Source organism: bacterium, assembly GCA_023228325.1.
Lineage (GTDB): Bacteria > Auribacterota > UBA6266 > UBA6266 > UBA6266 > UBA6266.
In genome coordinates, this window is sequence record JALOBK010000001.1 from 1,430,151 (window position 1) to 1,487,821 (window position 57,671).

Below are 57,671 nucleotides of genomic sequence, written 5' to 3' on the forward strand. Positions count from 1 at the left end.
CGGGGGAAATTTCCGCCAGAAAGATTGTATTGCCTTTCAGGCCTGATATTGTCGAGAGATGGAAGATAAAGAAAGGCGATATTGTGGTCGGTCGACCCGAGGGGGCGGGATGTCCCGTCCAGCATGTTTTGCAGGTTATTAAAGCCAACAAAACCACGGGAGTCCTTGATACATGGTGTGTAGGCCCGCGATACTCGAGAGATGCCAAGGTGTTTGATGTAGAGGCTTATCATATGATAGCCTTTGAAGGAATCGCCGAAGTTATAAGAAAGGAACCTCAATTCGGAAGAAGGCAGTATTTTCTGCCGGGTTTCTGCATGATGAACATGGCCCATACCGGTGTTGTTAATATGGTTATAAAAAAGCCTGCCGGTCTGCAAATCAGGGTAGAAGATATAAGGTTTTTATAGACCAAGGAGATAAAAATTGAAGGTGTTAGTTACGGGAGCAGCGGGATATTTGGGGAGTAACGTGCTTGCCGGCATGGCGGCCAATCCAAAAATCGAAAAAGTAATTGGCATTGATAATTTCTGCTCAGCCGAGAAAAAAATATTTTTAAAATACCTGGGATCCCTGCAAAAAAACAAAAAACTGGTTTTTCGGAAAATGGATTTCTATGACCTTGAGAATTTAATACCGTTACTTGAACAATCTGATGTCATTGTCCATTTGGCGGAAGAAAAGGAAAAGGAAATCTATTCTGAAAAAATAACCATCAATAATACCAAGATTATCCAATGGCAGAAAAATGTGGAAGGGTACAGGCGCATGCTTGAAGCCTCTATCATATGCGGGATAAAAAAAGTAATACTTGCTTCATGGGCGGGGGTATATGTCCGGTCTGAAAAAGAAAAAATGGCGGAAAATGAGCCTTTAGTCCCTATAAACCAGTATTATCACCAGAAACTTTCGCAGGAATTTTACAATAAGATTTTTTCGAAAGAATATTTTCTGGATACGGTAACGCTCAGGATGTCCAATATTTACGGTATAGGTTTTAATCCTTACAGGTGGTCTATTTATAAGGAACCCGGCGCCATATCCGTTATGATTGCCGATGCCCTGAGGAAGGGTAAAATAACAGTCCATAATGGGGGTGTCCAGAAGCGGAATTTCCTGTATATCGGCGATGCGGTGGATGCCATAAATAAATCGGCATGTTTTACGGGAAAATTCGGAGGGAATACACTTAATATCTGTTCCGATGAGGAAACGAGTATTATTGATATCGCAGGATATATTTCAGACCTTACAAAAGCCGGGATTATCCATAAAGATATGAACTGGCAGAAAAACATCATTCAGCACGACATATCAAACCTCAGGGCCAGGAAAAAGATTAAATTTAAACCCTCGGGAGATATAAGACTTCGCATTAAGGATATGATAAAAGCAATCAGGAAGAAGGAGAGCAAAAGTTGAACATAAAAAAGCTTACGGTGTTTTCCGGTATAGATAAAAACGGGGAGGCTGAAAGATTTAAAAAATTTGAGATATTTCCGGGCAATACTGTTGCAATAGTCGGTCCGACGGGCAGCGGGAAAACATCTTTGGTTACAGATATAGAGATGCTTGCCCAGAGGGATACGGTTACCCGCAGGAAAATACTGATAAATGATAAGGTGCCTCCTTTTTCATACAGGCAGGATCCTTCAAAAAATCCTATAGTTCTTATCACTCAGCATACGAATTTTCTTGCTGATTTGAGAGTTGATGAGTTTCTTAAACTGCATGCTTTGTCGAGAAAAATGAAATCAAGGGGGGCTGTTCCCAAGACTCTTATGCTTACCAACAAACTCACCGGTGAAAAAGTTACCGAAAACATGAAAATGACGGTGCTGTCAGGCGGGCAGACCAGGGCGCTTATGATCGCGGATTCCATTGTTATAGGCAATGCGCCGATCGTCCTGCTTGATGAGATAGAAAACGCCGGCATATTCAAGAAAGAAGCGATGGGAATGGTGAAAGAAGAAGGCAAGATAATCCTTTTTGTGACGCACGATCCGGTAGTCGCTCTTCTTTGTGATATAAGGCTGGTGATGAAGAATGGCAGTATCATGAAAATACTTAGAACCAGCGAAAGGGAAAAAAAAGCGAGAAAAAGAGTTATAGAACAGGACATAATGATAAGCGTTATAAGAGAGCGTGTCCGGCGCGGCGAGATAATAAAGTTCTAAAAATAAGGAGATTGAAAATTGAAACTGATGATACTGGCGGGGCCCCCTTCCGCGGGAAAAACATCCATTGTGAAAAATATAATGAGGAGGCTTTATCCGAGAGTCAAAATATCTTTTTTAAAAATTGATGTAGTTGTTACTTTCGAAAAAGAGGAAATAGGAAAAGATTTTCCGGATATTCCGGTAAAAATTGTCTATTCGGGGGACCTGTGTCCCGACCATGCGGGTGTGATGGTCATGAAAGACGGCATAGAATGGGCGGAGAAGAACAAAAGCGAACTGCTGATTGTGGAAAGCGCCGGGCTTTGCCTGAGATGTTCTCCTTATCTCAATCAGGGATTAGGCATAGTTGTTTTAAGTATGCTCGGGGGTATGAACTCTCCCCTTAAAATGGGGCCCATGGTCGGGTTGGCCGATATCGCGGTTGTTACGAAAATAGATTTAATAAGTCAGGCCGAAAGGGAAGTGTTCAGGCAAAAAGTCCATGAAGTCAATAATTCAATAAGGTTATATGAAGTAAATGCCCTTCAGGGGACGGGAATCGACAGGTTGTTGGTTGAGTTGAAAGATATGAAAGACATAAAACCCGAAAGCCTTGTCCTTAAGGGTGTTCCCCCGCTGGGAGTATGCACTATCTGCATAGGGAAGAAAGATATAGGCTGGCAGAACCATTTCGGTGTTATCAGGAAGCTTGACACACAGGGCGCTGATTACCTGTACAGAGGAGAATAAATTGATAGACAGGACTGTGTTAATCCGAACCGATGCGGGCGCGAGTATCGGGTTCGGGCATATAGCAAGATGCATATGTATTGCAAAAAAATTGGCTGAAAAAAAATATACTCCCGTTTTTATCCTTAAGGATAAAAACAGGTATGTAACAGATATGTTAAAACGTATGAAATTCGGCTGTTGTTATATTGGCAAAAAAGAAGCTTTGGAAAAAGAAGCTGTTGAGGTGAAGAATATAATCCTGCGTAAAAAAGCGGCCGCATGTATATTTGATTCGTATAATTTAAATGAAAACTATTTTCTTAAGCTGGAAGACACTTCCGCTCCGCTGATATTAATTGATGACAGGAATTATCTGAAGTTTCCCGAAGTGGGCGTAATCGTTAACGGGAATCTTTTTGCTGAAGATCTGAAATATAGCATAAGTAAAACGACGAAGCTTTATCTCGGAGCGGAGTATTTCATTATGGATGAAGCTTTCAGGACCTCAGGGTTGCAGGGGATTCTTAAAAGAAAGACATCTGCCGGTATGTGCCTGAGCAGTGTAAAATTCGAAGTTTTGCTTAAATTGGCGAGTTTCCTTTGTTCCGTGAATTTCGATAATTTAAATATTGTCCTTACCGCTCTTCAGAAAAAGCATTATAAAGAATTATTAAAATATTTCAGAGGGTTTAAAAATGTAAAATTATATTTTAATCTGGATGCGGAGGGATTTTCTTCGGTTATGAAAAAGAATATGTTTTTTTTCACTACGGGGGGAACTATGATGTGCCAGTCATTGTGTTCTGGATGTATCACTTATGCTTATCCCGTAAATAAATATCAGGAGAAGAATGTTTTACACGCTGAGAAAAAGAAGTTGGCAAAAAAAATCAGTCTGAAACAGGTGTGTATGGCTGAAATCAGGGAAGACATCGCGTATTTATCGAACCTGAAGAATAAAAGGGCATGTATTGTGAAAAAAGCGATGAAAACGATAGACGGCAAGGGACTTTGCAGGGTAACGGATATAATTCTGGAGAGTATCGATGGAAAAAATAAAATTAACTGAAAACTTTACTATAAGGCCCGGCGGACCGGTATTTTTTATAGCTGATATAGGGGCAAACCACAACGGAAGCCTGTTAAAAGCTAAAAGACTGATTGATCTTGCGGCAAAAGCCGGTGTCAATGCCGTTAAGTTCCAGTCTTACAGGGCTGATTACCTTATGAACAAAAAGTATCATCCTGAAGGTTATAAATTGATACGGAAGTATCAGTTCCCTATGGCTTGGAACGGCATATTGAAAAAATACAGCGAAAGAAGGGGTTTGTGCTTTTTAACCACTCCTTTCGATGTCGAAACGGTGAGTTATCTGGAAGATTTAGATGTCGCGTTTTATAAAATTGCTTCGAGCGATATAACTTTTTGCCGGCTCATTGATAGGATCGGGAAAACAGGGAAACCCGTCGTTTTATCTACAGGCGGAGCAGAAATTAATGAAATAAAAAATGCTGTGGAAATATTGAAAAAAACCGGGAATAAAAGAATTGTACTGCTGCATACGATAGTAAACTATCCCTGCGCTTATGACGAGGTTAACCTGTCTTTTATGCCTGTATTGGGTGAAAAATTCAAAGTTCCTTTCGGGTTGTCGGACCATACGCTCGGGACGGAAGTATCCATTGCCGCTGTCGCATACGGGGCTTCCGTGATAGAAAAACATTTTACCGATAACAGGCGGCAGAAAGGGCCTGATCATATTCACTCAATGGAGCCCGCAGAATTTAAAAACCTCGTAATTGCGGCTTGCCATGTCAAAAGTTCTGTAGGGGAGGCGCGCAAGATAATAAATCTTTCGGAAAAGAAGAGGCTGAAAAAAGCCAGAAGAGCCTTCTATGCGGTAAAGGACATTTGCAGAGGAGAAATATTCAACGGTAATAATGTCCGAGAACTAAGGCCTGGGGGAGAAATTGCGGCGGATAAAGCGGATATTATATTCGGAAAGAAAGCAAAAAAGGCGATAAACAATTATGAGATGATCAGGAAGAAAGATATTTTATGAGTAAAAAAATCAAAGTTCTGGTTACCGCGGTAGGCGCTCCTCCGGGAAGAAATACGGTTCGGGCGTTAAGAAATAAAAAGGAAATCAGCGTTATTGCCGCTGACGCCGATAGTTTGGTCCCTGTGCTGTATAACAAAAATGAAGTTTTGAATTCATATGTGATTCCACCCGCGCGCGAAGAGGAAAAATATATTAGAGCGTTAAGAAAAATCACAGAGAAAGAAAATATTCAGGTGATAATGCCGTGTATAGAAGAGGAAATAAATGTTTTATCCAGATACAGGAAGTATTTTCACAGAATGGGAGCTGATATAATCTGCGCCGATTATGAAAAAATATGCAAACTTTCCGATAAAAAAAGTATGGTGAGTCAGGCCTTGAAGGTCGGAGTGCCGGTGCCTGATACTTTCAGTGTTGATGATATCAGTAAAACGAATAAGACGCTGCGTTTTCCTCTTATAATAAAACCCCGAAGAGGCCATGGGGCTCGGAACATATATATAATAAAAAGCAGAAATGATATTGCGAAAATCCCGCCTGAGTATATCGCAGGGAAAAGAAATTTTATTGTCCAGGAATATATACCCGGTGGGACAGGAAGCATATTCCTTTGCGGGCTTCTCTACGGTATAGATAATGTAATCAAAGCAGAATTTTTATCGAGAAGCATCAAAACGCTGTATGAATTCGGCGGACCGGCTGTATGCGGTGAGCCTGTTAACGGGTTCCGAAGGATTAAAGATTATACCAAGAAGTTAATATCGGGTGCGGGCGGGTGGTATGGACCTGTAAATGTGGAATACAAGATATCTTCGGAAAACGGGATTCCGTATCTTATAGAAGTGAATCCGCGGTTTTGGGGGTATGGTTATCTTGCGGTTGGCAGTGGAGTGAATTTTCCTTACCTTGCCGTTCTTGAATCGGCCGGCAAAAAAGTAAAACCGGTCACCAAATACAGAACAGACAAAGTCCTTTTAAGAGAAACCATGGACACAGTTATTTCCAGGGGGAGATTAAAATTGTCCGGGGGCGATAAGATTATTTTTGTCTGCAATATCGGGAAAAAGTGTGATGTGAAAGCCGAAAAATTGAAAAAACACATCAGGCAAATTTGCAGTGACGTATTTGTGTTTACGGGAAAAGAAGAATACTTAAAGTCCCTGGTTTTTATATCCGGATGGAAAGATAATATCCATTTCTATATCAATCAGACAGGCGATTGGGAGGAAAATATTAACGAAATAGGGCTTTGTTATTTTGCCGATTTAATTGTTTATTTTGATCTGTCGGATTTACATAAAGCACTTTGCGGGATAGAACGGCGGATAACGCTGTTTCTGAAGAAAAAATTACAACGTTTTTATTCTTCCGGAAGCAGTTTACGGATTATAAGGACCCGGCGCTTTCGGGATGAAGGCGACCGCCGGTAGGATTTGCCATTTATGAAATCAGGAAATAATTTTGCTTTAACGGATATAAGGAAGATAGTCCGGCATAACGATCTTCAAATATGGCCTTTTTGGGATGTGGATGCCGGAGGAAATATTCTTCTGTCGTGGTATCAATATTCATCGGGGGCGGCTCCTAAGTCATCAGATGTATTTGTGTCCGGAATGGGAAATGGCGGCTCATGGGGAAAGCCCGTATGTGTTTCAGGAAGAGAAAGTTATAATAACGGCCCGTCATTTATAAATCTTGCCGATGGACGAACGGTTATATACTGGCATTCATGGAGAAAGCCCGGCAGCCCTCCTTTTAAGGCGTCTGGAGGGATAACCAATATATGGGGAGCTGTGTCCTCAGGAAAAGACATTAAAAGGTGGGGAATGCCCTTTATGCCAATTCCGGGTGAGGGCAAACAACTTTACCCTTCTGTCTGCGGTTTTGCTAAATGTGGTTTTATTATGGTTTATTCGAAAGGATACGGTGATTGTCTCGGGACCGCTTATTCGGAAAACGGGTTTACTTGGCGCCGCGGAAGAGATATAACCGGATTTAAATCTATGAATAGACCTGATATTGCGGTTGATAGAAATGGTGTACAGTGGGTGGTTTTTTCGGCTTTGGAAGAAGGCAAAAAACATGTGGTGCTGCTTAAATCGGGAAAAGGAAATGAATGGGAAAGGCAGACTATGGACCTTGATACGGGATATGACCTCGATAGACCCAAAATCCGCATGGATAATCACGATAATTTCTGGATGACATTCCAAACCGATTTCTGGAAACCACATACGTTTTCAAAAAAAATATCCATATCGGGAAATAAAATAGTTGTGGGGATAAAAGCGGATAAAACCGCGGGAAATTATTTTTGGACGATGAATTCCATTGAAATCCGGAATGTTAATTGCCCTAAGGTGGTAAGGTATAGGTTTTGTGGAAATGAATCCCCGCGCCTGAAAGGTTATATTTCTGTATATCCCGATAGTTTGTATGCCGCGAACAAAGGTTACGGCTGGAACAGAAAAGTCAAGTTTATGAAACGGATAATAGGGAGCGATATCACTTCGAATCTGGTTTATTCTGATAAACCGGGGGAATTTACAGTTGATGTAAAACCGGGGGAATACAATATAGTCTTTACCCTGTCTCCATGGATGTCAAGCAGGATTGGCTCATCCCTGACAGTTAACGGTAATACGATATTTAACGGTACGAAAAAGGGGAGTTCTCTAGGTGTAGGCTTCCGTGAGAAAAGCGGAAAAAAATGGCGGTTTTCTCTTATCGATAACGATGAGGATTATGAGAGAACAAGGCCGTCCAGGGTTGTGCAATATAAAAACGATTATCTGATAGCGTGGAATTATTTTACCGGTAAATCCCAGGGAATTGCTATGGGTAAATTAAAGGAAATTAAATGAAAATCGAGAGGATTTCAATTTACAGGGTTTCTGTTCCCCTGAAAAACCCATATCATCTGTCTTTTTCCTCGATTAGAGCTCTGGATTCAATTTTTGTTAGGGTGATTTCGGACGGAAAGTCCGGCTGGGGAGAATCTACTCCCCTGCGGGGTTATACTGCAGATTCCGGTGATTCAGTGTATAAGGCCGCAAAAGAAATATCTGCCGCCCTCATAGGGAAAAATCCTCTCTCCGCAATGAAAGATATTACATTGTCTCCGGGATTTTCAACTGTGGCTGTGGCCTCTGCGCTTGAAATTCTCTCCGGGAAGATAAGGTTTTCCGGTAAGGTTAAAAAAACGCCGCTTGTTTCTTTAATCAGATCGAAAACAGAAAAAGATATTGCGAAAGAAATGAGCAATTTGTTCAAAAAAGGATATTCCGGTTTTAAATACAAAATTGGCACAGATCCTGTCACCGATGGGAAAAGGGTTAATATTATTCTGAAACACATGTATCCGGGTTCCAGGATAAGACTTGATGCCAACCAGGGGTATTCTTTTGAAGATGCAGTGGAATTCCTGAGTGTTATTGAAAATGAAGATACCGATAAAATAGAGCTTATAGAACAGCCTTTAAATGCCGAAGACTGGAAGAATATGGAAGAATTATGTAAGATATCAGAAATTCCGTTAATGCTTGACGAAGCGATTAAAGACAGGAAAGATATATTAAAAGCGGCAAAAATAAAAAACCTCTCCTATCTTAAATTAAAATTGTTTAAGTGCGGAAGCTATGAGGAGTTGAAAAATATGGCCCTGAGCTGTATTAATAAAGGGTTTAAAGTTATTATCGGCAATGGGGTGTCAACTGGTCTTGGGTGTTTCCTTGAAGCGAAATCGTGGCATGATATACGAAAATCAGCTCCCGCGGGGGAAATGAACGGTTTCTTAAAAAGTAAAATAAAAATAATGGATAATTTACGTGAAAAAAACGGTTTTGTGGAATTCAGTGATGTGAACCCCGATGGTTGTATAAATTTGCCTTTGTTGAAAAAATATTCCGTAAAATCTGAGGAGATATGCTGATGAGTAAGACAGGAAAATTATTATTAGGCGTAGCCGCATCACCTAGAGCTAAGCTTGCGTCGGCTGAATACAGTAAGTTGCTGGATAGTATATCGGATTATCAGAAAATGTATGAGGTGGTTTATGAATATGCCAATGAAAAAAGGATATCTAACACAGAAGGATTGGTCCTTGCGGGTCTTTTCGGCGCTAAAGCGTCGGATATCGGCGTTGAAGGAATAAACCTCAGGGATGTTTTTCAAACTGGAAAAATGTCGAAAGAAGAATTAGCAGAAAAACTAAATGTGTGCGATGGGATTATCATAGGGACACCTGTTTATTTCGGTGATCGGTCATCATGGTTTGATTTCTTTGTCAGATTTATCAAAGACAACGGAATCAATACCAGAGACAAAATATTTGGCGCGGTTTCAGTTGGCGCAAAAAGAAACGGGGGACAGGAAACCACACTTATATTCGGTCTTCTGGATGCGCTTAATATGGGGTTTAATGTTGTCGGCAACGGCCCGCCGACCAGCCAGTTTGGAGGAACAGGATGGGCAGGAGATATCGGGAAAATACAGGATGATAATTTTGGATTGGATACTTCCATGGGGTTGGGAAAGAGAATAAAAAGATATATGGAGATAATTTCATCCGATCAGTCGCCTTCTAATGATCTGAAAATAGGCATCCTGCATTCAGGGTTTCCGGCCGGAGACAAGGAGCTTACAAATCTGGTTTTGATGATAGAGCAAAAAGGGGCAAAAGCTTCTGCCCTTAATATAGATAACCTTACAATAAAACCTTGCCTTGGATGCTCTATATGTCCGAAAGAACAGGGGATAGAATATGGATGTGTTATAAAAGATGATATGATCAAAATGAAAAATCTGGCGGTATCTGTAGACGGTCTGATATTCATGTTGCATAAAGGAAAAAATGAAATAGACCAGTATCAGTTATTTCTTGAAAGAACACGTTTTATACGGCGTGATAATTTTATTTTAAGCGATATCCCTTTCGGAGTCTATTATTCGGAAAAAGATTCTGTGGGTGGCCAATATGCGACAAGAATGTTTACATCATTTCTCAGGCATAATATGTATATTGTCAGTCCTCTTGTGCAGAGCATAAGCATTAAAAAGAATAAGATGCTTATCGGTAAACCCTCTTTGTTATGTGATAATATACTCAGAATTGCTTCGAAGTCAAAAACAGCCAGAAATATATCGAAGAAGAATTATATTTATGAAGATATCGGATACGGCAAGAAAAGATAAAGATTTAAAGCTGCGGTTTTTGTGCTGGCAGGATATGTCAAAAAAAAGCAATACTTAACCATAGTGTCGTGTGTTCATTCAGCACCTGTATTTCGGAGATTGTTGCCGCTGTCGGTTTAATGGTTTAAGTATGTCCGGAAGAGTTGATCGGATTTTTTATGAGCCAGAAAAAGAAAACTATTATATCGAATATATTTCAATACGCGTCCGCGCAGTATTTTTCCCAATTCGTCGGGTTTTTTACGGCGGTTTTTCTCAGACGGTTTCTGGGCCCCGTTTACATGGGTGTATGGAGCATGCTGAAGGTAATAATAGGATACGCTTCGTATGTAAATCTGGGAACTACTTCGACAGTGCCTTATAAGCTGCCTATTTTAAAAGGACAGGGTAAATCCGAAGAAATAAAAACTCTTACAAATGTTGTTTTCAATTTTGTCACCATCACGACGTTTTTGTGTTCGATAGGTGTTGTAATATACGCTCTGGTCTTCGGGAGGAATTTATCGCGGGAGATTTTTATCGGGCTGATAGCTTTATCAGTTATCCTGATATCACAGAGGTTCTATACGTATTATATGATACTTTTAAGGGCCCACAGAAATTTCGGTGTCTTAAGTAAATCCATTGTTTTTGACGCGATTGCGAACCTCAGCCTGATATTGCTGGTGGTCAGCAGGTTCAGGCTATACGGTTTTTATGCGATAGCCATAATTATGCCCATCCTGAACGTGCTGTTTATAAGAAGATATGTAACCTATGCCCTAAAATTCTCTTTCGATTTAAGAGGGCTTGCAGATTATATTAAATATGGGTTCCCTCTTTTCATCAACGGCATTTTATATCAGATTCTGCACAGCATAGACAGGATTATGATTGCCGCTATGCTTGGATTGGAGCAACTGGGTTTCTATTCCATAGCGCTGATGACGGAAAGTTACGGCACAGGCATAGCTAAAAATTTCATCATAGTCATACAGCCGCATTTCCTGGAAGATTTCGGCGCAAATGGCATGGAAAAATCTTCCGGGCATGTTATTTTTTATTCCCAGGTCACGGCCTATTTTATGGCTATATTGCTGTCATTATTTTTTATTTGCGCGCCTATATTCATACAGTATGCCCTTCCCGCTTTTATCCCGGGAATCGGCGCGTTAAAGATTTTTCTTTTATCCATATTCTTTTTGACTATTTCCCCTTATTCAAGCAATTTTCTGGTGGCTCTCGAAAAACAGGCGAAACTTATACCGATAACCGTTTTATCGATATTGCTGAACGTTGCGCTTAATTACATACTGATTAAAAAGGGTTACGGGATAAACGGAGCCGCTTTCGCCACCGCCATATCGGCGTTTATAGCTTTTTGCGTGATTTCAATATACGCGCTTAAGCATTGCGAGAGCAACTCAAGTATCATAAAGTTCTTCATCAAAATATTATTCCCACTGTTTTACTGTTGTTTATGCCTGGTTGCCATAGAATATCTGATAAAGCTGCAGAATTTCTTTTTGGAAACTGTCCTGAAAGCGGCTGTGTTCATTTTGTTTGCGCTGCCCTTGCTCCTGTATATAAATAAAACAACCGGTGTAATCAGGATTTTATGGGACATCCTGCGGGATAAGATAAAGCAGGCAAAGAAGCCGGACCGGAAATAGAAAATATATGATATATATGCCGTTTTTTGTTAAGATTAACAAAGATTTTGATGTGTTAAAAACCCTGAAAAGTAAATTAACTGTCAGAAAAGGGGAATAACGGTTGAAAGTCTCGGTAATCATACCGGCGTATAATGAGGGAAATTCAGTTAAATCCGCCATAAGGGTAATAGATGAATTTCTCAAGGCGGGAACCGAAGACTATGAGATTATAGTTGTGGATGACGGCAGTAAAGATAAGTCTGCGCAGGCAATCCAGCAATTGGCAAACGAGAACAATAAAATCATTTTGCTTAAAAACGGGGCAAACAGGGGTAAGGGGTATTCCGTAAAAAGAGGGATGCTGCAGGCGACGGGTGATATAAGGCTTTTTGCCGATGCGGATATGTCGACCCCGATAGAGACGCTGGCCGATATGATTGAATTTATAAATAAGGGCTATGATATTGTTATAGGATCGAGAAGAACTCAGGGGGCTGTTATTGAAATAAGGCAGAATTTTTTGCGCGAGAACATGGGCAGGGTGTTCAATCTGCTTGTCAGGCTTATAGTTTTGCGCGGTTTTAAAGATACTCAATGCGGGTTTAAGCTTTTTACGAAAAAAGCCGCAGAAAATATATTTAAACTTCAGAAATTCGACAATTTTGTCTTCGATGTGGAGATATTATATATAGCGAAAAAGCTGGGTTTTAAAATCATTGAAGCTCCTGTAAAATGGTATAATTCCACCGATTCGAAGGTCAGGCCTTTCAGGGATTCCGCGTCAATGTTCCTTAATCTTTTCAAAATAAGGTTTTTCCATAGGAAACTCAGGAAGATGACTGATGCCTGAAAGAAAAGTCATATTCCTCTTTGTTATGGCCCTTGCCGTTATGCTGAGAGTTTCGGGACTTGAATTCGGGCTTCCCGATATTTTACATGCGGATGAGCCTATAGTTGTCAATAAAGCGATGGCCTTCGGGACAGGGGATTTTAACCCTCACTGGTTCCTGATCCCTCCTTTGACATCATATATACTTTTTATTTTATACGGTCTGTTCTTTTTAATAGGGCATATATCAGGATTTTTCCCCTCCTCGGAAAATTTTGTGTCGTTATACCTGGCGGACCCGACATATTTTTATTTAATAGGGAGGTTTTTTCTCGGGGTGGTTCCTTCTTTAATCTCTGTCATAATGACATATAAAATCGCAAAAGAAGTGTCCGGAAATGAAGATATATCGATAGCATCCGCCTTTTTCCTGTCGGTAAATTTCCTGTTTGTCAGGGATTCTCACTATATATATGCGGATATGCCCAGGATTGCATCAATGTTATGCGCCTTATTCTACTATGTAAGAATATCAAAGTGGGATAAAACGAAAGATTATATATCGGCTGCCTTTTTTACGGGGCTTGCGATAGCTTTTAAATATAACTCAGCCCTTTTAATATTTCCTTTTCTTGCCGCTTTTTTTATAGGCCGGAATGCGGAACAAGCTCCCTCGCGGGAAATTAAAAAACTTTTTTTGTCCATTTTTATAATGTCTGCCGTATATATTCTGTTTAACCCTTTTTCCCTGCTGGATTTTAAAACTTTTATAAATGATTTCAGAAATCAGTCATCGCAGATGTCAGCGGCGGGGATTACGCATCATATTTATTATTCGCTTCTCAACGGAATGTCGATTGCGCTCCTTACATGTTCCGTGCTTGGGGTGATAAAAGAACTGAATCTGAAGAACAGAACAGCGCTGGTTCTGATAGCATTTATAGCTGCCGAATACGCCGGGCTGGTTTTTTTCAGCCAGCCCCATGCCAGGTATGTCCTTCCTCTGATACCGGCGCTTTGTTATTTTGCGGCATCGTTTATTTACGACCTTTCCCGCATCCTGTCGAGGGGTAGCAGAAGAACGGCATGGTTCGTTGTAATTTGTCTGGTCATGTCTTTTTCGACATTTATAAAAGCCTGTTATTCCGACTATTTGTTCTCGGCCGGCGATACGCGTATGGATGCGAGAAAGTGGATAGAAAAAAATATACGCGCAGGGGAAAAAATAGCGCTTGACCATACCTTTTTCGGACCCAGGCTCCTGCCTGATGAAAGCCAGATAAGGCAGAAAATAGACCTGGCGGAGCAGGAGAAAATACCGGAGCCTAAATTCCTTAAATTGCGGAAGATGTTGGAAATGGCCGAAAAAAACAGGGGTTATAAGCTGTATTTTTTAAAAGACTCCCCGTCCGATAAAGGGGAGTTTTTGTTCTCCATGCCCCAGATACCTTTCAGTTATGATTATCTGCTTGATAATAATATCAGGTTTATTATTATCAGCAGGGTGAATCAGGATTATAAACACGCTGATTTTATCAGGAAAATAGAAGAAAGCGCTGACCTTGTAGCTGAATTCAATCCGTATAAGGATAACGGCAAAAAATATTCATCGAACAGGTATGCCCTTACGGGAGGCCCGTTCCTTGACAATGAGGTTTATTTAAGAAGTAAAACGGGATATACTATTCAGATATATGAAATTGGCTCTGACAGAAAGTCAGGTAATATTTCGAGACGGATAAAACGCAAAAACATGAAGAGGTGGGAATGAAGGATAGGATAACGATACTGATTCCGGTTTATAATGAGAAGGAAGCTTTGCCCAAGGTTATGGACGATTTAAAGGATATGATGAAAAAATCGGGCTGCGAAGGGGATATTCTGGTTGTTGACGACGGTTCCACCGATGGTTCAGATGTAATAGCCGAATCAAAAGGCGCCAAAGTCATAAGGCACGGTCGGAACCTCGGCAACGGCGCGGCAAGAACAACAGGGGTCAAAGCATCTGAAAACGAATTGATAGTTATGATAGACGGCGATTGCACATATCCCGCGGAGGCGGTCCCCGGTATGATTGAAATGATGAAACAGAACGATATGGTTATAGGCGCGAGAAAAGCCGAAAAAGGGACTTTAAAAATATTGAGGATGCCCGCGAAAATGTTCATAAAAAAACTTGCGGAATATCTGGTGAGCGATAAAATACCGGACCTTAATTCCGGTTTGAGGGTGTTGAAGAAATCCCATGCGTTGAAATATCTGAAATATCTGCCTACCACTCATTCGTGGGTAAGCACTATAACTCTGGTGCTTCTTTCGAAAGGATACAGGGTTGGGTATTTCCCCATAGATTATTATCCGAGAGTAGGACGCTCAACGTTTCATCCGCTGAAAGATTCTTATAATTACCTGTCTCTTGTCATAAGGACTATTATGTATTTTAACCCTCTCCGTTTTTTCCTTCCGATATCTATTTTTATTTTTCTCGCGGGGCTGGTCAAATCGGCGGCCGATTTCATATATACACATAGCGTTCAGGAATCGGATATCATTATTTTTTCTACGGCCGTCATAGTATTTGCCATAGGGCTGCTTGCCGACCTTATAGTGATGATGCATAAGGAGTGAACGAGAGACGAAAGCCGAGAAACGAAGGACGTGGGACGAAAGACGTAAGACGAAAGACGAAAGACGAAAGACGAAAGACGTGAGAAGCATGGAGAATAGAGACCTTTATCTGAAAATTGCGATGAAGCAGATTCCCAGGATTCTTACCCTGGCGGACAGGGATGTCACAAGTCCGACTTACGGATGTTTTGACCGGGAATACTGGCATTACGGAACGGCGGATTTTCCGTGCGGAATGAGCCAGGAGTTTGTTCTTCCCCTTGCATTGGTGTATAAGCATGAATTCAAAGGGAATCCCTGCTATAAACAGGAGACAATTAAAGACCTTGTTGTTGCCGGCATAAAATTTGCGGAGAAGAGCGCCCACCGCGATGGGTCCTGCGATGATTATTTCCCTTTTGAAAGGGCTTATGGGGCGACTGCATTTTCACTTTACGCCTTTGCGGAATCATGCCGACTGCTTGGTATCAATGACGCGGAAATAATAGAATTTCTGGAGAAAAGAGGTAAATGGATTTCATCCCGTTTGGAGTCGGGAAAGCTCACGAACCACCACGCGATAGCCGCTTTAGCGCTTCTCCTTCTGTGGCAGTTGACGGCGAAAGAAAATTACAGGGATGCCGCCTTCGATAAGATAAAATTATGTCTTTCCTGGCAATCGGGTGAAGGATGGTTTCCGGAATACGAAGGCTGCGACCCGGGATATCTTACAATGACGATTGACTTTCTCGCCCGGGCGTATTCAATTACAAAGGACGCCGCGCTCCTTGCATCACTCCGGAAAGCGCTGGATTTTCTCTACTGTTTTGTCTATCCCGACGGCACATGCGGCGGAGAATTGGGCAGCAGGGATACGTATATTTTCATGCCTCACGGCCTTGAGCTGTTGGCAAAAGAATGTCCCGGCGCGGTTGAAATAAAAACGAGGTATCTGAAAGCCATTGAAAACGGCCTGACGGCTAATTATGAAGACAATAGGATATTCGGGCATATGACGTACAGCCATCTTCTTGCCTGGGTCGATTATTGTGATTTAAATCACCCGGCCGGATACGATCAGCCGCGAAAGCAGTTTCCCGAGGCGGGACTGTGCGTTGAGAAAAAAGGCAGGTATTTTTTCGCCGTTGCCGCGCGAAAAGGAGGGGTTTTTAAGATTTTTAAAAACGGCAAATTAATACACAGCGATTCGGGTTTCCTGTGCGAGTTTTCGGACGGGAAAATCGGTGTTTCGAACCGAATCGGGATAAATACCCGTTCGGGAGAGGATCCATACCGCATAAAAGGGAATTTTTATTATTATAAGCGCAAACTCATGTCTCCTGCGAAACAGGTTCTTTTTCGCATGGCGCTGATGATTCTCGGACCCATGCCGCGCGCAAGTGCCGTGTTCCGCAAAATTCTGCAGAAAGTGCTTATTACGGGGAAAAGAAAAGCCCCTGTATCTTTTGAAAGAAGTTTTTTCTTTACCGAAGGCGGCCTGGTTGTTAAGGATTTGGTGTTTTTGACAGGCGGCAAAAACGTCAGTAAGCTTTATTTTACGACGGATAAAGTTTCAATTTATATAGCGATGGCCGAATGTTTCAATCAGAATATGCTGTTAAAGTGGCGCCAATCTGCCGCGGATGATATAAGAGATTTGAACACGGCGCGCAAGCTGGAAATAACAAGGCGTTTCGAATGAGCTGGAAAAAAATAAAGACGGCGGCGACACTTTTAATTGCGCTTTATATACTTTTTTCCATATATTCGGGAATAAACATGTCCGCATTCGGAAAGATTTTCCGCAATATAAATTATCTGTGGTTTTGGACAGGCATGTCCATTTTTATCGTTTCCGCGTTCATTTCTTCCTTCAGATATGTGATTATTCTTTCCGGGGCGGCTAAAATCCCGATTTTGTCGTCGTTAAAGCTGTATCTTGCGGGTAATTCGCTTAATATAGCTCTTCCTTCTAAAATGGGGGATTTGAGCAAGGCTGTTTTCTTAAAAAAAGAGGGTGTGGTGGGTTATTCGGAAGGATTCAGCAGTGTTATAGTCGAGAAAATATTTGATGTTTCCGCCCTGAGTTTTGTTATGGTGGCCGGATTGTCGTTTCTGCCGGTAAACGCGTTTTTTACCCGCGACATAAAGGTTCTGTTCTTATCTGTCGGTTCGGCTTTTTTGGCGGCGCCTTTGATTGTATATATGCTGGGAGCTTTTAAGGTCGGTGTGCTAAAGCGGACATTGCCTAAGATAGACGAATATTTTATCAAGTTCCATGATTTTCTGGCCGGGCTTAAGAGAGAACCGCGGAAACTTGCCTCGGTTATCCTGTTATCAGTCCTGCTGTGGTTTTCCCATATCCTGCAGGTTTTCTGTTTTTTTAAATCTTTTGACTGTTCCGCCGGGGCAATGATTTCTTTTGCCCTGATACCGGCCGCCATATTCATAGGCCTTATCCCGATTGCTTTTGCCGGGATCGGGACAAGGGACAAGGCGCTGATAGTCCTTTTCGGGTGGTATGGATATCCGGACTATTTGATGGCGGCGCTGGGAGTGATGTGTACCGTGAGATATATTGTTCCCGCGGTTTTCGGGTTGCCGTTTCTGATAAAATATATGTCGAAAGACAAAGATAAATAAAAATATTGTTTAAAAATAAAGCACAGAGAAAGAGAGTTACCACCACAGATTATTCAGATAGACACAGCTAAGAAACAAAAAGATATAAAATTAATCGATAGTATTTATCTGTTATCATCTGTGTTATCTGTGGTTAAATATAGTGCAACTGTAATCTTAAATGGAGAAATAAATGGAAAAGGGAATTTCAATAATATTGCCCGCCCTTAATGAAGAAGAGAACATAGGGCACGCCGTGCATGATATAGTCGAATATTTCAGAGATAAAAAAGAGTCTTATGAAATTATAGTCGTGGATGACGGTTCGACGGATATGACACCGACTTTGGCGGACAGGCTTGCTCATAAGTATAATCAGGTGAAGGTGCTGCACCATAAGGTCAATGAAGGATATGGAAAATCCTTGAAAGACGGTTTTTATGCCGCTTCATATGAATACCTGTTTTTTACGGATTGCGACCGGCAGTTCGATATATCAGGGTTGAATATCATGTTTCCCCTTATCAAGACGGGCGTAGTCGACCTTATTATAGGATACAGGCTTAAGAGAAAAGATCCCTTTGCCAGGAAATTCCTTTCCTGGGGTTATAATACTCTCGTGGGTTTCATATTCGACCTGAACGTTAAAGATATAGATTGCGCCTTCAAGATATTTGATAAAAGGATTTTCGAGAAGATAAATATTACTTCAAAGAAGTTTTTTGTAAATACCGAAATTCTGGTTAAAGCGCATTATTACGGCTATAATATGATTGAAGTAGGTGTCCCTCACTTTCCACGGTCTGCGGGTAAATCCACGGTATCCCTGAAGTACATACCTCTTACCGTCAGGGAACTTTTCAGGATATGGATTGATATGAGAAGGCTTCGCAGGCGGAAGAAACCGGTTATTTAAATATACCAGTGCAAACCTGGTACGTTACCAGCGAAAAATCGGCAAAAATGAAATAATAGAAAAATTTGTCAATTAATTTAACGGTTTTGCAGACGATATACCCCCCTTTTTTTAATATAAACTGACTTTTTTTTATACTGTTAATTTGACAGCATGCTTAAAAATAAGGCAGTTTTTAAGCATGGACACGAGGGCTGACAGTCTAGCGGTTTTATCCCTTGTTTGTGCCCTTTGTCTTTTCCCTTCATGCCTGTTTGCCGAAAACCCTCCGGGTAATATGACGGGTTACAGTAATGATAATTTCGTAATAAGCACATCCTACCCAGAGGGCTGGTTTGTAAAGGAATATTCCGACGGCGATTCAAAGCAGGTCTTTATATCGGAAAAAGAGATTAAAAAACCCGAAGATATGTTTAAGACCGGCATTACGATAACCAAAATATGCAATTACAGTAAATATTTCGGTTATGAATTCGCCAATTCGGAAGAAGCCGCAAAAGAGATAGTGGAATCGCATGTTAATGATTTTATGGAAAACGCGAAAGACTACTATTTGGGTTCTTTCGGGCCGGCGGCTTCCAACAACCGGGGTTGCCCGTTTATCGCGGACCTGAGATTTGCGGGAGAGGGAGCGTTGAGAGTGAGAGAGTATATTTTTGTGGCGTATGAAAAAAACACGCTTGTATTTATTACGATGGAAGCTCCTGATTCCGAGTTTTTGAGATATAAAGATTTATATGACACCATTATAGCTTCCATAAAAGTCTTTTAGCGAAGAGGAGGTTGGAACATATGAATTCGTTACAGGGCAGAAAGAATTACAGAGGCAAATGGATAACGGTTCCTTCAAAGAAAAAACATTTCAAGAGTTTTAAATCCCCGGGAAGAAAATAACCGGTTTTTTATATTTTGACGCTCCCCGGCACAGGGTTTTATCGGGTATGACAGATTCGGACGTATAGCTGTGTAAAGCGACTCTATTCCCGCGGCCCCCAATACCCCTCGATATAAGGTATATATATAAGCATAACAAGAAGATACAAAAATGCAATCCATCGTGCGGGTTGCCGTCCGCAGTTGTTTATCCGGTTGTTCTTATATGCTTTCATTTGAAATCGCCACTGTGTTATAATACCGGGAACTAATCCTGATTTATATGAATTAACGGAAATAATATTAAGACATAAAAAAGTGAAAGTACTTTTTTTAAGGCCTGTTACCCCGAGCGCAATAATATTAAATTTGATTCCTCCTATAGGTATCGGATATCTGGCTGCAGTTTCCAGGGAAGCCGGGTACGATGTGGCGTTTCTTGATTGTATCCTTAAAAAACTGGATTATGAAAGTTTTGAAAAGGAGCTGAGGAGACTGATGCCGGATGTCGTTGCCGTATCGGCTTTTTCTCATGACATCCCTTCCGCCAGAAAAACGGCTTCAGTGGTAAAAAAGGTTAATCCTGAAATTAAAGTGATAGTAGGCGGGCCTCATCCTTCGGGCATGCCTCAGGATACACTTAATATCCTGCAGGATGTTGACTTCGCGTTTAAGGGAGAAGCGGAGAGAAGTATTGTCAAACTGTTGAAGTTTATTGAAAACAAAGAGGGAGATGTAAGGGAAATCAGGGGTTTGATATGGAGAGAAGGAGACAAGATAAGAGTAAATGAGCAGGACTTTCCCGAGAACCTTGACGAAATTCCTTATCCCGCATGGGATCTTATGAAGCCCGGGGATTATCCCGACGCTCCGCAGGGCGTGATTTTCAGGCAGTCGCCGGTTGCTCCCATACTTATCACGAGAGGATGCCCCTTCAGGTGTACTTTTTGCGCCGGATGGACCGTTACGGGCAGGAAAATAAGGTCAAGAAGCATTAATAATGTAAAAGGCGAGATAGAGCTTCTTTATAATAAATACGGAGTCAGAGAAATACATATTCTTGACGATAACTTTTCCATGAATATTGATTTTGTGAAGGAGTTCTGCAAATGGCTGATAGAAACCGGGTGGCATATTTCCTGGTGTTGCCCGAACGGTTTGAGATGTGACACTCTGGATGAAGAAACCGTCAGGCTTATGAAACGGTCCGGCTGCTATTACATCTCTATAGGCGTTGAATCGGGTTCCGACAGGGTGCTGCAGGACATGAAAAAAGGTCTTTCATCCGATAAAATCAGAGCTCAGGTAAAAATGATTACCGATGCGGGAATGGACGTTAACGGGTTCTTTATTCTTGGCTATCCGGGGGAAACCGAGGAAGATATACGAAAAACGATTGATTTCTCAAAGGAACTCGACTTGACAAGAGCGGCTTTTTACAGTTATATGCCGCTTCCGGGAACGGAATCTTATGAAAGGCTTCTGGAATTAAAAGAGATCCGGGCCATAGACTTTGATAAAATGACTGAAATGACGGTAGCCTATGCTCCCCGGGGTATAAGCAGGGAGAAACTGAAGCAGTTACAGAGAAAAGCGCATCTGGAATTCTATCTAAGGCCTAAAATAATGTTTAAACTGCTTAAAGAAATTAAATCGGTAAACCAGTTAAAATATATTATCAAGAGGGCGAAAGCGTATTTATTCGACGGATGAAAAAAATAATCCTGGAAAGAAAATATCTTATAATAATCCTGCTTCTTTCGGTATTGCTGTATCTTGGCGATCAGGTTTTTCTAAAAGCCAGTTTCCTCAGCGGGGATTACAGGTCTCAGCATGTGCCGTGGGCAATTGCCCTGGACCGGGCCGCAAAAAATCTGTCACTGCCGCTGTGGGATACATATACCCACTCCGGTTTTCCCCTGTTGGCTGAAGGTCAGGTTGCGGCTTTGTATCCGGCCAACATTGTCTTCTATCTGGTTTTTCCGGTTGAGATTGCTTATGCATGGTCTAATGTGTTCCATTATCTGCTCGCATTCTTATTTATGTATTTATTTCTCATGAATGCGGGGCTTGACGATTTTTCTTCATCGGCGGGAGCGTTGTTCTTTTCGTTTGGCAGCGCCGGCGGCGGGGGATATTACAATACGGTATCATTAAAAGTCCTCTGCTGGTTCCCGCTTACTCTTTATCTGATAGACAGGTATTTTTACCGGAAAAAATTGTATTTTCTTCTGATACTGGGTGTTGTGCTCGCGCAGCAGGTGCTTGCCGGCTATTTCCAATATGCTTTTTATTCTGTGATATTCACCGTGTTTTATTACTATTATGTTTCTTTTTTCCATAGCAGAAACAACTTCATTAAGGGCATGCTCGGGAATACGGCATTGCTTCTTGTCACGGCGGTTACCGCTCTTATAATAGCGTCTCCGCAGATTTATGAGTCTTTAAAGTTAATCAACTTATGTTCCAGAGGAGCTAAAGACATTGATTTTGCTTTATGGGGGTCATTCAACCCATGCGGTATCGCGACGCTGTTTTTCCCGCATTTGGGATGGATATCCTTCGGCGCGGTTTTTATCGGTATTGCGCCGTTATCAATGGTTTTTTTCATAAAAAAGAAAGAAATAAACAGGCAGTTAAAATTTATATTTTTCCTCTTTGCGTGCTCCCTTCTTTTTGCCCTGGGCAGGTACAGCCCTGTCTACAAATTCATATTAAGCGCAGTTAAATTTTACGGGTTCAGAGTACCCGCAAAATTTCTGTTTTTCGCGGGTTTTTCTTTGAGTGTTATGGCCGCGTATGGGATTAATTCGCTGATTAAAAACAGGGCTGAAAAATCTTTTCTGAAGAAAAGGTTTTATATATGGGTTATAGCGGCGATACTTGTCCTTTCCCTGCTGACAGCCGCGGATATCGCATTGAAACATAAGGAATTCTGGCTGGAAAAAGGGCGTGAATATGTAATTGCCAATGTTTATGGCAAGGCTCACCATAAACATTCTCTTGATGAATACATGGCAAGATTAGAGCCTATATACGATACATTGAAAGCCAATGTTTCTTTTAACAATATGTTTATTCTGAGGGGGGTTTTGTTTCTGCTGGTTTCACTGGCGCTTTTATATGCCTATATAAGATTTCCCGTCGCTAAACGGTTCTTTGTAGCGGCTTTTTTACTTATTTCAATGTGCGAACTTCTGGGTTTTAACAACAGATGCAAAATAAGAACGAATACGGAACCGCTTGCGACATTTAAAGCAAAATCCCGGATAGCGGATTTTATTTCTGAAGATGAAAGCATATTCCGGATTTATGAATTTGTAGGGCAGGGGGTTGATAATGCGGAAGAAGTATTTGAAGTTCTGCCGAACAGGTCTATAACCTATCGTTTATATGACATCGGATGTTACACGCCTCTGGTTATAAAAGATTATTACGACTTTATAGGAGAGCTCGGTTCGGTAGATGATTCGACGGGACCCCGTATCCCCGATGAAAAAATACTTCGACGGGACCTTAACCTTCTGAGATTCCTTAACGTTAAATACATTTTATCAGCTGCCGAACTGCCGTTCCTCAGACATATTTCGGATTTCGGCAAATGCGGTGTTTATATGCTGGATAATCATTTCGACCGTTTTTTTATCACTGACAAAGTAGTATTTTCCGAGGGGAAGAACATCAGAGAGAAGGTCGTTGATTCAGGGCGCGCGGATAACAAAAATCTCTGTGTCTATATTGAAAAGGGCCGGGAGCGCGATGCCGGTTTTAAAAATATGAGGTCCGACCGGAGTGAAATCGAGGTTCAGAAATACGATTCCGGCAGTATTATTTTAAATGTGGTCAACGAACCCGGTTCCGCCTTGCTTGCGACTTCGGAATTATATTACCCGGGCTGGAAAGTTTTCATTAACGGGGAAAAGTCTGAATTCCTGAGGATTAATTCGCTTTTCAGGGGTGTTTTGCTGCCGGAAGGCCGTTCGAAAGTGGAAATGGTCTACCGCCCGTATCTTTTCTATGTATTTTCGGCAATCAGTTTTTTATGGTATTTATTCTGTATCGTTTTTTGTGTTTTTTCCGAAAAAGGAATAAAACAATCGCTGGTCTGGCTTTCATGTATATTTGCCGTTTGTGTTTTTATCCTGTTTTTTTGCGTATTCCTTTATTCACAGGTAGGAGATAAATTGTAATGGCGTTCCTGAATATTATTTTTATGATTTTCATCCTGTGGATTTCTTCTTCTGCCGGCAGGGCTGTTCTGGGCGCCGTAAAACAGGTTTCCGGCAACCGGCTCCGGGATTTTATCCTTTCATGCGGGATAGGGCTCAGCATGATAATACTCTTTGTATCGTTTTTTGCTTCCGCGGGACTGCTGCGGGCCTGGACGGGTTTTGCCGTTTTAGCTCTTATTGCCGTTATAGGCTTTAAAAATATCCTGGTGTCTTTAAGGGACTTCCCGGGATTTTTGAAAAGGATATTCTCATTAAGATTGGATATCACCCGGTGGTTTCTGGTCTTAATCTTAGCCGCGGTGATTTTTTCCGCTTTGATTGCCGCCGCGGCGCCGCCCACAGGCATGGATTCTCTTGTATATCATCTGAATCTTCCGAAAGAATTCATCAAGTATCATGGGATACACGCAGTCCCTTTTGATGTTAACGCGTTATGGCCCCTGAACATAGAAATGCTTTTTTTGTTCGGGCTTCTTTTAAAAAATGCCGTTATCGCCAAGATGTTCAATTTTTTGGCCGGAATCCTTTGCGTATTCTCAATTTATCTGATTTCAAGAAAGTTTGCTTCAAAGACAGCTTCTTTGGCGGCCGCGACTCTTTTCTATTTGATGCCTGTTATTGTTTCCCAGTCGGGCTATGCGTATGTCGATGTCTCAATAACGTTTTTTTGTTCTCTCATGGTGATTTTATTCCTTGATTATACTGAAACGGGAGAGAAAGAGCTTTCAATTCTGTCGGGTTTGTTTGCCGGAATACTTATAGGTTCAAAATTTACAAACGGCCTGATTGTAGGTGTTGTTTTTATTGCTTTTATAGTAAGTGACTTGATGAAAAGAAAAAACAGCAGGGATATTTTTATTAATGCCGCTTTGTTTTTTTTCGTCGCGACTATTGTGTCGTGCCACTGGTATATAAGGGCCTACATTATCAGGGGAAACCCCTTGTTCCCTTTTCTCCAGAATGTTTTCGGGAACGGTATAGCGCGCGAATTTAAAACATCTGCATCCAATGCGGGATTTCTCGACTTTGTGCTTATGCCGTTTAAAGCTGTTTTTAAGCCCGGATTATACGGCGGAACAGCGAATCAAATAGGTCCCGTTCCGCTTGCTTTTTTGCCGATAATCGTTATTGCGGCCTGGCGCGACAGAACCGCGAAAATCATGTTGTTCTGTGCGTTGATATACTACTTCATGTGGTTTTTTGTTAAGCAGAATCTGAGGTTTCTGCTTCCGGGCATGGTAATATATTGCCCTCTTATCGGTTTGGGCCTTGATTATTTATACAGGTCCGGCAGGACTGTTTTCGGTATATTCTCGGCTATTGTCGCATCCGTTATCATTATGTTTGCCGGCACGGCGTTTTATTATGCAGCGCCCGCCGCGCCTTTATTTTTCGGGAACGAATATGCCGAAAATTATCTTCTGAAAACAGAACCCACCTGTGGTTTAGGCTCCGCCATAGAAAAAATCATACCAGAAGACAAAACGGTTCTTATGGTGGGAGAGATAAAAAGGTTTTATATTGACAGGAAAACAATCAGGGCGGATGGTCTCTATTATATGTCCGATTACTGTAATGAGGTTAAATCAAAGGAAGACGCCGCCGCGTTTTTGAAAGATGAGGATATAGAATATGTTGTCTCCTCAAACATCGGAATTCCGGAAAAACAAGACGAGTTTTCCTTTAATCTTGTATCCCTTATGCAGGATAATGGTTTTTTATCCGCTTATTTTGTCCCCATAGGCAGATACGAATTTAAAAACGGGGAGAATATGATAGTATATAATATTTACAGGATGCGTTAACGGGAGTTTATTATGTTTGAGCCGATTGATAAATTGAGAGATATATGCCAGAAAAAGGATTATAAGAAGACAGGGAACGTGATGGCGAGGTTTGTAACCCGTGACATGGCGCTGTATATTACCAGATTGCTGATACCCACGGGCATTACGGCAAATCAGGTTGTGTTCATAACGATTATGCTGGGGGTGATATCCGCCGTATGTTTTGCTTTCGGCAGCGTTTTTATGACGCTTGCGGGCGCTTTCTTTTTCCAGCTTTGGTATCTGTCGGATCATGTTGACGGCCAGATCGCGAGATACCGGAAAGTTTCAAGCCTGACGGGCGCATTTTATGACTTTTATGCCCATTATATAGTCCATTTCCTTGTTCTCGGGGGTTTGGCCCTCGGACTTTATATCAGGCATGCGGATTTACGGTTTTTGATTCTGGGGTTGACAGCGTGTTTTTCGACGAATATGGTCTCGGTGATCAATGATTGTATTTATAAGGCATTTTATAACGGTTTGTCGAATGAGCGGACGGACATTGTTTTCAAAGCCGTTGTAAAGACGGAAGAAAAGAAAGAGGAACAGAGGACTTTGCCGAAAAAAATATTTGTTTTCATGCATAAACTTACCGAAATACATGTGGTTATGAATATGGTTACGGCTGCCGCCATTTTAAATTTTTTCTTTAAAACGGATCTTATGCTTTTTGAAGTGTTTATCCTGGCTGTCGCGGCGACTGTGGTATGGATATTTAAATTGGTTCATATTGTGAACGGAAGAGAAGTGGACAGGAAATATTCCGATTTGTTCGGAGGGCGGTAGAGATATGAAAAAAATTGTAGTGCTTTTAGGAACCAGGCCTGAGGTCATTAAACTTGCCCCCGTCATAAAAGAATTAAAAACGAGAAAGAAGAATTTTAAGGTATATGTCGTGGCTACGGGACAGCACAGGGAAATGGCCGACAGTTTTCTCAGACATTTCAATATAAAGGTTGATTTCAATTTGAATATTATGAGGGAAAATCAGACATTGACCGAAATAACTTCAGGAATATTGGCGAAATTCGAAAAAGAGGTCTGCGATAAGTACCATCCGGACCTGATAATGGTCCAGGGAGATACGACAACGGCGTTTACCGCCGCCCTGGCGGCATTTTACAGAAAGATAAAAATAGCTCATGTCGAAGCGGGGCTCAGGACTTCGGATAAGTATAGTCCGTTCCCTGAGGAAATGAACAGGAGAATGATTTCATGTATTGCCGATTTTAATTTTGCGCCCACAAAGATTGCCGCGGAAAACCTTCACCGCGAGGGGCATGAAGGGAAAAGCGTATTCTTAACCGGAAACACGATTGTAGATTCTTTAAAAACATATAGCCGGATGTTGTCCGGGAAGAAAAAAAGCACCGTGCCTGACGGGCGCGGCAGGATGATTCTCATCACAATGCACAGAAGGGAAAATTTCGGCAGGCCCGCTGAAAATGTCTGCGATGCCGTGCTGAAAATACTGGATAAGTACAAAGATACCTTTTTCAGGATACCCGTGCATCCCAATCCTAATATAAAAAGGGTCATAGAGAAATATTTCGGAGGGAATAAGAGGATAATTGTTTCGGGTCCTGTCGCGTATGATGAGATACTCAGGTTGATTGACAGCGCCTATATCATTATGACGGATTCAGGCGGGATACAGGAAGAGGCTCCTGCCTTCGGCAAGCCCGTTCTTGTATTAAGGGAAAAGACAGAAAGACCTGAAGGTATTTTTGCCGGTGTCGCAAAATTAGTAGGAACGGACAGGGCAAAAATCATAAATAACGTGTCCGTTCTTATTGATTCTCCGGCCGAATACAAAAAGATGGCGAAATCACGGAACCCCTACGGGGACGGAAGAGCTTCATTGAGGATTGCCGATATACTGGAGAAAGTCCTTTGAATGTCAGAATTATTGTATTGAATTACAACGGGCTGGATATAATGAAGGAATGCATGTCTTCTGTTGTCCTGGCCGCGGAAAATGCGAAGGCGCAGTGCAAAATATCTGTGATAGATAACAGCAGTACGGATGACAGCGTCAAGTGGATTAAGGGGGCTTTCCCTTCTGTGGAAATATTCGAGTCCGAAAACAGGGTTCTATGTTCATATAACGATTTCATTAAAACCGTCGGCGAGGATATAGTTATACTGTTGAATAACGATATCAAACTTGACCGGGGATGCATAGATCCTCTGGTCGGTGTATTTGAAAATAACCCCGACGCGTTTTTTGTTGCCTCTAAAGTATTCGATTTTCCGGGCCGGAAATGTGAAGGGAACCTGACACGGTTTTTCTTCAGGGGCGGGTTATTCGGTTCGGAAGCTGTTTCCGGAAACTGTTCCGATAAGCCGGGACTGAGCATGCAGCAGGGTTTCGGGGCGTTTGACAGGAGAAAATTCACGGTTCTGGGAGGGTATGACGATATATACCTTCCCGGCCGGCTTGAAGATGCCGATATATGTTTCAGGGCATGGAAAAAAGGATGGAAAGGATACTACGAGCCATCCAGCATTATGTATCACAAGGGAGGGGCAAGTTTTAACAGGAGGTTCGGCGCAAGCAAATCTCTGATGATAAATTTCCGGAATACCTATGTTTTTACGGTGAAAAATCTTGAACTGAAATATGTTTTTGTTTCTCTTGCGCTGGCTGTTCCCAGGTCATTGTATTTTTTGTGCAGGCTCAGGCCGGAGAACCTCTTGGGGTTCATTTATTTTATCCCGATGATGGCCGGCGCTTTCAGAAAAAGGAAATACCGTTTTAATTCACAGTATAAGGATAGAGACCTGTTTAATATGATTCCGTGTGCGGGATAAGGTGCGTTAAAAATGGCGATAAGTGTTTGTATAATAACGAAAAATGAAGCAAAGAGGATTGAAAAAGCCGTCAAAAGCGCTTCTTTTGCGGATGAGATAGTTGTTGTCGATTCCTTCAGCAAAGACAATACGGTTGAAATATGCGAAAAACTGGGATGTCATGTTTTCGAAAGGGGATTTGACGATTATTCGGGCGTGAAGAATTTTGCTTTGGAAAAAGCCGGTTCCGAGTGGGTTTTTTTTCTTGATGCGGACGAGATAATCACGAAAGGCCTGTCTGAAGAGATCCAGAAGACTGTCACAAAAAATCCTGACGAAAAAGCGTTCAGGGTCAAAAGAAAAGTTTATATTTTCGGCGAGAGGATGCGGTGGGGCAGCGTGAAAGACGACGCTCCGGTCCGGCTTTTAAAAAAGGGAAAGTGCAGGTTTTTCCAGCCGGTGCATGAAGAAGTTAAGGTTGAAGGGGAGACAGGCCTGTTGTCCGGTTATATAGAGCATCATACGACTTCATCTATTTCCGAATATCTTGAAAAGTTCAACAAATATACGGATCTTGAAGCAGAGTATATGTATTCCAAAGGGGTAAAACCACATTTGGGCAACCTCTTGATAAAACCGGCGCTCGTTTTCCTGAGAGGCTATATAATGAAAATGGGTTTTCTCGACGGCATAAGGAGTTATATTTTTGAGGTTTTTTCTTCATTTTACACATTCAATAAGTATGCGAAACTGCGGGATCTTATCAGGGTCAGGGGAGATAGAGGGAAAAGATGAAAGTGCTGTATAACCTGTATCCTTCCGCTTTCCAGAATCCGGGCGGGGGAGAAATCCAGATGCTGCAGACGAAGAAGTTTGTTGAAAAACAGGGACTTCAGGTGCATTTTTTCGACCAGTGGAAAACGGATCTCAAAGATTACGGCATATTGCATACTTTCGGTTCTGTGAAATACGCGCTTGATATCATGGAAGCCGCAAAATCAAAAGGCCTGAAAAATGTGCTTTCCACAATTTGCTGGTATGACCTCAGAAGCGCCTGGCATTCCCCTGATTTTACCGCGTCGCCGTATAAAAGCACTCTGAGATACCTGACTAAGCTGGTGTTTCCCGGGTTTCCCTCTATGAGGAGGAGAATGTTCGAAATATCGGATTTGCTTCTCCCTAATTCCAGGATGGAGGCGGATCAGATAGGCAGGCTGTTTGCAATCAGTCCGGGTAAGTTCTTTGTTGTGCCCAACGGGGTAGACCTTTCGTTTAAGGATGGGGACGGGGGATTGTTCAGCCGGAAATATAATATTAAAGATTTTGTCTTATACGTAGGGAGAATCGAGCCGAGAAAAAATATTATCAATATGATAAAAGCATTTAAAAATACCGACAGGCCGCTTGTGATTATAGGAGATTATGTATCGATGTATGCGGGTTACTATAATCAATGCAGAAAACTGGCCGGCGGCAATGTACATTTCCTGGGACGGATGGAACATAATGACCCCCTGCTTAAATCCGCATATAAAGCGTGTGATGTATTTTTAATGCCTTCCTGGTTTGAAACCCCGGGTTTATCCGCCCTTGAAGCGGCAGTTTCGGGAGCAAAAATAGTGATAACTTCGGGAGGCTGCACCAAAGAATATTTTAAGGATTTTGTCCTTTATGTCAATCCTTCGAAACCCGTTGATATTTGCAAAGCGGTTACTGAAGCTGTGAATTCCGGAAAAACGGACAGCCTGCAGAACCATATCATTAAAAATTTCAGCTGGGAAAAAGTTGCTGAAATTACAGTCAACGCGTATCGCCAAGTCAACACGGAAAGCTGATATTTCCCATGAAATATATCTTTAAGAAAAAATGGTTAAAAATTTTTATGGGTTTATTTGATTTCTTCGGACGCATCCTTTATTTTCCGGGATGGCTGAAAAAACCGCTGGGCGAACACCCCGGGAATATAGCTGTTTTGAGATTTGACCATATAGGAGATATCATAAATACCACACCTCTTTTAAGGGCTTTAAGAAGTAAATATAAGAATGCGAATATAGATGTTTATGTGAGCCCGTGGGGCGAGGAAGCAATTGCGGGAAACCCGCGCGTCAACAATATTTTCATCGTAAAAACTAACATATATAAACGCGATATAAAAACCAGAATAGGACTTGCTTCTATTTTGAGCATTGCTTCAATTATCAGGAAAAAAAAATATGACATCGGCATAAGCGCGAGGGGAGATGTCAGGGAGATATTTCTTTTGCGGGCGGCCGGCGCGCGACATATAGTATCTTACGGTGTCACGGGCGGAGCGTTTATGGCAGACACAGTTCCCGAGTATCAGTTCGGAAGCCATGAAATTGATATTAATCTGAATATAGCAAAAGCCCTGGATTGCCCCGACCTTTCCCCGGCAACGGAATTTTTCATAAAAGAAGAAGATATGCATGTCCGGCGTTTGTTCGGATTGGGAACAGGCAGATATATTGTATTTCATGTCGGTTCGGGGGCTTCTTCCAAAAGGTGGCATCCCTATAAATTTGCCCGCCTTATATTGATGTTAAAGGATACGGGTTTAAATGTGGTCCTTGTCGGCAGCTCTTCCGAGACTCAGAATGTAATGAAATCGTTGTCTGATAAAGGGAATGTTGTCGATTTGGGCGGAAAGACGACCCTCTCCCGGCTCGGCGCCGTTTTGCGGGAGGCGGTCCTTTTTGTAGGCACTGATTCCGGGCCGTCCCATATTGCCGCGGCTCTGGATGTCCCGAGTATTATCCTGTTCAGCGGAGCTAATCTTCCTTCCCGCTGGGCGCCGCGCGGCAAGAATGTTAAGGTAATTTATAAAAATACGCCTTGTTCCCCATGTTGCTCGTTTGACTGCCGCGTAAAAGGGCACCCGTGTATGGAAAATATTACCGAGTCTGAAATATATCGGCAAATCAGGAGCATAATAGATAAACCATGAAAATAGTTTTCGATGCCAGAATGTTACACTCTTTGGACCACGGTATTGCGGTACACGCGTATAACCTGCTGAAAGCGTTGGTAAATACGGAATCGGGATTTGTTTTCAGCGTCCTGGCTCCGAAGGATAATATAATCGATTTTGAAAGCGGGAAAATGGAAATTGTTTTTTCCGAAATCCCGATGTATTCCGTTTCCGAGCAGGTCCTGCTGCCGGGTGTTATAGGCAGGCTGCATCCTTCTTTGTACCATATCCCTTCTTTTTCCGCGCCTTTATCGCTTAAGTGCCCTTTTGTAATGACGATCCATGATTTGATACATATGAAGTTTTCTTACGATTATTCCCGCTTGCACAGGATCTATTATAAGATGATAGTAAAAAGAACCGCGCGAAAGGCGGAAAAAGTGATTACGGTTTCTGAGAATTCAAAAAAGGATATTATTGATTTTCTGGGGCTGGAGAAATCAAAGATTGAAGTAATTCCCAACGGCCTTGATTTTGAACGGATAAGACAGGTGATTGCCGGAGACCCGGGGGAGTATATCCGTGGCAGGTTTGGAATAGACGGGGATTTTATTATTTGTATCGGCAATCCGAAACCGCACAAAAATCTTATAACGGCGCTGAAAGCGTTCAGGAAAGCGGCTTCGAAAAGCGTTGTTCCCGTCAAAATGCTTGTCGGCGGAGCGGGAGAAAAGTTTCTTTCCGAAGCCGGGATAAAATCCGGAAAGGATATAATCTGCGCCCCTGATATGAGTTCGAAAGATTTATATAATGCTGTGAAAGCCGCCCGGATGCTTGTTTTCCCGTCGCTATATGAAGGATTTGGTTATCCTCCGGTTGAAGCGATGGTCCTTTCTACGCCTGTTATAACAACGAATGTCTCTTCATTGCCCGAGATAGTAAAAGACGCGGCCCTGCTGCTGGATCCTCTTGATGCAGATGCTATGGCTGAGGCTGTATTAAAATTACTGAGAGATGATTCCTTGAGGCAGAACCTTATTCAAAGGGGGCTTAAGACAGCGGAACAATATTCGTATGAGGTAATGGGCAGGCGGACCTTATCTTTGTATGAGGAGTTGTTGAAATGAGTTGCAGGATTGCTCTGGCGCATGATTGGCTTACCGGTATGAGAGGAGGGGAAAAGTGCCTTGACGCGATGTGCGACTTATTTCCGGATGCCGATATTTTTACCTTGTTGCACAGGAAGGGAAGTGTTTCAGAAAAAATTGAAAAACACAGGATTATCACTTCATATCTTCAGAAGATACCCGGATCCTGCGGTTTTTACAGGTATTTGCTTCCTTTATTCCCGGGCGCCGTGGAAAAATTTGATCTTTCCGGCTATGATTTGGTTATAAGCAGCAGCCATTGTGCGGCGAAAGGCATAAAAACCACCGGGAACCAGAAGCATATATGTTACTGCCACACTCCCGTGAGATATGTTTCGGATATGGCAAGAGTTTACTTTGACAGGGGAAAATTCGGTAAAGCCAGGTATTCGGCGCTAAGCCCTTTCCTTAAGCGTTTTGAAAGGTGGGACACAGAGAATTCCGGGAGAGTTGATTATTTTGTCGCAAATTCCCTGAATGTAAAAAAGAGGATTTTGCGCAGATACGGGGTGGATTCGACGGTAATATATCCTCCGGTGGATACCGAAAAATTTTATAACAATAAAAGCGAGGATTTTTATCTTGTCGTCAGCGCTTTTGCCCCGTATAAAAAAGTTGATCTTGCAATAAAGGCTTTTAACAGGCTTGGCAGAAAGTTAATTGTGATAGGAAGCGGGCAGGATGAAAAAGGCCTGAAGAAAATGGCATCATCTAATATTGAGTTTTTAGGCTGGGTGGGAGATAATGAAATAAGGGAATATTACAGCAGGTGCAAAGCTTTTATTTTTCCCGGCGAAGAAGATTTCGGTATCACACCCGTGGAAGCCCAGGCTTCCGGAAAACCTGTTATAGGATACGGCAGGGGAGGCCAGACAGAAACTGTAAGGTCTCTCGATAAGTTTAAAGACGATAATCCCACGGGAGTATTTTTCTACGAGCAAAATGTAGAAGCTCTTGCGGAAGCGGTGAGGGTATTTGAAAATAACTGCGGTTTTTTTGATCCGGAGAAGATAAGGCATAACGCGGAAAGATTTAACCGCGGAAGGTTCTTATCCGAATTTAAAAGTTTCGTGATAGCTAAGTTCGGAAGAAATTTTTGAAAATACGGGAGACGAATCGGTGAAATCAAAAAGAAGTGATTTTCTTCTTAAAATAATCCTCCTGGCCGGCGATGCCGTCCTGGTGTCTTTGAATTTTATGTTTGTATACTACCTCAGGTTTCACACTTTTATCAGTGTGCCCAAAGGAGTTCCTGAACTGAGCGCGTATATTCAGGCTGTTCCTGTTGCTGTCCTTATCTGGATATTAATTTTCGCCCACTTCGGGCTTTATAATATATCGAACATCGAATCCAGATGGAACCAGGCGGGTAACGTCACAAAAGCTGTTTTCTGGGGGACGGTCGTCCTTCTGGCGGCTTCCACTTTATACAGGGCTTTCTCCTATTCGAGGCTTGTCATTTTTCTTTCATTCCTTAGTTCAATAATGCTGTTAAACATTTTCCGGCTTATAATCAGCGCCTTAAGGATAAAAATGCTCAAGAACATACCCAATAAGAAGAGAGTCCTGATAATAGGCACCGATGATACCGCCATCCGTATCGCCCTGACACTTAAGGAGAATGCTCAGTATGTTTCAGAAGTTGTGGGTTTTATTTCTGCGCTTCCTGAGATGCTGGGCAGGGAAATCGCCGGGGTTAAAGTTGTTGATACACTTGATAATGCGGAAAAACATTTTTCAAGGAATGAGGCGGATGAAGTTATCCTGGCGCTTTCGACCCTCCCTCACGAAAAGATAGTGGATTTCATAATTAAGTGTTCAAAAGAAATGATAAACTGGAAAATGATACCCGATGTAATGCAGATGACGGTTGCGAGGCTCGGGCTTGAGGAGATCAGCGGCATACCGATAATGAGGCAGAAAGACCTTCCGCTTGACCATGTAGGCAACAGAATATTAAAAAGGGTTTTTGATATTTTCGGTTCGCTGGCGGGCCTGATTATTTTTTCCCCCGTTTTGATTGTTTTTGCCTTGTTGATCAGGATTACATCTAAAGGCGGGATTTTTTACGGTCAGAGGAGGGTCGGTGAAGACGGACGGGAATTCAATTTATATAAACTGAGGTCCATGAAACCGGGCGCGGAGGACGTAACAGGGCCTGTGTGGGCCAAGAAAGATGACGAAAGGACCACAAATGTCGGGAAAACAATGCGGAAATATAACATAGATGAAATACCCCAGTTCTGGAATGTTTTGAAAGGCGATATGAGTATTGTCGGGCCGAGGCCCGAGAGGCCGCATTTTGTGTATCAGTTTAAAGAGCAAATACCTTATTATATGGCGAGGCACAGGGTGAAGTCCGGGCTTACGGGGTGGGCGCAGGTAAACGGCTACAGGGGGGATACTTCCCTGGAAGAGAGAATAAAACATGATTTGTATTATATGGAAAACTGGTCTCTTATGTTCGACCTTAAAATAATTCTTATGACATTAAAAGCTTTTAAAAATGCATACTGATACTACGGCCTTCACAATAACATATATCATTATAAATCATAATACGGAAAAACTTACGTTGAATTGTATCGATTCTGTAAAGAAGAATTCCGTTTCCGGCTATGAAATAATCGTATTTGATAACGGTTCTGAAGAGGAGAATGTCCGGAACCTGGAAAAAAGGGATGATATCCTTTTTTTGGCGTCAAAAAAGAATCTGGGTTTTGCCCGTGCCTGCAACCGGGCTTTTGAGAAATCGTCCGGTGAATTCGTATGTTTTATCAACAGCGATGCCGAGCTCAAAACAGAAGTGGATGAGTTAATCGGTTTTTTAAGGTCTGATGACAATGCCGCCGCCGCCGGCGCCATGCTTCTGAATAGCGACGGTTCAGAACAGAATTCATTCGGGAAAACGCCGTGTTTTTTGACGGAAATATTTAATAAATCCTTATTGAAGATATTTTCGGGAAAGTCTTTCTGCCAGAAAGCGGGGCAAAGGTCCGGGCCGTTTGAGGTTGAAAGCCTTGTCGGGGCTTTTATGGTGGTGAAAAGCCGGATTTTCAGGGAACTGGGCGGGTTTGACGAAAGATATTTTTTCTTTTTCGAGGAATCCGATTTTTTCTTAAGGGCGCGCGGGGCGGGCTATAAGATTTTTCTGTTTCCCGGCGTAAAAGTTATCCATTTCCAGGGCAAGACCGCCGGTGTTAAATTACTGCGCGCAAGGGCTGAATATTATCTGTCGAGATATAAGTATTTCAGAAAACACTATGGCCATTTCGGGGAATCGGCCCTGAAAACGTGCCTTATCATGCTGCTGCTGTCCAGGTCGATACTCTATCTGGCGGGTAATCTTGCCACCGTTTTTTTGATCAAGGATTTAAGGGATAAATTTATTTTATCCGGTTATCTGTTTTTGTGGCATTTACTCGGACTGCAGGGGAACTGGGGGTTGATGAATGAATGACGCGGGCATAGTATGGGAATATGTCGATCCCGGAATAAAAAACATTCCGGATGACATGAATGCTTTTGCCGGTTTCGAACCGGTCAATAAATCCGATGCGAGGATACTTCTCAGGGGGCCGGTAGGGGGAAGACAGTGTTATATAAAATTATATTTGAATCCGACGGTCATTGACTTCCTGAGATACTGCTTTAAAAAGAATAAGTCTTTGAAAGAACACGAAAATATGGTTTTGCTTTCCAAAAAAGGGATAAAAGTTCCCCTGTCCCTGGCGGCGGGAACTTTCTCTTCGCAGGATATGAAGGATGGCGGTATTTTTATATCCGAAGAAATTACCGGCGCCCGGCCCCTTTCAGAGAAAATCAGGGAAGAACCTGATGCCTTGATGGATAAATTCTGCGGGTTTGTCAGGGAATTGCATAAGAAGGGAGTATATCAGATTGATTTTCACCTTGATAATATCCTTGTTTCCGGCGGGCAGATCTATTTGATAGATGTCCAGAGGGTAAAAATATTCGGCTCTGCGGTTCCGCGCCGGCTGATTTTCAGAAATCTTGCGAATATAAATATGTTTTTAAGGGAGGCCCTCGGCGAAAAGTATCAGCTGATGTTCTTTGAAAAATACTTCGGAATGGGTTATAAAGCATTTTTCGAAGATATAGAAAAAATGACTGACGAATACTTTTATAGATTATGGAAAAGAAGAGATAAAAAAGCAGTCGAAAACAAGGAAAATTATTCGTTTGTGAGAATCAAAGGGGTTAAATATGTCTCAAAAAGGGAATTTTCAGAATCTGCCGGGACAGGTTTTATTACAGGCATCGGGGAACTTTTTGAATCGTCGGATGTCATCAAGGACGATGTAAAGACTTCTGTCAGAAGGATGAATTATAAGAATTACGACCTTGTGGTAAAAAAGTATAACAAAATATCATTTGCTACGTTTCCCGGGAGAAAGGCTGTGAGTTCATGGAAAGGCTCTGTAGGATTGAAGATAAGGAAGATATGCACTCCGGAGCCTGTGATGGCGATATCGTGCGGCAATAAGGCCGGATATTTCATAGCTGAAAATAAAAAGGGTATTGTCCGGATTGACGAATTTTTGAGGCAGGATGATTTGTCCCCTGAAAAGAAGCGTAAAGTAATGGAGAACGCCGGAAAATTCTTCGCGGATTTGCATAATAAGGGCATTTATCACAGGGATACAAAACCGGGAAATATATTTGTTGAAAAAAGCTGCCTGGCCATTTCCATACTTGATACCGACAGGGTGCAATTTTCCAGGTCTGTAAGCCCGCGAAAAAAAGTAAAGAATTTAAAAAGGTTAATTGATAATATAGGTGATATCCTGAAAAATGAGGATAAGGATATATTTTTACAAAGTTATTTTGCCGGAACCAGGTGTCTGGATGCCGGATATAGACGGAAAGCGGAAAAAATCTGATTCTTGACCGAGGGTTGTTTATGAGTCCGATAAAAAAAATTCTTGTGATAAAACCCAGCGCCCTGGGGGATGTCATCCAGACAATCCCGGCGGTAAGGGTTATAAAAAACCTTATGCCCGAATCGGAAATATCATGGGTGGTTTCCGGCAAATTCAGGAAAATTGTTGAAATGGTGGATGCGGTCAGTGAAGTTTATGATTTTAAAAGGGATAAGTGGGGGAATATATTGTTCCTGCCTGTGACATTGATTGAGATGATATCGCTTATAATAAAAATCCGCATGAAAAAATTCGATATCTGTTTTGATTTTCAGGGATTATTCAGAAGCGGACTGATAACCTGGTTGAGCGGCGCTAAAATCAAAGCCGGGTTTGCGGATGCGAGGGAATTTGCCGCCATGTTTTACAACCGGAAATGTCCGATACGCCGGGACTCGGTCAATTCGGTTGAAAGGTATATAGGCCTTGTATCCGAAGTTTCGGGAAAGAAAGAGAAACAGGAAGTCAGGTACCGCCTTAATGTGCCTCATCCCATTTTGAAACTGGGGGAAGTTATGTGGTTTAAACCCGGGACAAAGGGTCCTAAAATATGTTTTATGCCCGGTTCACAGTGGCATTCAAAGAGATGGGATGTGGAGAATTACAGGAAAACTGTTTTTTTCTTAAGGGATAAAGTGGATGCGCGCATGATAATAACCGGAACCAGGGAAGAGGAAGAGATAGGAAACAGGATTGTCTACGGCTGTGAAAAAGCTATGAATCTGTGCGGTAAAACGGATATATTATCTCTTACAGGCATCCTGTCGTTAAGCGACCTTGTAATCACGAATGATAACGGAGCGATGCATCTTGCGGCGGCGCTGGGCAAGAAAATGATATGTATTTTCGGCCCCTCATCACCCGAAAGGACGGGGCCCGAGGGGAAAGGTATATTTATATTCAGGTCAAAACTTCCATGCGCCCCGTGCTTTAAGAGAAAATGTCCGAAGGGCAGATGTATGACCGATATATCTGTTTCTATTGTCGCTTCCAGGGCACTTGAAATGCTGGACATGGAAAACAGGGCATCTAAATGATAAAATATACTATTGCCGGAAAGAAAGGGTAAATGTCGTGAAGCGGGTAAAAAAGGAAAAGATATTAAAAGTTCTGGATAAAATGAAAAAAGCGAGAGTCCTTGTTGTGGGGGACGTGATGCTTGACTGCTTTATCTGGGGCAAGGTTGACAGGATTTCTCCGGAAGCCCCGGTGCCTGTTGTGGAAGTGCTGAGAGAAAGCTTTATGCCCGGCGGCGCCGCAAATGTCGCGAATAACCTTAAAAGCCTCGATGTGATGAGTTATCTTTGCAGTGTGATAGGCGATGATTCCAACGGAAAGAAGTTATGCGCTATAATGCGTTCACAGAAGATAAATTTAAACGGTTTAAAAGTTCTTGCCGACAGGGATACCATAGTAAAAACCAGGGTCATAGCTCATCAACAGCAGGTTGTGAGGTTTGACAGGGAACAGACACATGAGATAGGGCTTAAGTTAGTATCGGATATACTGAAATTTGCGGAGGAAAACACAGGTAATTACGGCGCGATTATAGTTGAAGATTACGGTAAAGGCCTGATTAGACAGGAGTTGATAAACGGTTTAATAAAGATCGCCCGTGATAACGATAAAGTAATTGCCTTCGATCCGAAGATAAACAGGTTCTTCCGGCTTTCCGGCGGGACTGTAATCACCCCCAATCACACGGAAGGATATGCGTTTGCGGGCATAGATGTCAAAAGAGACGATTTATTGTATGAGGCGGGGAAGATACTTCTGGATAAATTCGGCATTAAATATGTTTTAATGACATTGGGGGAAAAAGGAATGTGCCTGTTTGAAAAAGGGGAAAGACCTTTCCAGATATCGTCTGTAGCGCGTGAAGTGTATGATGTTTCGGGAGCCGGTGATACTGTGATATCGGCTTTAACCGCGGCTCTTGCCGTGGGCTCGGATATAAGAACGGCCGCGGTAATAGCAAATTATGCCGCCGGAATTGTAGTAGGCAAGTTGGGCACGGCTACAACAACAATCGAAGAGATGAGATCCGCCGTAATACAAAAACACTGATTGGGGCGATAAGACGGATATGGTTTCTAATAAAGCTGTTTTTATTGACCGGGACGGGACATTGAATCATGATCCCGGGTTTATAAGCAGGCCTGAAGATTTCAGTTTCTATGAAGGGTCTGTAAAAGCGCTTAAGGATATAAGTGAGCTGGGTTTTCAGATTTTTATAGTAACCAATCAGTCGGGGCTGGGCAGGGGTTATATTAAAGAGAAAGATTTGGCGGAAGTCCACGATAAGATACGCGCGGAACTTAAGGAAAACGGCATAAACATTTCGGGTATTCTTGTTTGCCCCCATTTGCCCGAAGACAACTGCCTGTGCCGCAAACCGTCGCCGTATATGGTAAAATGCGCCGCCGATAAACATGATATCTCACTGCCGGATTCTTTTTTTATCGGAGATCGGGAGAGCGATATAAGAACCGGTAAAAATGCCGGTTGTAAAACTATACTGGTCTTGACCGGAAATGGCAGGGAGACTCTGAGAAAAAGCGATATAAAGCCCGATTTTGTCGTAGAGGATATAAGAGAAGCGGTAACTGTTTTAGGAGAGTAGCTGTATTCTATTATGAAAACTCTGATTGTTATACCCGAGAGATATGAATCGACAAGGTTTCCCGGCAAGCCTTTGGCTCTGCTCGGAGAAAAACCGCTTGTGCTGTGGGTCTGTGAAGCCGCTGAAAAATCAAAAAAAGCGGATGAAGTGATTGTGGCTACGGATGATACGCGTATTAAAGATGTTGTGGAAAAAGCGGGTTTTACCGCGGTTATGACGTCAAAAAAACATGTATCCGGTACCGACAGGGTTTCCGAGGTTGTTTTTAAAAAAGAGTGCGATATTGTTGTTAATCTGCAGGGTGATGAACCGTTTATGAAACCCGAAATAATAGACACACTGATAAGAAGATTGTCCGGAGACCATTCTATCCAAATCGCCACGGCAGCCGTAGAAATCGCGGATGAGAGGGAAGCGGCGGACACAAACATTGTAAAAGTTGTTGTGGACAAAAACGGTTATGCAATGTATTTTTCCAGAAGCATGATACCTTTTTACCGCGACATGTCCGCAGACAGGAGATGGCTGAAGCATCTCGGTATTTATTGTATGAGGAAAAGTTTTCTGGATGATTTTATTAAGATGAAGCATTCGGGGCTGGAGGTTATTGAAAAGCTTGAACAATTGAGAATACTGGAATCGGGAAATGACATTTATGTTGAAAAAGTGGATTATTCGGGTTTGGGTGTAGACACGCCTGAAGACATTAAAAAAGCGGAAAAGTTTATCGTTGACAGATAACATTATTGGAGAATAACCGGTATGAACAATCCTGTTGTTGTCGGGGGAATGAAGATAGGCGGGTCGAATCCTTTGATTCTGATAGCGGGCCCTTGTGTCATTGAAAATGAAAAGCACTGTCTCTCTATGGCCGGAAAACTCAGCCGGATTTCGGAGGCGGAAGGGATTGGGCTTATATTTAAATCATCCTATGATAAGGCGAACAGGATGAAATTGGAATCATTCAGGGGCCCCGGTATAAAAAAGGGGCTTTCCATACTGAAAAAAGTTAAAAGGGAATTCAACCTGCCTGTTATAACGGATGTCCACCGTGAATCTGAAGTTGATGATGTAGCGGAAGTTGCCGATATCATACAAATACCGGCTTTCCTCTGCCGTCAGACGGACCTTCTGGTAAAAGCGGCGGGTACAAAGAAACCGGTGAACATAAAAAAAGGGCAATTTGTCGCGCCGTGGGATATGAAGTACATAGTTGAAAAAGCGGAATCAGCCGGAAATAAAAATATCATTGTAACGGAAAGGGGATATTCCTTCGGTTACAATAATCTTGTTTGCGATATAAGGAGTCTTTGCCTGCTTAATTCTATCGGGACTCCTGTAGTTCTTGATGTTACGCACAGTCTTCAGTTGCCCGGCGGACGTTCCGGTTCTTCGGGAGGGCAGAGCGCATTTATTGCTCCGCTGGCGCGTGCCGGTGTAGCATCCGGCTGTGATGGTATATTTATGGAAGTTCATAACGATCCGGAGAAGGCCCCCTGTGACGGGCCCAACATGCTTAACATAAAACATCTTCCGGATTTGATAAAAAAATTAAAAGATATAGACAGGATAGTTAAAGGATGAAAGCAAAAATGTCATTCATAAAAACAGCAAGAAATGTTATAAAGACTGAAATTGACGCGTTGGCGTTAGTCCACAAAAAGATTAATAAGGATTTTAATAAAGCAATAAACCTGATACTTTCGTCAAATGGCCGTGTTATTGTGACCGGTATGGGAAAACCCGGGCTTATAGGGAGAAAGATTTCGGCGACACTTGCGAGTCTGGGCACCCCTTCTCTTTTCCTTCATCCTGCCGAAGCCATTCACGGCGACCTGGGAATGGTTTTGAAAGAAGATACGGTCATTGCGATTTCAAACAGCGGCGAATCCGAGGAAATCATAAAACTGGTTCCGTTGATAAAAAAAATAGGAGCTAAACTTATAGCTGTTACAGGAAACAAAAAATCGACCCTTGCCAGGCATAGCGATGTAATTTTGGACGCCGGCGTAAGTAAAGAAGCCTGTCCGATGAATCTGGCGCCTACGGCCAGCACTACGGCTGCGCTGGCTTTGGGCGATGCGATAGCGATTGCCCTGCTTAAAGCCAAGGACTTCAAGATTGAAGATTACGCGTTTTATCATCCCGGCGGGGCTTTGGGAAGGCAGCTCCTGAAAGTTAAGGATATTATGAGGACAGGAAATAAACTGGCCGTTGCGCGCGAAAATGAATTGATAAAGAATGTTCTGCTGAAGATTACAAGAGCGCGCGCGGGCTGTGCTTCGATAGTAAATGCGCGCGGTAAGATGGTCGGACTTTTTACTGACGGCGATTTAAGGAAAAACATTGAAAAGACACCCGATATTATAAACAGGGAAGTAAAATCGTATATGACCATGAACCCTACAGTCATATATGAAGATAAACTTGCGATGGAGGCATTGCGCATTATCAAGGAGAGGAAATTCGACGAAATTCCGGTGGTTAATAAAAACGGTAAACCCGTGGGTTTGATTGATGAGAAAGACCTTCTCGGAATTGGGTGAAAATGAAATTAAGATTAAAGTTTGAGGCTGATGTTAAGATTTAGAGTACAGATTAAGAATCGTTTTAAGTAGGGACATATTATGGAACTGGAAGAGAAATTAAAAAAAATCAAGGTTGTCGTTCTTGACGTAGATGGTGTTATGACCGACGGCTCAATAATAATCGGCAGCGATGGGACCGAGACGAAGAGATTCTGTGTTCTGGACGGCGCGGGTATAAAGATGCTCATAAGAAACGGGATAAAAGTCGTGATTATTTCCGGAAGGGATTCCAAGTGTACTGAAATAAGGGCCAAAGAGCTTGGAATTGATATGATTTTTACAGGCCTGAAAAATAAAATGGATGCTTTCCTGAAGTTAAAAGAGGAATTAAAAGCAAAGGATGAGACGATTTGTGTCATTGGCGATGACCTTATGGATATACCGCTGATGAAATCCGCCGGCGTTTCCGTGTCTGTGCCCTCGGCGCCCGCATATGTTAAAGCAAGAGCAAATTACGTTACGAAAACCCCCGGGGGAAAAGGCGCTGTCCGTGAGGTTGCGGACATGATCCTTCAGGGACAGGGCAAATGGGAAAAAGAAACGGATAGGTATTTTAAATAATGATAAGGATACTTTTTATCTTAATATGTTGTTTTCAGTTCCTGCCAGCCGTTTTTTCCGAAGAACAGATTCCGATAGGCGAATTTACAAATTTTATTTTCAGTTCACCCGCGGAACAGATGGAAAATCAATGGCGGGTTGAAGGGAAAAAGGCTGTTGTCAATAAAGAAGGGATAGTTGAAATAGAAGAGATAAGAGCCTTGGTTGAATCAAAATCTGAATTATATGAAATAGTGGCCCGCAGAGGGCAGATAGATAAAGATAACCAGATTATCCATGTTGAGGGAGAAGTCGTTATTACCACAAAGAGCGGCATTAAAGTGAAGACAGATCGCCTGGATTATCTTGCGGGAGACCGGGAATTTAAAACCGATAGCCATCTTGAGCTTGAAAAAGAGGATTTCTTTCTTTCGGGCGACGGGCTTTTCGGTTCTCTGGATAACGGCAAAATTGATATTAAAAAGAATATCAGGATTATCATAAATGAAAAGCAGCTTAAGGAGTTTTCCCTGTGAGGCTTAATGCGGCGTTGTTCTTATTTGTTTTTATCTGCGGTTCGGCTCTTGCGCAGGAGGAAGTATCTTCCGCTTCAGATGGGATAGAACAGGAAATTAAAAGATCGCCTACGGTTATAACATGTGAGGGGCCTTTGAATGTAGATTACAACAATAACATCGTTATATTGAACAGGAATGTATTTGTAGAAGATAAATACGGGACTATTAAAGCGGATAAGGTCAAGCTTACTTTCAATAAGGATGAGAAAAGAATCGAAAGGATAGAAGCGCTCGGGAATGTCGCAATTGAACAGGAAGACAAAACCGCTAATTGTGAGGAAGCCGTATTCATAATGGATAACCGCACGGTTGTATTAAAAGGCAATCCTGTTGTTAAAAGAGGGACTGATACTCTGACAGGCGAAAAAATAACATTTTATATAGACGAAAACAGGATGGTCTGTGAACCGGGCGCAAAACTTGTAATTTTTCCGGAAAGGAAGAAAGATACTAAAGAGTTAAGTATTTTTTAAGGTAATATTATGGAACTTCTGAGAACAGAAAATCTGTGCAAAAGTTATAAGAAGAGAGCTGTTGTGAATAAGGTTGAGATAAATATTCACAGGGGTGAGATAGTGGGCTTGCTGGGGCCTAACGGGGCGGGTAAAACGACAACTTTCTATATGATCGTGGGCCTTATAAGGCCGGATTCCGGCCGTGTGGTTTTTGATGATGCGGATATAACAAGATTACCTATGTGCGCGCGGGCAAAAAAAGGTATTGGGTATCTGTCCCAGGAACCCTCCATCTTCAGGGATTTGACCGTTGAGCAGAATATTATGGCAATTCTGGAAACGCTTCCCCTGAATTACAGGCAGAGAAAAGAAAGGTTGAAGCGGCTGCTTGCCGAGCTTGATATGGATAAGTTAGCTAAAAATAAGGCATATACACTTTCGGGGGGGGAAAGACGGAGACTTGAAATTACCAGAGCGCTGGTTACCAATCCTTCTTTTATATTATTGGATGAACCGTTTTCCGGTGTTGATCCCATAGCTGTCTTTGAAGTCCAGCAAATCATTGAAAATCTTAAAAATAAAGGCCTGGGAATTTTGCTTACGGACCACAGCGTAAGGGAAACGCTTTCAATAACCGACAGGGCTTATATAATGTATAATAGTGAAATTCTCTTATCCGGTACTGCACAGGAACTTATAAACGACCCCCAGGCCAGGAATATTTATCTCGGCCATGGCTTTACAATGTAGCTTTGCATAATTTTCTTGTTAAAAACCCACAGCTAAACTATATTATAATAAGTTGAAAACGGTTTTTATTTTTATTAGTTTGTCTTTATATAAAATAAAAAGGAGGTTTGATCGGTGAATATCAGTGTTACAGGCAGGCATATTTCGGTTACTGACCCAATGAAAGAATACGCGAGAGATAAATTTTCTAAAATCGACAAGTATGAACTTAGAATCAACGATGCCCATGTGATTATGGACGTGGAAAAATACAGGCAGAAAGTCGAAGTTAATATGAACGGCCCTCATTTTTCTCTTCACCTCGAAGAAGTCAGCGATGATATGTATAAATCAATAGATACGCTTATCGATAAAGTGGAGCAGAAACTCAGAAGGCTGAAAGATAAATTTCACGACAGGAAAAATCGTCCCGTTAAAGATATAGAAATCGAGTATACGGAAAACCAGTAAAACGGCGGATTTGCAGATGGTCAATGTTACGGTTAAAGAATTTTATGAAAACCTTAAAGATCACCTGGACCTTGAATTGGTTGCGGGGAAAAAAGGCCTGAGGAAAAAAATAAAAGAATCTACTTTGAACCGTCCCGGGCTTGCCCTTGTAGGATATTACGGTTTTTTCGCGGTCCGGCGCGTACAGGTAATCGGTTTTGTTGAAATGTCTTTTTTGAAGACTTTGGAAGGGAAGGACAGAAAAAACAGAATTAAAAAGTTTTTTTCGCAAAAATTTCCCTGTTGCATAATATCGAGACATTTTGTTCCTTTTGATGAGATGATCAAGTATGCCGACCATTTCGGCGTGCCCCTGTTCAGGTCAGGTTCGATAACGAAGTCTCTTATTAATGAAGCCACTCTTTATCTGGAAGATAAATTTGCGCCTCAGATCACCATGAACGGAAATCTTGTTGAAGTTTACGGTGTGGGTGTCCTGATTATAGGGAAAAGCGGAGTTGGCAAAAGCGAATGCGCTCTTGCTCTTATCGATAAAGGGCATAGACTGGTTGCCGATGATGTTGTCAGGGTAAAACTGCATGACAGGAAAGACCTGATAGGCAGGTGCGTGGAAGTGACAAAATATCATATGGAAATAAGAGGGTTGGGAATTATTAATATAGAGACTTTATACGGCGCCGGCTCGGTAAGAGAATTTAAAAGGATAGATATAGTTGTTTCCCTTGAAGATTGGGACGCCGAACGCGAATACGACAGATTGGGTATGGAAGAACAATCTTATACGCTGCTCGGGATAAAACTTGCTCATATTCTTTTGCCCGTGAAGCCGGGGAGGGATATGGCCCTGATGATTAAGACGGCGGCGCTTAATTACCGGTTGAAGAAACTCGGCAGAAATTCCGCGAAAGACCTTAATGAATCGTTAATAAACAGAATGACCAGCAAGGAAACCGGAAAAAAAACCGAAGGCGGATAATATGATAGGTGTTGTAGTCGCGGCTCATGGGAATCTTGCTAAAGATCTGGTTGCAGCTGCCGAACAAATAGTCGGCAAAATAGAAAAATTGGCTATAGTATGCCAGTTTACGAATGATAAGCAAAAGGATATAGAGAGAAATATCGTTAAAGCCGTTGAAAGTGTTGATTCGGACGAGGGTGTATTGATTCTTGTGGATGTTTTCGGCGGGAGTTCTTCCAATATCGGCATGGGCCTCAAAAATAAAGACAATAAGTTGATGATAGTGACAGGGGTCAATCTACCGATGCTTATGGACCTTGCGGTTCACAGAAAAGAAAGCAGTATTCAAAAATTGGCCGATAGGATAGCGAATACCGGAAGAAAAAGCGTCTTTACAGCAAAAGATTACATGGATAAACGCAGAATAGAAATAATTAATATCTGAAGGCTGAGATGGAAAACCAAAATTTGGGTAAAGTCGAAAAAGAAATAGAAATAATCAACGAGCTTGGTTTGCATGCCAGGCCTGCGGCTATGTTGGTCCAGACGGCCAACAGGTTCAGTTCGGAAGTGAAAATAGCGAAAGACGGTGAAATGGTTAACGGTAAAAGTATTATGGGAGTGATGATGCTTGCCGCCGCCAAAGGTTCTAAACTGAAGATAATAGCCGAAGGTGATGACGCGCAGACGGCGGTGGAAGAGCTGGAAAGACTTTTTATAAATAAATTCGGAGAAGAATGAAAGACGGCAAGAAAGAAATAGTCTATAAAGGGATTCCTGTTTCCCCGGGTATTGTAATAGGGAAAGTTTATCTTTATGACAGCAAGGAAGACACAGTTTCCAGGTATAAGATTAAAGAAGAGCAGATTCCGAGTGAGATAGCCCGGTTTGAAGAAGCTCTTATCAAAACCCGCCATGAACTTATAGGCATACAGGATAAGATTGCAAAGCAGATGGGCGCGGAGCATGCCGAGATATTCAACGCGCACCTGCTGTTTCTTGAAGACAGGTCTGTTATCGAACAGGTCATCAAAAGGCTGGAAAAAGAGAAATACAATGTTGAATATATATTCCAGCAGGTGGGAGAAAAATATGTAGAGCTTTTTTCCAAGATGGAAGATGACTATCTTAAGGAAAGGGCATCTGATATAAGGGATTTTACCAAAAGGGTATTATGCAACCTCCTCGGCCGCAAAAAACAGGATCTGTCCGCATTCAAGGAAGAAGTCGTTATTGTAGCCTATGACCTTAGCCCTTCGGATACAGCCCTGATGCACAAGGAATTGGTTAAAGGTTTTGTTACCGACATAGGAGGTAAAACATCTCACACGGCCATTATGGCGAGGTCTCTGGAGATTCCCGCGATTGTCGGTCTCAGGGACATCAGCAGAAAAGTCAAATCCGGCGATGAAATAATAATAGACGGAAGCCACGGTGTCGTTACTCTCAATCCATCGAAATGGACTCAGGGCAAATATTCAGTAGAAATTTCGAAGCTGGACAGGCTGAATGAAAAGTTGGCCGAGCTCAAGGACCTGCCGGCGGAAACTCTTGACGGGTACAGGCTGACTGTTTCGGCCAATATTGAACTTCCCCACGATGTCTCGTCCGTGTTATCTCACGGGGCTGAAGGGATAGGTTTATACAGGACGGAATTTTTCTATCTGAACAGGCCCGATTTTCCATCAGAAGAGGAACAATATCAGGCTTATAAGGAGGTTGCGGAAAAGACTTACCCTAACCCGGTTATAATAAGGACGCTTGACCTCGGGGGAGATAAACTCTCTCCGCAGCTGGGCGTATCAAAGGAAATGAACCCGTTTCTCGGCTGGAGAGCTATAAGGTTTTGCCTGGAGAGGCAGGATATTTTCCGGACACAGCTGAAAGCGATTTTAAGAGCGAGCGCTATAGGGAACATTAAGCTGATGTATCCTATGATATCCAGTGTTGATGAAGTTATTCAGGCCAATAAGATTGTTGAGGAAATCAAAGTGTTATTGGATAAAAATAAGGTTTCCTATGATAAAGAGATTGAAATAGGGGTTATGATAGAGATACCTTCCGCGGCTATAACTTCCGATATAATCGCGAAACACGTTGATTTTTTCAGCATAGGCACAAACGACTTGATACAGTATTCGATTGCCGTTGACAGGGTAAATGAAAAAGTGGCTTATCTTTATGAACCCGCAAACCCGGCGGTTTTAAGGTTAATAAATAAAGTCATTGAAAATGCTCATGCGGAGAATATCTGGGTTGGCATGTGCGGAGAGATGGCCGGCGACCTTGAAATGACATTACTGCTTGTGGGTATGGGCATAGATGAGTTAAGCGCCAGCTCTATAATAGTCCCCGAAATAAAAAAAGTTATAAGGAGCGCTTCCCTTAAAGACCTTAAGGCTCTTTCCGAAAAAGCGTTGAAATGTAAAATGAGTTCACAGGTCAGGAGGCTTGCGGGAACGGTTCTCAAAAAAGTGGCTCCGGAATTAGCTTCCCAGTCAAATTAAAAAGTTCGTAAGCATCTTTCATTACAACTTGACTTATAGGAAGTATTTTTTTATAGTATGTCAAAATTGTTCTGATAATAAAAAATAACATTTATGTTTCGGAGTGTAATCATGGAAAAAATTTTATTTACTTCAGAATCGGTGACGGAAGGTCATCCGGATAAAGTATGCGATCAGATTTCAGACGGAATTCTTGACGCGATTTTAGCCAAGGACCCAGATGCCAGGGTTGCCTGTGAGACGCTTGTTACAACCGGACTTGTGGTTATTGCGGGTGAAATCACAAAAAAACACAGCGTCCATATTAATTATTCCGATATAGCCAGGGATGTGATTAAAAAGATAGGGTATACCGATTCCGAGATGGGGTTTGATTATAAATCCTGCGCTGTCATTTCTGCTGTCCATACCCAGTCACCCGATATTTCAATGGGTGTTACCCCGGGTGAGGGCACATTCACTGAACAGGGAGCGGGGGATCAGGGTATGATGTTCGGTTATGCGTGTAATGAAACTCCGGAATATCTGCCTCTGCCGATTATGCTTGCACATCAGCTTACAATGAGGCTGGCAGAAGCTAGGAAGAAAAAGATACTTAACTTCCTGCGCCCGGACGGCAAAAGCCAGGTTACTGTTGAATACCATGACGGCAAGCCTGCAAGAGTGGACAGTGTGGTTGTTTCTACACAGCATAAGCCTATGAAAATAAGCATATTGAGGAAGGAAATTCTGTCCAAAGTGATAAAACATGTGATTCCGTCCAAATATATGGACAGCAGGACCAGAATATTTGTTAATCCCACCGGAAGATTTGTTGTTGGGGGACCACACGGGGATACCGGTGTAACGGGAAGAAAAATAATAGTTGATACATACGGCGGAATGGGAAGGCACGGAGGCGGAGCCTTTTCGGGAAAAGATCCTTCTAAAGTGGACAGAAGCGCCACATACATGGCGAGATATATTGCGAAAAATATTGTTGCCGCCCGTATCGCGGAAAAATGCGAAGTCCAGCTGTCATACGCGATAGGATATCCTGAGCCTATATCAGTTCTGGTCGACTGCCTGAATACAAGCAGAGTTCCTCTTAATAAGCTCTCAAAAGCTGTAAGGGATGTGTTTCCTTTAAAGCCCGCCGATATTATCAGGTATCTGAAGCTTAAAAGGCCTATATACGGCAAGACAGCGGCTTATGGGCATTTTGGCAGAAAATTCAGGGATTTTACATGGGAAAACACGGATAAGGCCTCGGTTCTCAGGAAAAAACTGGGCATAAAATAAAACGTATCAATTAATAAATTGTAACCGCAGATTTAACTGATACACACAGATAAAAGGCAAAAACATATAAAATACTTAAATTAAAATTCTTAAAGGCTTTCTTAAATAATATTTATCTGTGGTTAAAAGTTATTTATTTTTAAAATGTAATTCCCGCGGCAGGTGGAAATTTTGAGTTATAAGGGCGGCGGCATTATAAAATTACAGGAGAGACAGATGAAATATGACGTAAAAAATATCAAACTGGCGGCAGAGGGCAGAAAGAGAATAGAGTGGGCTAACAACGATATGCCCGTTTTGGCGCATATAAGGGAAACTTTTTCGAGAAAGAAACCCCTTAAGGGTATCAGAATGTCTGCATGTCTTCATGTGACAGCGGAGACGGCTAATCTGGTCAGGACGCTGAAAGCGGGAGGCGCAGATGTGGTATTATGCGCATCCAATCCGCTTTCCACGCAGGATGATGTTGCGGCTTCTCTCGTTTATGATTATAAAATTCCTGTTTTTGCTGTAAAAGGGGAAAACAACAAGACTTATTATCAGCATATCAAGTCGGCTATCGGGCACAAGCCGAATGTGACGATGGATGACGGGGCCGACCTGGTTTCGGAAATTTTAAAAAGGCATCCGGATTTACATGCTAAAATAATAGGTTCTATGGAAGAAACCACCACAGGTGTCGTGAGGCTGAAAGCGATGGAAAAATCCGGGGTGTTAAAATTCCCCATTATCGCCGTAAACGACGCTGAAACAAAATATCTTTTCGATAACAGGTATGGCACAGGGCAATCCACATTGGACGGCATCATAAGAGCTACGGATATCCTTATCGCGGGGAAAACGATTGTTGTCGCGGGATATGGCTGGTGCGGAAAAGGTTTTGCTATGAGGGCGAAAGGGATGGGCGCCAATGTTATCGTCACCGAAGTAGATTCCATAAAAGCGATAGAAGCCGCAATGGACGGCATGAGGGTTATGACTATGGAGGAAGCCGCGCCGATAGGGGATGTTTTCTGTACGCTGACGGGAAATGTAAGTGTTTTGCGGCCTGTCCATTTCAGGAAAATGAAAAAAGGGGCCGTTATCTGTAATTCAGGCCATTTCAATGTAGAGATAGATATTCCGGGTCTGCTGAAACTCTCGAAAAAAGTAAAAAGGAGAGTAAGAAATTACGTTGACGAATTTGTTTTGTCAAATAATAAATCGATATTCCTTTTAGCTGACGGCAGGCTTATCAATCTTGCCGCCGCCGAAGGGCATCCCGCGTGCGTGATGGATATGAGTTTTGCCACCCAGGCGCTGACAACGGAATATTGTGTTAAGAACAGGGATAAACTGAAAGCGAAAGTCTATCAGGTTCCGGAAAACATCGAAAAAAATGTCGCGGATATGAAACTTGAATCCATGGGCGTAAAAATAGATGCCCTTACTTCAGAGCAGAAAAAGTATCTTGAATCCTGGCATATGGGGACTTAAGCGCTTTACAATTTTGAAAAATAATATTGATATATATTTTTTTTCAGGGACAGGCAACACATTACTTGTTGCCGGGAAAATAAGTGAAAAACTGTCTTCTGCCGGATATAAAGTTAAGCTTCTTCCTATTGAGAAAAACAACCCTTCCGATGTCAATGTCGGTAATACCATAGGACTTGGTTTCCCTGTCGCTGCGCAGTCAACGTACCCATTTGTATGGGATTTCATAAGAAATATGCCTGAAGGCAATGGCGCCGAAATATTCATGTTTGATACTCTTGCTGCTTTTTCCGGCGGGATAGTGGGCGCCCTTAAAACAGAGCTTCTTAAGAAGAAATACATACCTGTCGGCGCTAAAGAGATAAAAATGCCGTCTAATTTTTTGACTGTCAGCGGTAATCCCGGAAAAAACAGGAAAAAAGTAGCAAAAGGTCTGCAGGCGGCTGAGAAATACGCCGGCGAACTTATAAATAGTGCGGCAAGCTGGGGGAGAATACCCATTTTGTATAAGGTATTGTTCCTGTTAGGAACAAGCAAATCGGTGTGGAAGAGCCTCTCGGAAAAAACGGGTATGGGCGTATCTGAAGATAAATGCATAAAATGCGGGTTGTGCGCCAGATTGTGCCCCGTAAATAATATTGAAATGAAGGAATATCCCGTTTTCTCGAAAAAATGCCAGCTTTGCATGAGATGCATATCTTTTTGCCCTTCCAAAGCCATTCTGAAATGCGGCAGGGAAGTGAAATCATATAGAGCCGTTGAAGCGTCGGCGCTTATCTGAAGGATTTTTATGATGAAACGGTCAGGTTTGTTTTTTATCGGTTTCTTGCTGGCGGTAACCATGGTGTTTTCAAAAAGCGGGCCTGATATCAGGGTTAAGGGGAAAAACATATATGTTGACGGTAAAAAGTTTTATATAAAGGCGGTTGCCTATGGGTATGCTTATCCCGGGATGAATCCGGATGGAACCGATGCCCATGCGGATATTGCCATGTTTGAAAAAGATTTTCAGATGATGAAGGAAGCCGGTATAAATACCATAAGGACTTATAAACCCCTTCCGCCGAAAGTCCTTGATCTTGCCGAGAAATACGGATTGTTTGTGATAGAAGGAGTTTGTCACCCTCACAATACCACTGATTTTTCTTCCGATTCCGAACTTGACACACTTGCTAATACCGCCGCCGCCTTTGTCAAAAGGGATAAAAACAGGAAATGTATTTTGATGTGGTCATTATGGAATGATGCTCCATGGGGCTGGAGCGGAAAAGATTCGGCTTTTAAAAATCATTCGTTTAAAACGGTTGATGATTTTTTATGCCGCCTTATAAAAAGGGTTAAAGAAGTGGATGATACCCACCCTGTGACGGCCGCGAACACTTTTGCCGAGGGGGCCCAGGATCTCGGGGCTGAAAGCCTGGATGTGCTGGGCATGAACTGTTATCTGGGGCTTATAACCCACGGGAAAGAGTTTTCAAAATCAGATGCGCTGGAGAAAATAACCGTTTTAAGGAATTTGGCGAAAAAATATAATAAACCTGTCTATATTTCAGAGTGCGGTTACAGTACATTTGATGTGAAAAATATTGAAGATCAGGCTAAAATTATAAAAAAACAGCTTAAGACCGCAAAAAACAAGCTTGCCGGTATAACGGTTTTTGAGTGGGCTGACGAGTGGTGGAAAGCGGGGCAGCCGACTGTCCATGATAACCATATAGAGGAGCACTGGGGTATCTGTGACGGCTACCGGAATCCCAAGCCGGGTTACTACGCGGTTATGGAAGAATTTTCCGAAGTTAAAGATAACAGTAGCGGTTCGTTTAAAAACAGGGTAACCATTCAGGACCTGATTGATTCGAGGAACAGCGCTAAGTGACGCTACCGGCGCACTTTTATAAGAAACCCTATGCCCACGGCGGAAAATACAATATGAGGTATCCACGCGGATAAAACCGGATTTATCAATCCTTCCCGGCCCGCCGCGATGGAAACCTGGTATATGATATAATACGAGAAGAAAATTATCATGCTTAGCGCGATGCCCGCGAAGGCTCCCCCCCGTTTTGTTATATTTATTGTAAACGGCACGGCAAGGAAAATGACAACAAGGTTGATGAAAGGCAGTGATGCTTGATGGTATTTATCGATGTTGGGCGAGAAAATACCGGTATTTCCCGCATTCTTATGTTGTATCACTTCTTCCCCGTCAATTCCTGTCTCGAGTTCCATGCTTTGGAAGTTTTCTCCGGGATTTACCTTGTCTAATCTGCCTTCTTCATTGAAATTTTCTATTCTACCGCTGAATAATATCCATTTTTCCCCTTTGATCGTCCCCCTGTCCGCGTATATGCGCCTCCTGATGACCTTCTCTTCTTTTTCAGCGAAAAAGTATTTGATGTCTATTTTTTCCATTTCGGATGTTAAAACATCAAACTTTTTAATGTTGTACAGGCATCTGTCTTTATCGTACAGGAAGATATTGGATATGATTCCCCCGGATTTTTCCGTGGAATTGTTTTTATTCTGTATTTCCTGCATCATAAGGGAATTTGAGCCCTGGGCAAGATATTTATTGATAGAGAAAATGGATAATGTTATTAAAAGACCGACAAGAATAAAGGGAAGAAGAATCCTGGAAATACTGATACCGCTTGCCCTCATGGCGCTGATTTCATTGTGCATGCTTAAGTTCCCGAGGGAGTATATAACAGCGAGCATGTTGGCGATCGGGGACACTATTACTATGATTAAAGGTATGGAAATGATATACCTTTTCAGTATTTCATAAGGTGTGAACGAGCTGCTTTCGACATAATCTTCAAGGTTGGCGATAAGGTCCCGGATAATATACAGAAGAATAAGGGTCAGCATACAGCATATAAAAGGGAAAAAGAATTTTCTGATAAGGTAACGGTCTAAAATCCTCATTGCTTGTTTATCCTGTAAAAAAGCACTGCGCCGGTTAAAAACAGGGCTATATTAGGCAGCCATACTATATATTCGGGGTATAAGTGCGATTCTTTGTCAATGGCCTTTGCAAGTATTATAAAAGAGTAATAACACAGGGCCAGGCACAGCCCCAAAGCTATTCCTATGGTTTTTTCGCTCCGGTGCGCTTTTATGCCGAGAGGTATCGCTATCAGGGTGAAGATAATACAAGAAAACGAAGTAGCTATTCTGGTGCTGAATTCGACTTTCAGCGGAGTGTTATTCACGCCGTTTTTTTCGTATTCTTTTATTTTTCTGGTTAATTTTCCGAGCGGCATATCGTTTGCGGATCGCGGTATATATTTTTCATCCCGGGACGGTATATCCAATTCAAGATGATAATTTTCAAAACTGAGGCGGAAGAATTTTTTCGGATCTTCTGGGTTCGGGGCATCAATATTCCCTTCCATAAGTTCGAGTTTGATCATTCCCTCTTCGTCATCGTATTCCATCGACCCTTCCTTAGCGAAAATCGCTGTCGCGGGAGCATCACTCTTAACTTCGAATATCATAAGGTTTTTAAGGGTATTTTCGGTTTTGTCATCACAGTAAATAATATACGGGTGAAAAGCTTCGATAAACACGCCTTTCTCTATTAACTGGACAGGGTTTATATTCCCGATCTCGCCTATATCTATTTTCTTGCTTTTTCTTATTACATAATGGCATGAAGGTGAAATGTAGCTGGAAACGACAAAACAGAAGGCCCCTATCAGGAAAGCGGCGATGAAAAGAGGCTTTGAAATATAAAAAAGGCTTAGGCCGGAAGATTTCATTGCCGTGATTTCATGGTTTGCCGATAGTTTTCCGAACAGGAAAAGAGACGCAACCAGACAGGCCAGAGGTATGGTGTAAGTCAAAAGATAGGGTATTATATTGAATATCATCTTAAATACAAATGACAGTTTGAATCCCTTGATCAGGAGCTGAGTGAGTTCTATCAGATTTCCTATAAGAAGGGCGAAGGTGAATATGATAAGGATCGAAAAAAAATTTGTAAAAAAATCTTTAAGGATATATCTGCTTAGAATTTTCATAAGAATTTAAAATTATACTAATTATAACGATATGCAATCAACCATTAAAATACTTATCCGTTTGTGAGTCCTTTTTAAATCCTTATATGACATTTTATATTGACAACCGGCATTTGCGCAAGTAACATAAACAACCGTCGTTAATGAGGGCGATTAGCTCAGCTGGCTAGAGCGCTAGCTCGACACGCTAGAGGTCACTGGTTCGACTCCAGTATCGCCCACCATCCACCTTCGCCTGGAGTCGGGTGTTTTACTTGCGGAGCTTCGGCGGGAAAAAACGGATTAAACCGGAAAATTAGTTGATTTAGTTGAAAAAACTGGGATAATAACTTATAATATTAAATAAAATAATTTAAAAAAGGAGAAATATTGCTACTAAAGTAAGTAGTGTTTTATGAATAAGTCCTCTTTGAAGTCCACCGGAGCTGATTTGGAAGCTCTTAGGCATAGTACCTCTCATGTAATGGCTCAAGCCGTAATGAAACTTTTTCCCGAAACCAAGCTGGCTATAGGTCCGGCTATCGAAGACGGTTTCTACTATGATTTTGAAATCGGGAGAAGCGTTACCCCCGAAGACCTGATAAAAATAGAGAAGGAAATGACGCGGGAAATAGCGGCCGGCCATAAATTCGAGAGTTATGAGCTAAGCAAACCGGAAGCGATAGAATATTTTAAAAAACATAACCAGCCTTATAAAGTTGAACTGATAGAATCCCTGGCGGAAGATAAAGTATCGCTGTACAAACACGGCGATTTTGTGGACCTGTGCAAGGGGCCTCATGTCAAATCAGCGGGTGAAATAAAAGCATTCAAACTTCTTAAAGTCGCAGGCGCTTACTGGAGAGGAGACGAAAACAATAAGATGCTCCAGAGAATTTACGGCACGGCATTCCATAGCGCTGAAGAATTGGATGAATACCTTAAAAACCTGGAAGAAGCGAAAAAGAGAGACCACAGAAAAATAGGCAAAGACCTTGACCTGTTCAGCATACAGGATTCAATAGGCCCGGGTCTCGTGCTTTGGCATCCCAAAGGGGCTTTAATCAGGAAAGAGATAGAAGATTTCTGGAAAAATGAACATCTTAAAGCCGGATATGAACTTGTCAACACCCCTCATATGGCTTTACTGGATTTGTGGAACACGAGCGGGCACCTCGGTTTCTATAAGGAAAATATGTTCGCTCCTATGGAAATAGATGAATTCAAATATGAAATTAAACCTATGAACTGCCCGTTTCATATCGCCATTTATAAAAATACGATGCATAGCTACAGGGATTTTCCCATAAGGTGGGCTGAACTCGGAACGGTTTACAGATATGAAAGAAGAGGGGTTTTGCACGGACTTATAAGAGTCCGCGGTTTTACGCAGGATGATGCCCATATATTCTGTCTCGATTCGCAGTTGGAGTCCGAGATAATAAAAATCATAGATTTTGTGGTATATATCCTCTCTACATTCGGTTTCAAACATTACGATGTATGCCTTTCCACCAGGCCTGATAAATATGTCGGAACCGCAGAAAACTGGGATAAAGCCACTAAAGCATTGAAAAATGCCCTGGAGAAAAAGCAGATTCCATATAAGGTTGATGCCGGTGAAGGTGTGTTCTACGGCCCAAAGATAGATATAAAAATTAAGGATGTAATGAAAAGGGCTCATCAATGCAGCACTATACAGGTGGATTTTAACCTTCCCGAAAGGTTTGATGTTAAATATATAGGTGAGGACGGGAAAGAACACAGACCGATAATGATACACAGGGCTCTCATGGGTTCTCTGGAGAGGTTTTTCGGTGTTCTTATCGAGCATTACGGAGGAGATTTTCCCCTGTGGCTTGCCCCCGTGCAGGTTGAAATAATAACCGTGTCTGACAGACATAATGAGTATGCATTGAAAATAAAAGATACTTTTTGTAAAAACGGGTTAAGGTC

At 42.1% G+C, this 57,671-nt stretch carries 54 protein-coding genes and 1 tRNA gene (2 of these 55 cut by a window edge); 53 read left to right on the forward strand and 2 right to left on the reverse strand.

Annotated features, from left to right (window positions below; genetic code table 11):
- The 51 genes from M0R36_06825 to M0R36_07075 all read left to right on the forward strand — a co-directional run.
- Window positions 1-410 carry the 3' portion of a Fe-S cluster protein gene (locus tag M0R36_06825; GenBank protein MCK9555512.1) on the forward strand. The gene continues 232 nt to the left of window position 1, outside the view, so 410 of the gene's 642 nt are visible here — the last part of the coding sequence; its start codon lies off the left edge, out of view; it ends in the stop codon at window positions 408-410.
- Between the two features lie 22 nt (window positions 411-432).
- Complete coding sequence (locus M0R36_06830) at window positions 433-1,422, forward strand: NAD-dependent epimerase/dehydratase family protein (GenBank protein ID MCK9555513.1); 990 nt, start codon at window positions 433-435, stop codon at window positions 1,420-1,422.
- Window positions 1,419-2,177 (forward strand): ATP-binding cassette domain-containing protein, encoded by a 759-nt coding sequence (locus M0R36_06835; GenBank protein MCK9555514.1) that lies wholly within the window; start codon window positions 1,419-1,421, stop codon window positions 2,175-2,177. The genes M0R36_06830 and M0R36_06835 overlap by 4 nt, the downstream gene beginning before the upstream one ends.
- Before the next feature lie 18 nt (window positions 2,178-2,195).
- On the forward strand, window positions 2,196-2,909 hold the full coding sequence (locus M0R36_06840; protein MCK9555515.1) for a cobalamin biosynthesis protein: 714 nt from the start codon (window positions 2,196-2,198) through the stop codon (window positions 2,907-2,909).
- 1 nt (window position 2,910) lies between these two features.
- The gene (locus M0R36_06845) at window positions 2,911-3,960 is read left to right on the forward strand and encodes a hypothetical protein (GenBank protein ID MCK9555516.1); all 1,050 of its coding nucleotides are present in this window, start codon (window positions 2,911-2,913) and stop codon (window positions 3,958-3,960) included.
- Window positions 3,938-4,954, forward strand: a complete 1,017-nt coding sequence (locus tag M0R36_06850; GenBank protein MCK9555517.1) for an N-acetylneuraminate synthase family protein — start codon at window positions 3,938-3,940, stop codon at window positions 4,952-4,954. Before M0R36_06845 ends, M0R36_06850 begins: the two co-directional genes overlap by 23 nt.
- Window positions 4,951-6,384 carry an ATP-grasp domain-containing protein gene (locus tag M0R36_06855; GenBank protein ID MCK9555518.1) on the forward strand — a complete coding sequence of 478 codons (1,434 nt, stop codon included), beginning with the start codon at window positions 4,951-4,953 and terminating at the stop codon, window positions 6,382-6,384. Before M0R36_06850 ends, M0R36_06855 begins: the two co-directional genes overlap by 4 nt.
- Window positions 6,385-6,396: 12 nt before the next feature.
- Complete coding sequence (locus M0R36_06860; protein MCK9555519.1) at window positions 6,397-7,818, forward strand: hypothetical protein; 1,422 nt, start codon at window positions 6,397-6,399, stop codon at window positions 7,816-7,818.
- The gene (locus M0R36_06865) at window positions 7,815-8,885 is read left to right on the forward strand and encodes a hypothetical protein (protein MCK9555520.1); all 1,071 of its coding nucleotides are present in this window, start codon (window positions 7,815-7,817) and stop codon (window positions 8,883-8,885) included. The genes M0R36_06860 and M0R36_06865 overlap by 4 nt, the downstream gene beginning before the upstream one ends.
- Complete coding sequence (locus tag M0R36_06870) at window positions 8,885-10,147, forward strand: NAD(P)H-dependent oxidoreductase (GenBank protein MCK9555521.1); 1,263 nt, start codon at window positions 8,885-8,887, stop codon at window positions 10,145-10,147. Before M0R36_06865 ends, M0R36_06870 begins: the two co-directional genes overlap by 1 nt.
- 158 nt (window positions 10,148-10,305) lie before the next feature.
- Window positions 10,306-11,799, forward strand: coding sequence for a polysaccharide biosynthesis C-terminal domain-containing protein (locus M0R36_06875; GenBank protein MCK9555522.1), 1,494 nt, complete (start codon window positions 10,306-10,308; stop codon window positions 11,797-11,799).
- Window positions 11,800-11,902: 103 nt separating this feature from the next.
- Window positions 11,903-12,631, forward strand: a complete 729-nt coding sequence (locus M0R36_06880; protein MCK9555523.1) for a glycosyltransferase family 2 protein — start codon at window positions 11,903-11,905, stop codon at window positions 12,629-12,631.
- Entirely contained in the window at window positions 12,624-14,381 is a 1,758-nt protein-coding gene (locus M0R36_06885) for a glycosyltransferase family 39 protein (GenBank protein MCK9555524.1), read from the forward strand. Before M0R36_06880 ends, M0R36_06885 begins: the two co-directional genes overlap by 8 nt.
- Complete coding sequence (locus M0R36_06890; protein MCK9555525.1) at window positions 14,378-15,238, forward strand: glycosyltransferase family 2 protein; 861 nt, start codon at window positions 14,378-14,380, stop codon at window positions 15,236-15,238. Before M0R36_06885 ends, M0R36_06890 begins: the two co-directional genes overlap by 4 nt.
- An 88-nt stretch (window positions 15,239-15,326) precedes the next feature.
- Complete coding sequence (locus M0R36_06895) at window positions 15,327-16,919, forward strand: pectate lyase (protein MCK9555526.1); 1,593 nt, start codon at window positions 15,327-15,329, stop codon at window positions 16,917-16,919.
- The gene (locus M0R36_06900; GenBank protein MCK9555527.1) at window positions 16,916-17,860 is read left to right on the forward strand and encodes a flippase-like domain-containing protein; all 945 of its coding nucleotides are present in this window, start codon (window positions 16,916-16,918) and stop codon (window positions 17,858-17,860) included. Before M0R36_06895 ends, M0R36_06900 begins: the two co-directional genes overlap by 4 nt.
- Window positions 17,861-18,032: 172 nt before the next feature.
- Window positions 18,033-18,755 carry a glycosyltransferase family 2 protein gene (locus M0R36_06905; GenBank protein MCK9555528.1) on the forward strand — a complete coding sequence of 241 codons (723 nt, stop codon included), beginning with the start codon at window positions 18,033-18,035 and terminating at the stop codon, window positions 18,753-18,755.
- 145 nt (window positions 18,756-18,900) lie between these two features.
- On the forward strand, window positions 18,901-19,527 hold the full coding sequence (locus tag M0R36_06910) for a hypothetical protein (GenBank protein MCK9555529.1): 627 nt from the start codon (window positions 18,901-18,903) through the stop codon (window positions 19,525-19,527).
- Window positions 19,528-19,946: 419 nt separating this feature from the next.
- A complete protein-coding gene (locus M0R36_06915) occupies window positions 19,947-21,341 on the forward strand; it encodes a B12-binding domain-containing radical SAM protein (GenBank protein ID MCK9555530.1) in 1,395 nt (464 codons plus the stop codon).
- Window positions 21,338-23,818: a YfhO family protein gene (locus tag M0R36_06920; GenBank protein ID MCK9555531.1), complete on the forward strand. Its 2,481-nt coding sequence runs from the start codon at window positions 21,338-21,340 to the stop codon at window positions 23,816-23,818. The genes M0R36_06915 and M0R36_06920 overlap by 4 nt, the downstream gene beginning before the upstream one ends.
- Window positions 23,818-25,665, forward strand: a complete 1,848-nt coding sequence (locus M0R36_06925; GenBank protein MCK9555532.1) for a glycosyltransferase family 39 protein — start codon at window positions 23,818-23,820, stop codon at window positions 25,663-25,665. Before M0R36_06920 ends, M0R36_06925 begins: the two co-directional genes overlap by 1 nt.
- A 12-nt stretch (window positions 25,666-25,677) precedes the next feature.
- Complete coding sequence (locus tag M0R36_06930; protein ID MCK9555533.1) at window positions 25,678-26,475, forward strand: CDP-alcohol phosphatidyltransferase family protein; 798 nt, start codon at window positions 25,678-25,680, stop codon at window positions 26,473-26,475.
- Window positions 26,476-26,479: 4 nt separating this feature from the next.
- Complete coding sequence (gene wecB / locus M0R36_06935) at window positions 26,480-27,586, forward strand: UDP-N-acetylglucosamine 2-epimerase (non-hydrolyzing) (protein MCK9555534.1); 1,107 nt, start codon at window positions 26,480-26,482, stop codon at window positions 27,584-27,586.
- Window positions 27,583-28,503, forward strand: a complete 921-nt coding sequence (locus M0R36_06940; protein MCK9555535.1) for a glycosyltransferase family 2 protein — start codon at window positions 27,583-27,585, stop codon at window positions 28,501-28,503. The genes wecB and M0R36_06940 overlap by 4 nt, the downstream gene beginning before the upstream one ends.
- A gap of 12 nt (window positions 28,504-28,515) precedes the next feature.
- Window positions 28,516-29,277, forward strand: a complete 762-nt coding sequence (locus M0R36_06945) for a glycosyltransferase family 2 protein (GenBank protein MCK9555536.1) — start codon at window positions 28,516-28,518, stop codon at window positions 29,275-29,277.
- On the forward strand, window positions 29,274-30,317 hold the full coding sequence (locus tag M0R36_06950) for a glycosyltransferase (GenBank protein MCK9555537.1): 1,044 nt from the start codon (window positions 29,274-29,276) through the stop codon (window positions 30,315-30,317). The genes M0R36_06945 and M0R36_06950 overlap by 4 nt, the downstream gene beginning before the upstream one ends.
- Before the next feature lie 47 nt (window positions 30,318-30,364).
- Window positions 30,365-31,450: a glycosyltransferase family 9 protein gene (locus M0R36_06955; GenBank protein ID MCK9555538.1), complete on the forward strand. Its 1,086-nt coding sequence runs from the start codon at window positions 30,365-30,367 to the stop codon at window positions 31,448-31,450.
- Entirely contained in the window at window positions 31,447-32,541 is a 1,095-nt protein-coding gene (locus M0R36_06960) for a glycosyltransferase family 4 protein (protein MCK9555539.1), read from the forward strand. The genes M0R36_06955 and M0R36_06960 overlap by 4 nt, the downstream gene beginning before the upstream one ends.
- Entirely contained in the window at window positions 32,538-33,662 is a 1,125-nt protein-coding gene (locus M0R36_06965) for a glycosyltransferase (protein MCK9555540.1), read from the forward strand. The genes M0R36_06960 and M0R36_06965 overlap by 4 nt, the downstream gene beginning before the upstream one ends.
- Window positions 33,663-33,681: 19 nt before the next feature.
- Complete coding sequence (locus tag M0R36_06970; protein ID MCK9555541.1) at window positions 33,682-35,079, forward strand: undecaprenyl-phosphate glucose phosphotransferase; 1,398 nt, start codon at window positions 33,682-33,684, stop codon at window positions 35,077-35,079.
- Window positions 35,069-36,022, forward strand: coding sequence for a glycosyltransferase (locus M0R36_06975; protein ID MCK9555542.1), 954 nt, complete (start codon window positions 35,069-35,071; stop codon window positions 36,020-36,022). Before M0R36_06970 ends, M0R36_06975 begins: the two co-directional genes overlap by 11 nt.
- Window positions 36,015-37,466 (forward strand): hypothetical protein, encoded by a 1,452-nt coding sequence (locus tag M0R36_06980; GenBank protein ID MCK9555543.1) that lies wholly within the window; start codon window positions 36,015-36,017, stop codon window positions 37,464-37,466. The genes M0R36_06975 and M0R36_06980 overlap by 8 nt, the downstream gene beginning before the upstream one ends.
- A gap of 20 nt (window positions 37,467-37,486) precedes the next feature.
- Complete coding sequence (locus M0R36_06985; protein ID MCK9555544.1) at window positions 37,487-38,542, forward strand: glycosyltransferase family 9 protein; 1,056 nt, start codon at window positions 37,487-37,489, stop codon at window positions 38,540-38,542.
- A complete protein-coding gene (gene rfaE1 / locus M0R36_06990; GenBank protein MCK9555545.1) occupies window positions 38,505-39,572 on the forward strand; it encodes a D-glycero-beta-D-manno-heptose-7-phosphate kinase in 1,068 nt (355 codons plus the stop codon). The genes M0R36_06985 and rfaE1 overlap by 38 nt, the downstream gene beginning before the upstream one ends.
- 19 nt (window positions 39,573-39,591) lie before the next feature.
- Window positions 39,592-40,128 carry an HAD family hydrolase gene (locus tag M0R36_06995; GenBank protein MCK9555546.1) on the forward strand — a complete coding sequence of 179 codons (537 nt, stop codon included), beginning with the start codon at window positions 39,592-39,594 and terminating at the stop codon, window positions 40,126-40,128.
- 12 nt (window positions 40,129-40,140) lie between these two features.
- On the forward strand, window positions 40,141-40,869 hold the full coding sequence (gene kdsB / locus M0R36_07000; GenBank protein ID MCK9555547.1) for a 3-deoxy-manno-octulosonate cytidylyltransferase: 729 nt from the start codon (window positions 40,141-40,143) through the stop codon (window positions 40,867-40,869).
- Between the two features lie 21 nt (window positions 40,870-40,890).
- A complete protein-coding gene (kdsA, locus tag M0R36_07005) occupies window positions 40,891-41,712 on the forward strand; it encodes a 3-deoxy-8-phosphooctulonate synthase (protein ID MCK9555548.1) in 822 nt (273 codons plus the stop codon).
- Window positions 41,709-42,674, forward strand: coding sequence for a KpsF/GutQ family sugar-phosphate isomerase (locus tag M0R36_07010; protein ID MCK9555549.1), 966 nt, complete (start codon window positions 41,709-41,711; stop codon window positions 42,672-42,674). Before kdsA ends, M0R36_07010 begins: the two co-directional genes overlap by 4 nt.
- Window positions 42,675-42,755: 81 nt before the next feature.
- Window positions 42,756-43,277, forward strand: coding sequence for an HAD-IIIA family hydrolase (locus tag M0R36_07015; GenBank protein MCK9555550.1), 522 nt, complete (start codon window positions 42,756-42,758; stop codon window positions 43,275-43,277).
- Window positions 43,277-43,792, forward strand: coding sequence for an LPS export ABC transporter periplasmic protein LptC (lptC, locus tag M0R36_07020; GenBank protein ID MCK9555551.1), 516 nt, complete (start codon window positions 43,277-43,279; stop codon window positions 43,790-43,792). Before M0R36_07015 ends, lptC begins: the two co-directional genes overlap by 1 nt.
- The gene (locus M0R36_07025) at window positions 43,789-44,307 is read left to right on the forward strand and encodes a hypothetical protein (protein MCK9555552.1); all 519 of its coding nucleotides are present in this window, start codon (window positions 43,789-43,791) and stop codon (window positions 44,305-44,307) included. The genes lptC and M0R36_07025 overlap by 4 nt, the downstream gene beginning before the upstream one ends.
- 6 nt (window positions 44,308-44,313) lie before the next feature.
- On the forward strand, window positions 44,314-45,039 hold the full coding sequence (lptB, locus tag M0R36_07030) for an LPS export ABC transporter ATP-binding protein (protein MCK9555553.1): 726 nt from the start codon (window positions 44,314-44,316) through the stop codon (window positions 45,037-45,039).
- A 114-nt stretch (window positions 45,040-45,153) separates the two neighbouring features.
- Window positions 45,154-45,489: a ribosome-associated translation inhibitor RaiA gene (gene raiA, locus M0R36_07035; protein ID MCK9555554.1), complete on the forward strand. Its 336-nt coding sequence runs from the start codon at window positions 45,154-45,156 to the stop codon at window positions 45,487-45,489.
- 16 nt (window positions 45,490-45,505) lie between these two features.
- Entirely contained in the window at window positions 45,506-46,465 is a 960-nt protein-coding gene (hprK, locus tag M0R36_07040; protein MCK9555555.1) for an HPr(Ser) kinase/phosphatase, read from the forward strand.
- 1 nt (window position 46,466) lies between these two features.
- A complete protein-coding gene (locus M0R36_07045; protein ID MCK9555556.1) occupies window positions 46,467-46,892 on the forward strand; it encodes a PTS sugar transporter subunit IIA in 426 nt (141 codons plus the stop codon).
- Window positions 46,893-46,900: 8 nt separating this feature from the next.
- Complete coding sequence (locus M0R36_07050) at window positions 46,901-47,188, forward strand: HPr family phosphocarrier protein (protein ID MCK9555557.1); 288 nt, start codon at window positions 46,901-46,903, stop codon at window positions 47,186-47,188.
- The gene (gene ptsP, locus M0R36_07055; GenBank protein ID MCK9555558.1) at window positions 47,185-48,954 is read left to right on the forward strand and encodes a phosphoenolpyruvate--protein phosphotransferase; all 1,770 of its coding nucleotides are present in this window, start codon (window positions 47,185-47,187) and stop codon (window positions 48,952-48,954) included. The genes M0R36_07050 and ptsP overlap by 4 nt, the downstream gene beginning before the upstream one ends.
- A 111-nt stretch (window positions 48,955-49,065) precedes the next feature.
- Window positions 49,066-50,235: a methionine adenosyltransferase gene (metK, locus tag M0R36_07060; protein ID MCK9555559.1), complete on the forward strand. Its 1,170-nt coding sequence runs from the start codon at window positions 49,066-49,068 to the stop codon at window positions 50,233-50,235.
- Between the two features lie 216 nt (window positions 50,236-50,451).
- Entirely contained in the window at window positions 50,452-51,711 is a 1,260-nt protein-coding gene (gene ahcY, locus M0R36_07065) for an adenosylhomocysteinase (GenBank protein ID MCK9555560.1), read from the forward strand.
- A 13-nt stretch (window positions 51,712-51,724) separates the two neighbouring features.
- Complete coding sequence (locus M0R36_07070; protein MCK9555561.1) at window positions 51,725-52,492, forward strand: EFR1 family ferrodoxin; 768 nt, start codon at window positions 51,725-51,727, stop codon at window positions 52,490-52,492.
- 9 nt (window positions 52,493-52,501) lie between these two features.
- Window positions 52,502-53,587 (forward strand): hypothetical protein, encoded by a 1,086-nt coding sequence (locus M0R36_07075; GenBank protein MCK9555562.1) that lies wholly within the window; start codon window positions 52,502-52,504, stop codon window positions 53,585-53,587.
- Between the two features lie 2 nt (window positions 53,588-53,589).
- On the opposite strand, the gene M0R36_07080 is transcribed toward M0R36_07075, so the two are convergent.
- Window positions 53,590-54,639: an LptF/LptG family permease gene (locus M0R36_07080; protein MCK9555563.1), complete on the reverse strand. Its 1,050-nt coding sequence runs from the start codon at window positions 54,637-54,639 to the stop codon at window positions 53,590-53,592.
- On the reverse strand, window positions 54,636-55,736 hold the full coding sequence (locus M0R36_07085) for an LptF/LptG family permease (protein ID MCK9555564.1): 1,101 nt from the start codon (window positions 55,734-55,736) through the stop codon (window positions 54,636-54,638). Before M0R36_07085 ends, M0R36_07080 begins: the two co-directional genes overlap by 4 nt.
- A 147-nt stretch (window positions 55,737-55,883) precedes the next feature.
- Between M0R36_07085 and M0R36_07090 the strand changes: the two genes are divergently transcribed.
- Window positions 55,884-55,960, forward strand: a tRNA-Val gene (locus tag M0R36_07090).
- Window positions 55,961-56,166: 206 nt separating this feature from the next.
- Window positions 56,167-57,671 carry the 5' portion of a threonine--tRNA ligase gene (thrS, locus tag M0R36_07095; protein ID MCK9555565.1) on the forward strand. It continues 205 nt past the right edge of the window, so the window shows 1,505 of its 1,710 coding nt (coding positions 1-1,505); its start codon is at window positions 56,167-56,169; the stop codon falls past the right edge of the window.

What these genes read in the sequence shown, in the direction of transcription:
- M0R36_06850 (MCK9555517.1), top strand. Translation starts at nt 3,938, where the DNA reads ATGGAAAAAATAAAATTAACTGAAAACTTTACTATAAGGCCCGGCGGA.
- M0R36_06855 (MCK9555518.1), top strand. Translation starts at nt 4,951, where the DNA reads ATGAGTAAAAAAATCAAAGTTCTGGTTACCGCGGTAGGCGCTCCTCCG.
- M0R36_06860 (MCK9555519.1), top strand. Translation starts at nt 6,397, where the DNA reads ATGAAATCAGGAAATAATTTTGCTTTAACGGATATAAGGAAGATAGTC.
- M0R36_06865 (MCK9555520.1), top strand. Translation starts at nt 7,815, where the DNA reads ATGAAAATCGAGAGGATTTCAATTTACAGGGTTTCTGTTCCCCTGAAA.
- M0R36_06870 (MCK9555521.1), top strand. Translation starts at nt 8,885, where the DNA reads ATGAGTAAGACAGGAAAATTATTATTAGGCGTAGCCGCATCACCTAGA.
- M0R36_06875 (MCK9555522.1), top strand. Translation starts at nt 10,306, where the DNA reads ATGAGCCAGAAAAAGAAAACTATTATATCGAATATATTTCAATACGCG.
- M0R36_06885 (MCK9555524.1), top strand. Translation starts at nt 12,624, where the DNA reads ATGCCTGAAAGAAAAGTCATATTCCTCTTTGTTATGGCCCTTGCCGTT.
- M0R36_06890 (MCK9555525.1), top strand. Translation starts at nt 14,378, where the DNA reads ATGAAGGATAGGATAACGATACTGATTCCGGTTTATAATGAGAAGGAA.
- M0R36_06895 (MCK9555526.1), top strand. Translation starts at nt 15,327, where the DNA reads ATGGAGAATAGAGACCTTTATCTGAAAATTGCGATGAAGCAGATTCCC.
- M0R36_06900 (MCK9555527.1), top strand. Translation starts at nt 16,916, where the DNA reads ATGAGCTGGAAAAAAATAAAGACGGCGGCGACACTTTTAATTGCGCTT.
- M0R36_06905 (MCK9555528.1), top strand. Translation starts at nt 18,033, where the DNA reads ATGGAAAAGGGAATTTCAATAATATTGCCCGCCCTTAATGAAGAAGAG.
- M0R36_06920 (MCK9555531.1), top strand. Translation starts at nt 21,338, where the DNA reads ATGAAAAAAATAATCCTGGAAAGAAAATATCTTATAATAATCCTGCTT.
- M0R36_06925 (MCK9555532.1), top strand. Translation starts at nt 23,818, where the DNA reads ATGGCGTTCCTGAATATTATTTTTATGATTTTCATCCTGTGGATTTCT.
- M0R36_06930 (MCK9555533.1), top strand. Translation starts at nt 25,678, where the DNA reads ATGTTTGAGCCGATTGATAAATTGAGAGATATATGCCAGAAAAAGGAT.
- wecB (MCK9555534.1), top strand. Translation starts at nt 26,480, where the DNA reads ATGAAAAAAATTGTAGTGCTTTTAGGAACCAGGCCTGAGGTCATTAAA.
- M0R36_06945 (MCK9555536.1), top strand. Translation starts at nt 28,516, where the DNA reads ATGGCGATAAGTGTTTGTATAATAACGAAAAATGAAGCAAAGAGGATT.
- M0R36_06950 (MCK9555537.1), top strand. Translation starts at nt 29,274, where the DNA reads ATGAAAGTGCTGTATAACCTGTATCCTTCCGCTTTCCAGAATCCGGGC.
- M0R36_06955 (MCK9555538.1), top strand. Translation starts at nt 30,365, where the DNA reads ATGGGTTTATTTGATTTCTTCGGACGCATCCTTTATTTTCCGGGATGG.
- M0R36_06960 (MCK9555539.1), top strand. Translation starts at nt 31,447, where the DNA reads ATGAAAATAGTTTTCGATGCCAGAATGTTACACTCTTTGGACCACGGT.
- M0R36_06965 (MCK9555540.1), top strand. Translation starts at nt 32,538, where the DNA reads ATGAGTTGCAGGATTGCTCTGGCGCATGATTGGCTTACCGGTATGAGA.
- M0R36_06975 (MCK9555542.1), top strand. Translation starts at nt 35,069, where the DNA reads ATGCATACTGATACTACGGCCTTCACAATAACATATATCATTATAAAT.
- M0R36_06980 (MCK9555543.1), top strand. Translation starts at nt 36,015, where the DNA reads ATGAATGACGCGGGCATAGTATGGGAATATGTCGATCCCGGAATAAAA.
- M0R36_06985 (MCK9555544.1), top strand. Translation starts at nt 37,487, where the DNA reads ATGAGTCCGATAAAAAAAATTCTTGTGATAAAACCCAGCGCCCTGGGG.
- M0R36_06995 (MCK9555546.1), top strand. Translation starts at nt 39,592, where the DNA reads ATGGTTTCTAATAAAGCTGTTTTTATTGACCGGGACGGGACATTGAAT.
- kdsB (MCK9555547.1), top strand. Translation starts at nt 40,141, where the DNA reads ATGAAAACTCTGATTGTTATACCCGAGAGATATGAATCGACAAGGTTT.
- kdsA (MCK9555548.1), top strand. Translation starts at nt 40,891, where the DNA reads ATGAACAATCCTGTTGTTGTCGGGGGAATGAAGATAGGCGGGTCGAAT.
- M0R36_07010 (MCK9555549.1), top strand. Translation starts at nt 41,709, where the DNA reads ATGAAAGCAAAAATGTCATTCATAAAAACAGCAAGAAATGTTATAAAG.
- M0R36_07015 (MCK9555550.1), top strand. Translation starts at nt 42,756, where the DNA reads ATGGAACTGGAAGAGAAATTAAAAAAAATCAAGGTTGTCGTTCTTGAC.
- lptC (MCK9555551.1), top strand. Translation starts at nt 43,277, where the DNA reads ATGATAAGGATACTTTTTATCTTAATATGTTGTTTTCAGTTCCTGCCA.
- hprK (MCK9555555.1), top strand. Translation starts at nt 45,506, where the DNA reads ATGGTCAATGTTACGGTTAAAGAATTTTATGAAAACCTTAAAGATCAC.
- M0R36_07045 (MCK9555556.1), top strand. Translation starts at nt 46,467, where the DNA reads ATGATAGGTGTTGTAGTCGCGGCTCATGGGAATCTTGCTAAAGATCTG.
- M0R36_07050 (MCK9555557.1), top strand. Translation starts at nt 46,901, where the DNA reads ATGGAAAACCAAAATTTGGGTAAAGTCGAAAAAGAAATAGAAATAATC.
- ptsP (MCK9555558.1), top strand. Translation starts at nt 47,185, where the DNA reads ATGAAAGACGGCAAGAAAGAAATAGTCTATAAAGGGATTCCTGTTTCC.
- metK (MCK9555559.1), top strand. Translation starts at nt 49,066, where the DNA reads ATGGAAAAAATTTTATTTACTTCAGAATCGGTGACGGAAGGTCATCCG.
- ahcY (MCK9555560.1), top strand. Translation starts at nt 50,452, where the DNA reads ATGAAATATGACGTAAAAAATATCAAACTGGCGGCAGAGGGCAGAAAG.
- M0R36_07075 (MCK9555562.1), top strand. Translation starts at nt 52,502, where the DNA reads ATGATGAAACGGTCAGGTTTGTTTTTTATCGGTTTCTTGCTGGCGGTA.
- M0R36_07080 (MCK9555563.1), bottom strand. Translation starts at nt 54,639, where the DNA reads ATGAGGATTTTAGACCGTTACCTTATCAGAAAATTCTTTTTCCCTTTT.
- M0R36_07085 (MCK9555564.1), bottom strand. Translation starts at nt 55,736, where the DNA reads ATGAAAATTCTAAGCAGATATATCCTTAAAGATTTTTTTACAAATTTT.